At 34.1% G+C, this 57,671-nt stretch carries 53 protein-coding genes, 1 tRNA gene, 2 other RNA genes and 3 pseudogenes; 25 read left to right on the forward strand and 34 right to left on the reverse strand.

The features are described 5' to 3' along the window. Window positions 1–368: 368 nt before the first annotated feature. The 3 genes from ACICPZ_RS01770 to ACICPZ_RS01780 all read right to left on the reverse strand — a co-directional run bounded on the left by ACICPZ_RS01770 (window position 369) and on the right by ACICPZ_RS01780 (window position 3,885). A complete protein-coding gene (locus ACICPZ_RS01770) occupies window positions 369–524 on the reverse strand; it encodes a hypothetical protein (protein WP_153296799.1) in 156 nt (51 codons plus the stop codon). Between the two features lie 17 nt (window positions 525–541). Further along, a complete protein-coding gene (locus tag ACICPZ_RS01775) occupies window positions 542–2,449 on the reverse strand; it encodes a surface protein-related protein (protein WP_395462134.1) in 1,908 nt (635 codons plus the stop codon). Window positions 2,450–2,592: 143 nt separating this feature from the next. Beyond that, window positions 2,593–3,885 carry a collagenase gene (locus ACICPZ_RS01780; RefSeq protein WP_264374091.1) on the reverse strand — a complete coding sequence of 431 codons (1,293 nt, stop codon included), beginning with the start codon at window positions 3,883–3,885 and terminating at the stop codon, window positions 2,593–2,595. A gap of 250 nt (window positions 3,886–4,135) precedes the next feature. Here ACICPZ_RS01780 and ACICPZ_RS01785 point away from each other — a divergent pair. The 3 genes from ACICPZ_RS01785 to ACICPZ_RS01795 all read left to right on the forward strand — a co-directional run bounded on the left by ACICPZ_RS01785 (window position 4,136) and on the right by ACICPZ_RS01795 (window position 7,061). Then, a tRNA-Val gene (locus ACICPZ_RS01785) sits at window positions 4,136–4,208 on the forward strand. Window positions 4,209–4,219: 11 nt separating this feature from the next. Then, the gene (locus ACICPZ_RS01790; RefSeq protein ID WP_083250476.1) at window positions 4,220–5,131 is read left to right on the forward strand and encodes a cation diffusion facilitator family transporter; all 912 of its coding nucleotides are present in this window, start codon (window positions 4,220–4,222) and stop codon (window positions 5,129–5,131) included. Between the two features lie 52 nt (window positions 5,132–5,183). Next, window positions 5,184–7,061 (forward strand): hypothetical protein, encoded by a 1,878-nt coding sequence (locus tag ACICPZ_RS01795; RefSeq protein ID WP_138264899.1) that lies wholly within the window; start codon window positions 5,184–5,186, stop codon window positions 7,059–7,061. On the opposite strand, the gene plsY is transcribed toward ACICPZ_RS01795, so the two are convergent. The 7 genes from plsY to ACICPZ_RS01830 all read right to left on the reverse strand — a co-directional run bounded on the left by plsY (window position 7,052) and on the right by ACICPZ_RS01830 (window position 14,750). Next, window positions 7,052–7,630 carry a glycerol-3-phosphate 1-O-acyltransferase PlsY gene (plsY, locus tag ACICPZ_RS01800; RefSeq protein WP_010963004.1) on the reverse strand — a complete coding sequence of 193 codons (579 nt, stop codon included), beginning with the start codon at window positions 7,628–7,630 and terminating at the stop codon, window positions 7,052–7,054. The genes ACICPZ_RS01795 and plsY overlap by 10 nt on opposite strands. A gap of 12 nt (window positions 7,631–7,642) precedes the next feature. Next, a complete protein-coding gene (locus ACICPZ_RS01805) occupies window positions 7,643–9,109 on the reverse strand; it encodes an alanine/glycine:cation symporter family protein (RefSeq protein WP_155969383.1) in 1,467 nt (488 codons plus the stop codon). 1 nt (window position 9,110) lies between these two features. Further along, window positions 9,111–10,454 carry an alanine/glycine:cation symporter family protein gene (locus ACICPZ_RS01810; RefSeq protein ID WP_038199325.1) on the reverse strand — a complete coding sequence of 448 codons (1,344 nt, stop codon included), beginning with the start codon at window positions 10,452–10,454 and terminating at the stop codon, window positions 9,111–9,113. A 22-nt stretch (window positions 10,455–10,476) separates the two neighbouring features. Next, on the reverse strand, window positions 10,477–11,247 hold the full coding sequence (locus ACICPZ_RS01815; protein ID WP_015589351.1) for a CDP-alcohol phosphatidyltransferase family protein: 771 nt from the start codon (window positions 11,245–11,247) through the stop codon (window positions 10,477–10,479). After that, window positions 11,244–11,936, reverse strand: a complete 693-nt coding sequence (locus ACICPZ_RS01820) for a phosphatidylserine decarboxylase (RefSeq protein WP_007548750.1) — start codon at window positions 11,934–11,936, stop codon at window positions 11,244–11,246. The genes ACICPZ_RS01815 and ACICPZ_RS01820 overlap by 4 nt, the downstream gene beginning before the upstream one ends. Window positions 11,937–12,123: 187 nt before the next feature. After that, window positions 12,124–13,191, reverse strand: coding sequence for a recombinase RecA (gene recA / locus ACICPZ_RS01825; protein ID WP_010963008.1), 1,068 nt, complete (start codon window positions 13,189–13,191; stop codon window positions 12,124–12,126). Window positions 13,192–13,917: 726 nt separating this feature from the next. Then, a protein-coding gene (locus ACICPZ_RS01830; protein ID WP_209472412.1) for an IS5-like element ISWpi1 family transposase occupies window positions 13,918–14,750 on the reverse strand; the annotation gives its coding sequence in 2 pieces (ribosomal slippage) (window positions 13,918–14,381 and window positions 14,381–14,750; 834 coding nt in all). A gap of 41 nt (window positions 14,751–14,791) precedes the next feature. Between ACICPZ_RS01830 and ACICPZ_RS01835 the strand changes: the two genes are divergently transcribed. Next, window positions 14,792–15,697, forward strand: coding sequence for a J domain-containing protein (locus ACICPZ_RS01835; RefSeq protein WP_264711446.1), 906 nt, complete (start codon window positions 14,792–14,794; stop codon window positions 15,695–15,697). Here ACICPZ_RS01835 and ACICPZ_RS01840 read toward each other — a convergent pair. After that, entirely contained in the window at window positions 15,665–16,954 is a 1,290-nt protein-coding gene (locus ACICPZ_RS01840) for a bifunctional folylpolyglutamate synthase/dihydrofolate synthase (RefSeq protein WP_022626401.1), read from the reverse strand. The genes ACICPZ_RS01835 and ACICPZ_RS01840 overlap by 33 nt on opposite strands. Next, complete coding sequence (locus ACICPZ_RS01845) at window positions 16,951–17,541, reverse strand: phospholipid-binding protein MlaC (protein ID WP_010963011.1); 591 nt, start codon at window positions 17,539–17,541, stop codon at window positions 16,951–16,953. Before ACICPZ_RS01845 ends, ACICPZ_RS01840 begins: the two co-directional genes overlap by 4 nt. 116 nt (window positions 17,542–17,657) lie before the next feature. Here ACICPZ_RS01845 and ssrS point away from each other — a divergent pair. From ssrS to ACICPZ_RS01860, 3 genes are all read left to right on the forward strand, one after another. Further along, a non-coding RNA gene (gene ssrS / locus ACICPZ_RS01850) (6S RNA) lies at window positions 17,658–17,818 on the forward strand. Window positions 17,819–17,837: 19 nt separating this feature from the next. Continuing rightward, entirely contained in the window at window positions 17,838–18,299 is a 462-nt protein-coding gene (locus ACICPZ_RS01855; protein WP_010963012.1) for a type II toxin-antitoxin system RatA family toxin, read from the forward strand. Window positions 18,300–18,353: 54 nt separating this feature from the next. Continuing rightward, on the forward strand, window positions 18,354–19,058 hold the full coding sequence (locus ACICPZ_RS01860) for a DsbA family protein (RefSeq protein WP_038199341.1): 705 nt from the start codon (window positions 18,354–18,356) through the stop codon (window positions 19,056–19,058). Between the two features lie 29 nt (window positions 19,059–19,087). On the opposite strand, the gene ACICPZ_RS01865 is transcribed toward ACICPZ_RS01860, so the two are convergent. Continuing rightward, on the reverse strand, window positions 19,088–19,366 hold the full coding sequence (locus ACICPZ_RS01865) for a DUF2671 domain-containing protein (RefSeq protein ID WP_006279425.1): 279 nt from the start codon (window positions 19,364–19,366) through the stop codon (window positions 19,088–19,090). A 250-nt stretch (window positions 19,367–19,616) separates the two neighbouring features. Here ACICPZ_RS01865 and ACICPZ_RS01870 point away from each other — a divergent pair, with 250 nt between their 5' ends. Next, on the forward strand, window positions 19,617–20,264 hold the full coding sequence (locus ACICPZ_RS01870) for an O-methyltransferase (RefSeq protein WP_010081993.1): 648 nt from the start codon (window positions 19,617–19,619) through the stop codon (window positions 20,262–20,264). Window position 20,265: 1 nt separating this feature from the next. On the opposite strand, the gene ACICPZ_RS01875 is transcribed toward ACICPZ_RS01870, so the two are convergent. After that, window positions 20,266–20,919 carry a glutathione S-transferase family protein gene (locus ACICPZ_RS01875; RefSeq protein WP_010081992.1) on the reverse strand — a complete coding sequence of 218 codons (654 nt, stop codon included), beginning with the start codon at window positions 20,917–20,919 and terminating at the stop codon, window positions 20,266–20,268. 107 nt (window positions 20,920–21,026) lie between these two features. Continuing rightward, window positions 21,027–21,143: pseudogene (locus tag ACICPZ_RS01880) on the reverse strand (WPE palindromic element domain-containing protein); the annotation flags it as partial. Window positions 21,144–21,379: 236 nt separating this feature from the next. On the opposite strand from ACICPZ_RS01880, the gene ffs reads away from it, so the two are divergent. From ffs to dnaN, 7 genes are all read left to right on the forward strand, one after another. Next, window positions 21,380–21,469, forward strand: an RNA gene (gene ffs, locus ACICPZ_RS01885) — signal recognition particle sRNA small type. Between the two features lie 21 nt (window positions 21,470–21,490). Further along, window positions 21,491–23,092 carry a DNA polymerase III subunit gamma/tau gene (gene dnaX, locus ACICPZ_RS01890; protein ID WP_010963016.1) on the forward strand — a complete coding sequence of 534 codons (1,602 nt, stop codon included), beginning with the start codon at window positions 21,491–21,493 and terminating at the stop codon, window positions 23,090–23,092. A gap of 3 nt (window positions 23,093–23,095) precedes the next feature. Further along, window positions 23,096–23,428: a YbaB/EbfC family nucleoid-associated protein gene (locus ACICPZ_RS01895; protein WP_010963017.1), complete on the forward strand. Its 333-nt coding sequence runs from the start codon at window positions 23,096–23,098 to the stop codon at window positions 23,426–23,428. A gap of 596 nt (window positions 23,429–24,024) precedes the next feature. Next, entirely contained in the window at window positions 24,025–24,738 is a 714-nt protein-coding gene (locus tag ACICPZ_RS01900) for a P44/Msp2 family outer membrane protein (protein ID WP_138264894.1), read from the forward strand. A 318-nt stretch (window positions 24,739–25,056) separates the two neighbouring features. Then, complete coding sequence (locus tag ACICPZ_RS01905; RefSeq protein WP_010963019.1) at window positions 25,057–25,950, forward strand: RNA polymerase factor sigma-32; 894 nt, start codon at window positions 25,057–25,059, stop codon at window positions 25,948–25,950. Continuing rightward, the gene (locus ACICPZ_RS01910; RefSeq protein ID WP_006279310.1) at window positions 25,943–26,440 is read left to right on the forward strand and encodes an invasion associated locus B family protein; all 498 of its coding nucleotides are present in this window, start codon (window positions 25,943–25,945) and stop codon (window positions 26,438–26,440) included. Before ACICPZ_RS01905 ends, ACICPZ_RS01910 begins: the two co-directional genes overlap by 8 nt. 123 nt (window positions 26,441–26,563) lie before the next feature. Beyond that, on the forward strand, window positions 26,564–27,721 hold the full coding sequence (gene dnaN / locus ACICPZ_RS01915) for a DNA polymerase III subunit beta (protein WP_038199350.1): 1,158 nt from the start codon (window positions 26,564–26,566) through the stop codon (window positions 27,719–27,721). Window positions 27,722–27,800: 79 nt separating this feature from the next. On the opposite strand, the gene truA is transcribed toward dnaN, so the two are convergent. The 5 genes and pseudogenes from truA to ACICPZ_RS01940 all read right to left on the reverse strand — a co-directional run bounded on the left by truA (window position 27,801) and on the right by ACICPZ_RS01940 (window position 31,648). Then, on the reverse strand, window positions 27,801–28,538 hold the full coding sequence (gene truA, locus ACICPZ_RS01920; RefSeq protein ID WP_010963021.1) for a tRNA pseudouridine(38-40) synthase TruA: 738 nt from the start codon (window positions 28,536–28,538) through the stop codon (window positions 27,801–27,803). 71 nt (window positions 28,539–28,609) lie between these two features. Beyond that, a pseudogene (locus ACICPZ_RS01925) lies at window positions 28,610–28,732 on the reverse strand (IS630 transposase-related protein); the annotation flags it as partial. 284 nt (window positions 28,733–29,016) lie between these two features. After that, complete coding sequence (locus tag ACICPZ_RS01930) at window positions 29,017–29,775, reverse strand: cytochrome c1 (protein ID WP_264374039.1); 759 nt, start codon at window positions 29,773–29,775, stop codon at window positions 29,017–29,019. 368 nt (window positions 29,776–30,143) lie between these two features. Then, window positions 30,144–31,373, reverse strand: a complete 1,230-nt coding sequence (locus ACICPZ_RS01935; RefSeq protein ID WP_006280242.1) for a cytochrome b — start codon at window positions 31,371–31,373, stop codon at window positions 30,144–30,146. Between the two features lie 104 nt (window positions 31,374–31,477). Continuing rightward, window positions 31,478–31,648 carry a J domain-containing protein gene (locus ACICPZ_RS01940; protein WP_010082675.1) on the reverse strand — a complete coding sequence of 57 codons (171 nt, stop codon included), beginning with the start codon at window positions 31,646–31,648 and terminating at the stop codon, window positions 31,478–31,480. Window positions 31,649–31,716: 68 nt separating this feature from the next. On the opposite strand from ACICPZ_RS01940, the gene ACICPZ_RS01945 reads away from it, so the two are divergent. Then, entirely contained in the window at window positions 31,717–33,246 is a 1,530-nt protein-coding gene (locus ACICPZ_RS01945) for an N-acetylmuramoyl-L-alanine amidase (protein WP_223823148.1), read from the forward strand. A 19-nt stretch (window positions 33,247–33,265) separates the two neighbouring features. Here the strand turns inward: ACICPZ_RS01945 and ACICPZ_RS01950 are convergent, their stop codons facing one another. After that, window positions 33,266–33,517 carry a J domain-containing protein gene (locus tag ACICPZ_RS01950; RefSeq protein ID WP_223823149.1) on the reverse strand — a complete coding sequence of 84 codons (252 nt, stop codon included), beginning with the start codon at window positions 33,515–33,517 and terminating at the stop codon, window positions 33,266–33,268. Between the two features lie 169 nt (window positions 33,518–33,686). On the opposite strand from ACICPZ_RS01950, the gene ACICPZ_RS01955 reads away from it, so the two are divergent. Together ACICPZ_RS01955 and hisS are read left to right on the forward strand one after the other, a co-directional pair. After that, on the forward strand, window positions 33,687–34,250 hold the full coding sequence (locus ACICPZ_RS01955) for a NifU family protein (RefSeq protein ID WP_022626407.1): 564 nt from the start codon (window positions 33,687–33,689) through the stop codon (window positions 34,248–34,250). Then, a complete protein-coding gene (hisS, locus tag ACICPZ_RS01960; protein ID WP_010963026.1) occupies window positions 34,247–35,473 on the forward strand; it encodes a histidine--tRNA ligase in 1,227 nt (408 codons plus the stop codon). Before ACICPZ_RS01955 ends, hisS begins: the two co-directional genes overlap by 4 nt. 20 nt (window positions 35,474–35,493) lie before the next feature. On the opposite strand, the gene surE is transcribed toward hisS, so the two are convergent. From surE to rseP, 8 genes are all read right to left on the reverse strand, one after another. Beyond that, the gene (gene surE / locus ACICPZ_RS01965; RefSeq protein WP_010081939.1) at window positions 35,494–36,246 is read right to left on the reverse strand and encodes a 5'/3'-nucleotidase SurE; all 753 of its coding nucleotides are present in this window, start codon (window positions 36,244–36,246) and stop codon (window positions 35,494–35,496) included. A gap of 1,197 nt (window positions 36,247–37,443) precedes the next feature. Next, window positions 37,444–38,787, reverse strand: coding sequence for a signal recognition particle protein (gene ffh, locus ACICPZ_RS01970; RefSeq protein WP_095742798.1), 1,344 nt, complete (start codon window positions 38,785–38,787; stop codon window positions 37,444–37,446). Continuing rightward, on the reverse strand, window positions 38,772–40,331 hold the full coding sequence (locus ACICPZ_RS01975; RefSeq protein WP_264373684.1) for a proton-conducting transporter membrane subunit: 1,560 nt from the start codon (window positions 40,329–40,331) through the stop codon (window positions 38,772–38,774). The genes ffh and ACICPZ_RS01975 overlap by 16 nt, the downstream gene beginning before the upstream one ends. Before the next feature lie 303 nt (window positions 40,332–40,634). Continuing rightward, a complete protein-coding gene (locus ACICPZ_RS01980) occupies window positions 40,635–43,517 on the reverse strand; it encodes an FAD-dependent oxidoreductase (protein WP_264374088.1) in 2,883 nt (960 codons plus the stop codon). A gap of 45 nt (window positions 43,518–43,562) precedes the next feature. Then, window positions 43,563–43,994: a 3-hydroxyacyl-ACP dehydratase FabZ gene (fabZ, locus tag ACICPZ_RS01985; RefSeq protein WP_010082082.1), complete on the reverse strand. Its 432-nt coding sequence runs from the start codon at window positions 43,992–43,994 to the stop codon at window positions 43,563–43,565. A 4-nt stretch (window positions 43,995–43,998) separates the two neighbouring features. Next, window positions 43,999–44,550, reverse strand: coding sequence for an OmpH family outer membrane protein (locus tag ACICPZ_RS01990; RefSeq protein WP_209472492.1), 552 nt, complete (start codon window positions 44,548–44,550; stop codon window positions 43,999–44,001). Continuing rightward, on the reverse strand, window positions 44,551–46,887 hold the full coding sequence (gene bamA / locus ACICPZ_RS01995; protein ID WP_138264850.1) for an outer membrane protein assembly factor BamA: 2,337 nt from the start codon (window positions 46,885–46,887) through the stop codon (window positions 44,551–44,553). Between the two features lie 8 nt (window positions 46,888–46,895). Further along, window positions 46,896–48,014, reverse strand: a complete 1,119-nt coding sequence (gene rseP / locus ACICPZ_RS02000; protein ID WP_010082085.1) for an RIP metalloprotease RseP — start codon at window positions 48,012–48,014, stop codon at window positions 46,896–46,898. Between the two features lie 99 nt (window positions 48,015–48,113). Here rseP and ACICPZ_RS02005 point away from each other — a divergent pair, with 99 nt between their 5' ends. After that, complete coding sequence (locus tag ACICPZ_RS02005) at window positions 48,114–48,392, forward strand: succinate dehydrogenase assembly factor 2 (protein ID WP_006279484.1); 279 nt, start codon at window positions 48,114–48,116, stop codon at window positions 48,390–48,392. On the opposite strand, the gene ACICPZ_RS02010 is transcribed toward ACICPZ_RS02005, so the two are convergent. The 3 genes from ACICPZ_RS02010 to ACICPZ_RS02020 form a co-directional block, all read right to left on the reverse strand. Next, on the reverse strand, window positions 48,367–48,693 hold the full coding sequence (locus ACICPZ_RS02010; protein WP_010082086.1) for a cell division protein ZapA: 327 nt from the start codon (window positions 48,691–48,693) through the stop codon (window positions 48,367–48,369). The two genes, ACICPZ_RS02005 and ACICPZ_RS02010, sit on opposite strands and share 26 nt — an antisense overlap. Window positions 48,694–48,765: 72 nt before the next feature. Then, the gene (locus ACICPZ_RS02015) at window positions 48,766–49,044 is read right to left on the reverse strand and encodes an HU family DNA-binding protein (protein ID WP_010963035.1); all 279 of its coding nucleotides are present in this window, start codon (window positions 49,042–49,044) and stop codon (window positions 48,766–48,768) included. 29 nt (window positions 49,045–49,073) lie between these two features. Next, window positions 49,074–50,726 carry a 30S ribosomal protein S1 gene (locus ACICPZ_RS02020; protein ID WP_012673366.1) on the reverse strand — a complete coding sequence of 551 codons (1,653 nt, stop codon included), beginning with the start codon at window positions 50,724–50,726 and terminating at the stop codon, window positions 49,074–49,076. A gap of 139 nt (window positions 50,727–50,865) precedes the next feature. On the opposite strand from ACICPZ_RS02020, the gene trmB reads away from it, so the two are divergent. Then, entirely contained in the window at window positions 50,866–51,531 is a 666-nt protein-coding gene (gene trmB / locus ACICPZ_RS02025; RefSeq protein ID WP_012673367.1) for a tRNA (guanosine(46)-N7)-methyltransferase TrmB, read from the forward strand. A gap of 476 nt (window positions 51,532–52,007) precedes the next feature. On the opposite strand, the gene ACICPZ_RS02030 is transcribed toward trmB, so the two are convergent. Beyond that, window positions 52,008–52,655: a heme exporter protein CcmB gene (locus ACICPZ_RS02030; protein WP_010963039.1), complete on the reverse strand. Its 648-nt coding sequence runs from the start codon at window positions 52,653–52,655 to the stop codon at window positions 52,008–52,010. 106 nt (window positions 52,656–52,761) lie between these two features. On the opposite strand from ACICPZ_RS02030, the gene ACICPZ_RS02035 reads away from it, so the two are divergent. Both ACICPZ_RS02035 and ACICPZ_RS02040 read left to right on the forward strand, forming a co-directional pair. Next, a complete protein-coding gene (locus ACICPZ_RS02035) occupies window positions 52,762–53,154 on the forward strand; it encodes a TraR/DksA family transcriptional regulator (RefSeq protein WP_010963040.1) in 393 nt (130 codons plus the stop codon). Window positions 53,155–53,450: 296 nt separating this feature from the next. Beyond that, window positions 53,451–54,586 (forward strand): annotated as a pseudogene (locus tag ACICPZ_RS02040) (transposase). A 9-nt stretch (window positions 54,587–54,595) separates the two neighbouring features. Here the strand turns inward: ACICPZ_RS02040 and ACICPZ_RS02045 are convergent. Then, window positions 54,596–54,805 (reverse strand): hypothetical protein, encoded by a 210-nt coding sequence (locus ACICPZ_RS02045; protein WP_010081834.1) that lies wholly within the window; start codon window positions 54,803–54,805, stop codon window positions 54,596–54,598. A gap of 131 nt (window positions 54,806–54,936) precedes the next feature. On the opposite strand from ACICPZ_RS02045, the gene der reads away from it, so the two are divergent. From der to ACICPZ_RS02060, 3 genes are read left to right on the forward strand one after another with little or no spacing between them, the layout of a single operon-like run. Further along, window positions 54,937–56,262: a ribosome biogenesis GTPase Der gene (der, locus tag ACICPZ_RS02050; protein ID WP_010963041.1), complete on the forward strand. Its 1,326-nt coding sequence runs from the start codon at window positions 54,937–54,939 to the stop codon at window positions 56,260–56,262. Next, window positions 56,259–56,780 (forward strand): disulfide bond formation protein B, encoded by a 522-nt coding sequence (locus ACICPZ_RS02055; protein WP_010963042.1) that lies wholly within the window; start codon window positions 56,259–56,261, stop codon window positions 56,778–56,780. The genes der and ACICPZ_RS02055 overlap by 4 nt, the downstream gene beginning before the upstream one ends. Continuing rightward, window positions 56,755–57,297, forward strand: coding sequence for a demethoxyubiquinone hydroxylase family protein (locus ACICPZ_RS02060; protein ID WP_006279362.1), 543 nt, complete (start codon window positions 56,755–56,757; stop codon window positions 57,295–57,297). The genes ACICPZ_RS02055 and ACICPZ_RS02060 overlap by 26 nt, the downstream gene beginning before the upstream one ends. Window positions 57,298–57,671 lie beyond the last annotated feature (374 nt).

Genomic DNA, 57,671 nt, shown 5'->3' on the forward strand with positions numbered 1-57,671 from the left:
TCCAGTCTGGAATCCAGCCTTTATTATGCAGCCACTTATTTAAAGTTAAGTTTTCTGGATCCCAGTGGGCTTTGTTGCATCGCTAGCTATGATGGATTAAAGATAAAAAAGGTGGAGAATATCAGTAGCTTATTATTCTGGTATTTATAACAAGAACGGTCAGTGAATACCTAAATTTGAGTAAAAGAAATTTCACTACCACTCACTAATCCGGCTAAAATTCAAGAATTTCAATGCTTTAGCTATTTTCAATAGAATTAAATTTATTAATATAAATAATAAATTACTATTCTTAAATTTGATCAGATTGATTGCAAAAAAACAAGATTTTCAATAGGTTGCTTATAATCCTAATTATAGTTAGCCTTTCATAAGTAGCGATGCAACAAAGCCATCCCAGTGTCTGGGCACTGGGATGACACCGAAGGGGCTACTCGGATGACAAACCCTGTCATTCCAGGGCGTGACGCTGGTTTCCATCCAAGACGGCAGTGCTTGACACTGGAATGACAAGAAGAGGGCACTGCCCTCCTTGTATGTATTAGATATAGGCCGAGTTGTGGTCGTGATAAATGTGATCGCTTGCGCAATCGAACATTTTCACAAAACCATTCTCTAGATAAAGATTATATTCGTGATGTTGATCTGATAATACAATATTATCTTGCTCCCCTGAATTGAAATGACTTGAATCTGACAGCAATTCGTAATTTGGATTATCTATTTTACTAATGCTGTTTATTACTTTGCCATTACCACTTGATATAGCTAAACTATAACTATCACCATCCTTCATTATCTTGATGGACACCTTATCTTCAGGTAACACTATAAGCTTCTTTGTGCCACTATCGTGGATTACGAATTTGCCTTTTTCAAAATAGTATTTGTCTTCCGGCAAAGCACCAACCTTATAATCTGATGTGTGCAGTTTGTTCCAAAAATCTAACACAGATTGCTTTTCTGCTCCTTCCGCTCTATCATACAAGGCTTTCACATCATTATAATTTATCGTTACATTTGCCTTATGCTTCCCTTCTGAGTCCTGCTCGTAGCTCTTTTCTATTTTGAGAATTGTGTCTTTTAATACTACCTGTTCTTGCTCTTTCTCCTCCACTGAAGCTGACCTTTTTGCCCTTGTTGGAATTTGTGGCTGATCAGACTGCATTTCACTATTGTCGTTTGATGCAGTTTTCTCTTCAGCAGCTTGTGCAACAACATTAGTAGTACTATGAACTTCTGTCTTAGTTTCACTTACTTGCCCTTTTGGACTTTCGGTTTGTTTCTCTTTTGTAAATATTCTCTGATAGTCCGTGTAGCCTCTATTAGTATCACCGATATCGCCACTGCCTTGATCAAAAGTTATTTTTTTACTTCCATTTCCCATATCTTCAATTTCAACTTGAGGAGAAACAGATGCTAGGAAATCGTTATAACTGTAGTTGTAGTCAGCAGAAAAGAATATTTTCCCTTTGAAATTGTGAAAGTTATTAGACAACATTCCAATTTCTTCATCACCATCAAACAATTTTACTTTAGTGAAATATGTTTGATCTTTTATTCTAACTATTTCACCGCTGGAGTTTCTTTGTATGTGATAATCATTTGGGTCGTACTTTATAGCAAAAAGTTTGCCAGAGCCATATTTCTCTAAGTTTATAAGGCCCACATTTACATGTTTATGGGAATAATCTCTCTTTTCATATTCATGTGCAAATATTGGATCTATGTATCTATATTCATCTGATATATTTGGCATACCTATTGGATGTTCATTTCCATCTTTCGTCACCGGAACAAGCTTATATGTTCCGTCTTTTTCCACTAATTTTAGATGAGTAATACTTTGTGGTAGTTGAAACCTTACATTTGCTCCATGGTCATGAATAAATAGATCACCTTTTTCGGTAATATAAAAGCCCATATTTTTGAATGTATGTAAATTTTCGCCTCCTTGTTTTACAACCGCTTCGTGTACATCGTCGTCTGTCCTATCTGTTCCCTTATTATCCAGTAGTTTTCCTTTTTCTACGATTACTCCATTTGCCTTTTGCTCATCAGAATATTGGGCATGCTCTGAATCCTGATGATTCAAAATTTTGGTACCTCTAAGGAGCAGAGAATCTAAATCTTTTTGGATGTGTCCAGTGCTAGGATGCAACAATTCATTTTCATGTAAATGCGCCTCATCAAAGTATTCATCACGTTCAACTGTTCTGCCATCTATTAGGGAAGCTTTATAATGACCGTTTTCTTTTGTAACTGCCATGTAAGCACCACCTTCGTATGAAACATTTAAGTTGTGTAATATATCCTCAAAAACGAAAGTTTCTTTAGTTTGGCCTTCAACTTGCTTAAAAAATCCTGATTCGCTCAATAATTCTCCAAGCTTTGTATTTCCGTCATATATAGACAGTGCACCCATATCTCCTTGACCATGAGCTTGCATAGAAAAAATCTTACCTTCTTGTAGATCAATATGAGTACCTCTGATTAAGTTTGGATCGATATTGACCAGCCCATCTAATATTTTTGCTGCTTGGGAATTATTTTCAATCTTATCAACAGCTTTGTTTTTTAGTTGATCAAACTTTAAAAATGCTGGTCTGTATTTTCCTCATTACGTAACTCTTCAATAGTAATCTCTCCTTTATGATATTTTTGATACATTTCACCACGTTCTTTATTCAAATTATCAAATTCATCTACCTGATTCTTAATTTCTGTATCATATTTTGATAATATCCTTAAAGCCTGATTTTTATACTCTTGACTGTTTCGATATTCATTACCTTGTTGGTCAGAGTAAGTTAGTTTATCCTGTCCATCGGAAGTTTTTACTACCTTGAGGAAATGATATTCCTTTGATATATCAAGTGTATCATTTGTTGCCCTATTTATAGCACGAGCAACATCATAAAATGCAACGTGTTCTACAGGAGAAAAACTTCCAACGTTTTCTCCATCCATTTTTTCTATATTTGCTTTATAGTAGGATACGTTTTTAATTTCTCCACCCACTATTTCTTGACCAATTGCTATGAAATCTCCTTTTGTAACTTGCAAAGCGTTGAGATGTTCCATTGCAGTTTCTGTATCATTCTCAGCAAGCCAACTTTTGAAGTCAGTATCGTGTCCTTTTATGTCTTTCAAGAAACTTTTTGACTCATCTGAGTTACCTTGACGTAAAGCATCTAGGTAGTCTCTTAATAAACTAGGATCTTTTTCCTGTAAGTACATTATCAACGCATGACCTGTTTTATAAACCAAGCTATTTGCTTCGCTGTCCTTTGAGTATTCTAAACTTAAAATTTTATCTAAATCCAAATTTGCAGCTTCAGTTTTGTCGATACTTGATCCTTGAGAATTGAATTTATGATCTGAATGATGCTCAAAGTAGTCTGCAATTCCTTCCATTAATACTGTAGGTAAAGATTTGCCTCCTGTAGCCAAGTAAGTTAAACCATGTGCAAATTCATGCTGAAGGTTATGAATGCCACCTTGCTGGTAGACGTACATTTCAGCAAAAACGTCAGCTTTCCCTTTGTAGTAACATTTACCACCTTCGTCTCCAAGGTAAGAACCGAAACGCTCGCTTCCGCCAAGGTGAGTGTAATCATCCTTGTCATCAAACATGTAAATTTTAAATGTTTGTTCTGAACTGCCGCGTTCTAACTCGAATGCGTTTTTAAAATTAGTAGCTGTTTCTCTTATCTCACTTTCAATGTTAGCAACTTTACTTGCTCTTAAATTGTGAGAATAAACCTCTACTTTAATATTTAAATCTTCAACTTCTATAACATGTGGCGAATTAAACCCTTTGCCGTTATTGTTGAAATATTCTGCTTTAGTTATATTTTTATTTACTTGTTGACTAATTGTCATAATTTTAACCTCTAATTTGCTGATCTTTCAATATCAAGCATAAAGTAATTTCCCTAAAAAAAACGTAAATCCCTGTATTAATATAATTTATATCTTAATAAATAAAGTATAGATAGTTAACTTAATATGTAAAATTTAGAATATGGCTGAAATTCTATACAGCTATATTCCGGAATCACATTGGACAAGGACAAAAGCAAAGTGGTTTATTGACTTTCATTCCACCAAAGCACTATACTAAAACCACGATGGGTAATTAGCTCAGTTGGTAGAGCACTTGCTTGACGTGCAAGCGGTCGCTGGTTCGAACCCAGTGTTACCCACGTTTTTGTTTATGAAAAGATTTTATATGACAGCAGTGCATAACGGTAAACACTCAGCAGCGCAGTCCAAGCGCTTAATCTATTCCATAATAATAGTTGCGATAACAATGTTTATGGAAATAGTAGGTGGAATAATTTCACATTCGCTTGCTCTATTATCAGATGCAGGGCATATGCTCACTGACCTCTTTGCCTTGGTTTTAAGCTGGTTAGCACATAGGTTTTCAGCTAAGAAATCCGATTTGCAGAGATCATACGGATATCATCGGTTGCAGATAATTGCAGCATTTGTTAATGGTTTAACTCTATTCCTCATTGCAGTAATCATTATAATTGAGTCAATAAAGAGGTTTATTTTTCCAGTCAATGTTGAGTGGAAAGTAATGTTAATAATTGCTACACTCGGTCTTGTCTCTAACATAATAGTCTTTTTTATATTACATAGTAAATGCGAGAGCAATATAAACATAAAAAGTGCTGTACTACACGTTATAGGAGATATTTTAGGTTCTGTAGCTGCTATACTTGCATCTATAATTATCATGCTTACTGGATGGCAAATAGTAGATCCAATCTTATCAGTATTTGTTAGTGTGATAATTCTAAATAGCGGCTATAAAATTCTCAAAAATTCTTGCCATATACTCCTTGAAGGTACGCCTGAGGGTATATCTGCTGAAGAGATAAAAAGTAAGATCACATCAGAATTACCTGAAGTGATAGATGTGCACCACATACATACATGGTCGCTGTCTGATAATTATTTTATAATTACCATGCATGCTAAAATAAAGCAAAATGTGCAGCACACCAATGTTTTATATGAAATAAAAAAAATATTGCTAGATAAGTTCGAGATAGCACACTCTACAGTCGAGATCGAATACGATGAGTGTGCGGATAATAAGATACTTAAACATTGACGTTTTAAATTATTATGCTATTACTAGAGTGTAATGATGTTGAAGGTAAGCTATGATAGGTATTTCTCAAATACAATTTCCTTCAAAGGATTCTAGTAAGCTAAAATTTGTTAGCTACTTTGGAGCTTTTGTCTCGTTAAGCATTATCACTAATCCTGTTAATGTTCTTTTTTCTCTTGGTACTATGTTCTTCAGGTCTGAAATTAAAACTCTTTATATCTACAAAGAAATAAAAACGGCAAAACAGCAAAAAATGAGCAAAAGGGAATATTGGGAAATATTTTTTAAAAACAATACAATCAAGGTAGCAGCCTTCCTCTTGTTTTCTGCTTTCATAACATATCTAACTTTCACTACCACTTTCTTGCTTATTTCGTTACTGGGAACTATACCACTTACAATGCTATTAATTTTATTGCAGAGTGAACTAAGGCCAAAAGATTTTAACCCATTTACGCTGCTTAAAGCTTCTATAAATTTCTTTTTGGAAGGTATAAAAGAGAATTTACGTGGTATGGTTAATAGTTTTGATGTTAAGCTTGAACATTTACTGCCCCATCAATTAAATGATGATATCATTAAAAATATTGATAAATTAAAAGGTAAGTATAGTGAACAAGTACCTGAAGACGTAATCAAAAATGATGAATATATTCAATTCATTGGATATATAAACAATTCATATGAGTTTAGTGATGAGGATAAAGGAAGAGTAATTGCATTTTTAGATGACTTTTGCAAAGATGATCAAAAGCATAGCTCCGGCTTTACAGGTGGGCAGGTTCTGCTTTTAGTTTTAAGGGCTTGCAATGATGGAGACGGAGAAGCCGTTAAGAGTAAAAAGGATGCATTGATTTCTAATTTAATTGATAGCCAAACTTTCTCTAGAAAAGAGCGAATTCCTAACACTTGCTTCACCGGTATTATCTATAGAATGTTAAGCACGCTAGAGGGTATTCATCCTGATCCAGAAATTAGATTTACTCCCCCAAGGGAAATGTTGCTCTCAGAAGCACAAAATAAAGCACGTGAGTTTATGTTAGACAGGTTAAAAAACAAGAAAAACAATAAAGAAATTCTTAAGGCTTGGTATGACGTTCAAAATGGTTATGAAGACGATGAAAGTCAAAAAATAGTTGATGATTTTATTTCAGAAGTAAGTATTCCTTTAATGAGAAAATTATTGAGTATTACTTCTCAATATAGTGAACAAATTGTGCTGACGTTAATGAAAAATATTAGCTCTATAAAGTTAAATAAATTACAATGTTGTGAGCTGGTTCAGCACATGAGAAATAAACTGCAGGAGCATGATTTAGATGACCAAGAAAGTTTACTCGAAAACATCGGAAAAAAAGTATTCTTAGAGCTATTAAATCGAGATCTACTCGAGACAGATTTTTCTCTCAAGGATTCATCTTTGGATGGAGCTAAGAGAATAGCTAATAAGATAATAGAAGAAGAAGTAGCAGAATTTAAATTAAAGGCTGAGAAGACTATTGAAGGTCAGATAATTAGCATGTTAGATGGGTTAAGAATGCTCCCAAGAGAAAAAAGATGTTATAGGGTATATGTAGAACTCAGTAAAAATAACGAAAATGATAAGGAAAAAATAAAGAAAATTTTGCAAGAAAGGTTAAAAGTAACAAAAGCAGCAATGGATGAAATGTTAAAAAAAGGAGCTTCACATAAGCTAGAGTTAGAAATTGAAAGTGTATATGAAGGAAATAAAGATCACGTTACTCAACTTTATGAAAAAATAAGAGAAACAAAAAAGGAATTCATTGAAGATGGTCTTTTAACACCTCAAGAAGTAGAGAATATAACAAAAGCAAAAATCATAGACTTAAACAAAGAGGACAAAATCATACCGTCAAGCAATTTGTCTCGTAGTTTAAGTGTCAATAATTTGGCAGTACATTATCTATAAAATTTATACTCTTTACCTTGCAGAAGATTCACAATATTTCTGTGGTGTTTTAGGAAGACCAGTGCTCCTATAATTAGTAATGTTAAGAACAAATTCCTCTGAAAAAAAAAGGACCATGCTACAGCCGTTGAAGTAGCACTGAGTGAAGCAAGGGAAGAGTATCTAAAGGCAAGAAAGACTATTATCCAAATTATTACGAATACTAAAGTAATATCGATGTTAAATGCTATCAGTATCCCTAGAGTGGTTGCAACGCCCTTTCCTCCACTGAATTTTAGCCAAATAGGAAACATGTGTCCTAAAACTGCTAAAATTGCAGATACATATATATAAAAATCGTTATTATCACAAAATTGTTGTGCTATATAAACGGCAATAAATCCCTTAAAGGAATCCAGAAATAATGCCAAAGCAGCAAGAAATTTATTTCCCGTCCTTGCAACGTTTGTAGCACCAATGTTTCCTGAACCTACTTCTCTTAAGTTTATCCCTTTTATTCTTGTAATGATTAAGCTAAACGGTATTGAACCGAGTATGTAGGACAGTATAAGGACTACATACTTTTCCATTATACCAAGAACCTAATTAATTTTATTATTCCTCAGCCTTTTTAGGTAGCACTGAACTTCATCGTTAATCTGATTACTAAACAGTATAAGCGCTGTCATGTTGATGAGAGCTAAACAAGAGAATAAAGTTCCACCGATATTGGCAATAGCCATTATATCTTTAGAAAGACCAGAGAAAAACGCCACAATTATTACCGCTATGCGGTATATCACTATACTTTTTGCACCGAATAAATATAGCCACCCCATTTCACAACAATATACAAACGAAATTACTGAAGAAAATGCAAACAAAGGAGCAGCTACTGTTAGAAGGATAGGAAACCATGGAGAAACTGTCTCAAATGCTTTGTGAGTAATTAATATTCCCTCACCAACACCTGTTTGGTATGCACCTGTTATTACTATTGTTATTCCTGTTAAACAGCAAATTAACATTGTGTCAAAGCATGGTTCTATCATAGCGACTAGTCCAGTTCTTACTGGTTCTTCATCTTTAGTTGTTGCATGAGTAATTGAAGCAGAACCAACACCTGCTTCGCTGGCAAAGATTGCCCTTTGAATTCCAGCAACAAATGCTCCTACCATCCCTCCGCCAACAGCATTGAAATCTATCATAGTGGAAAATAATATTTTCAACGTATAACCAAGGTTATGAATATTAAATGCAATAATAATAATACAACTAAAGATATATATAAGTGACATAATAGGCACTAGTGCAGAAGATACTCTAGCTATCCTTTTAATTCCGCCAATAATCACTAGAGCAAGCAGCGCAGAAATTATGGAAGAAAGAAACCAAGAGTGACCATCTACCCAACTTGAATAGCCAGATAATATTGAAACCATTTGGTTGGTTTGAAACGCTACACTTCCACCAAGACCTGATAATACAAAGAATACTGCATACATGGCAGCCAGCACAATACCAAGTTTTTTAAATCCAAATTCCTCCAGACCATTCCTTATATACTGAAAGGGACCACTAAACAATTGGTCCTGATCTTCTGTTCTATGTCTAAACGCCAACGTTACCTCAGCAAATTTTGCTGACATACCAAAAAAACCTGTAATCATCATCCAAGGCACCGCTCCTGGTCCACCCATTGAAACTGCAATTGCGACTCCAGCAACAGTTCCAAGGCCTACTGTGCTTGAAAGTGCAGTCATAAATGCCTGAAAATGCGTAATATGACCATCATGGTGATTCGTGTCATATTTTCCACATAAAATAGCAAACGCATGCTTAAACATTCTTATGTTGAGAAATCCAAAACGTAATGTTAGAAACACATAACCAAAAACTAGTAGAAGGATTATAAATGGCACGTAAAGGATCTTGAAAAACAGTACTTCATTCATGAAGTTATTTATTCCATTCAACACAGCGTCATAACTTTCGTAAAAACCTGAAGCAGCGTACACATCATTAAACAATAGGCAAAATAACACCATACAAAGCAATCTATAAATCATGTTAATACCCTTTAGAATTGTAATAAGAATCTATTGTATTCAAAACTTCCCTTCTTAGTAGATATATTGCAACAGCATTTGGAATCATAAGGCACATAAACAAACTGTCACCTAGATAAGATATAAATTCTATATTCTTTGACATACAGCTGATATACACTGAAACCACTATAAGAATTTGGAACGGTATCAGTATTTTTTTACTACCAAATAAATACAGCAAAGCAACTTCACAGTAGTAACAATAAGCTATTATTGTGGAAAATGCAAAGGAAAACATCATTAGCGGAAAAACTAACTTGCTGAACAAGGGCAAAGCTGTTGAAAATATCGAACTAATTAGTGTAATATCACCCACGTTATCAGTGCTATGCATACCAGTGATAATTATCACAATACCAGTCAAAAATGAGATTAATATTGTGTCTATAAGTGGTGCAATCATTGCAACGCACCCAACTTTAATTGGATCTTCTTCTTTTACAGCTGAATGTGCTATAGCTGCTGTTCCGGTACCTGCTTCGTTAGCAAACACTGATCTTCTCACTCCGGCTATTAATCCGCTCAATACTCCGCTTCCTATAGCTGATTTATTGAAGATATCTTGGAATATTATGGATAGAGCATTCAGCAAATTACTTCCGTTTACATAAATTAAATATATACACATACCCACATATAGCACTATCATAATTGGTGCTAAGCTCGTTGAAACGAAAGCAATGCGCTTTATTCCTCCCAATATTACAATAAAGACAAGCAGGGATATAATAATGGATGCGTTGTATTCTAGGAGGTTATTTGATAGTGCTGCTATTTGATTTGCTTGAAATGGTATACCGCCCAAAATCATTGCAATAAGTAGCATAATCGCATAAGTGAAGGCAAGAAATCTACCAGTTTTTGCAAATCCAATTTTTGCAAGCCCGTACTTCATGTAATAAAAAGCCCCGCCAGTTGTATTTTCAGAGCGATAAGTAAATGCAAGCACCACCTCGGCAAACTTTATCGACATACCAAGTATTCCGGTAATTACCATCCAAAAAACTGCACTTGGGCCCCCTATTGTGATAGCTATTGCAACTCCTGATATTGTTCCAAGACCAACTGTTCCTGAAATTACTGTTGCAAACGCTTGAATATGAGTGATTATGCCATTGTTGCTGTTATTACACTTTAGATTGAATAGCGTCTGTATTCCATATTTAAGTAACCTAAAGTTAATGAATTTGAACTGGGCAGTACAAAAGATTCCAGTTGCAATTACCCAAATAATTATAAATGGAATGTTGAATATCTTTATATACAGAAATGAATTTAATAGTTCACTTATCTTCAAAATCATGCAGTTTTCTATTTTTTGTTAGCTAACGAGTTTTATATGTAAAATATATGTAAAACCCGATGCTTATTGGAATAGTAAGTGTATACACTATACCTAAAATTGGTAGAGTCATCCAGGGCTTACTGATGAAAAATACAATAAGTACTCCAAAAAATGACACAAATATATAGGATAGGCTTTTGGGAATATAAATATATTTTGCAGAGAAAGTTGGAATGTGACTTATCGAAAAAAATGAAATGGCCAGAAAGTAACAAGCTACGTTTCTTGTGTTAAAAAATCGCTCTATGAGAAGTAAGTATTCACTCTCATGAGATTGAAAGGTAATAATTATTGGTAACAAAGAAAGTAAAGCACACACTGGAGCTGGAACACCAGAAAAGAAAAATTTTTCCCAGTATGGTTGTTCTGAGTGTAGCGAAACATTAAATCTTGCAAGTCTTATTGATATGCAGATTACGTATATCATTACTAAAATCCAACCTATGACTTTGATTTCGTTTAGCTTCCAAAAATACAAAAGAAATGCAGGCGCTGCACCAAAATTTAGAAAATCTGCAAAAGAATCAAGCTGGGCTCCAAAATCGCTAGTTGATTTTAGAATTCTAGCTATTCTGCCATCCATTCCATCTATTATTGCTGCAATGATGATAAAAATTACTGAGAATTCCCATTGTTCATTAAATGTAAATTTAAGTGAAGTGAGACCAGAACATAAACCCAATAAAGTTATAAAGTTTGGGAATAATTTAGTAATAGGTAAGAATCTACTGTTACTTCCATCGTTATTCATATAACGTCAAAAGTAAGCTTCTCTTGAACGTTTTCCTTATTTAAGTTTGCTATAATTGTTTCACCACCAATAACAGTTTGCCCTTCTGAAACTCTGACTTCTGTATCAGCAGGAACATAGATATTCACTCTACTGCCAAACCTTATAATTCCAAACCTTTCACCTGCTTTTACGTTCTGGGATATTCCTAAATTACAAACGATACGACGTGCAATTAATCCAGCTATTTGCTCCACAATAATTTCTTTCCCCTTTTCGTATTCAATTACAATAACCTGCTTTTCATTTTCATTACTAGACCTATTGCTCATTGCGGATACAAACTTGCCTTTTTTATAACTCATTTCCTTTATCGTACCAGATATTGGTATACGGTTCACATGGACGTTCAAAACACTTAAAAATATGCTAACAAGCGTAAACTTCTTCTCCTCTCCGTTTTCTGCTGATAAAGGATAATTAACTTCTTCAATTTTTGAAATCACACCATCAGCAGGACTTAATATAAGATTCTTATTGTTTGGCACAGCTCTTGCTGGATCACGAAAGAAATAAGTACACAATAATGTCGGAAACAAGCACGTAACGCCAAACCCCCAAGATATAGAGAATGCTATACACGTTACTATAAAGGAAACTACTATAAATGAATAACCTTCCCTGTTTATATTAGGTAAACCAAAACACATAATCTTATTAACAATAACCTATTGTTAACAATTTATCATTTATAATTTCTCATGAAAAGCTTTTTTTAACTGCTTCAGCAAAGTCTTTTTGATACAAGGTAACATTACAGATTGTTATATTAGCACATAGAATTACCGTCATACTGTAACAACCCGTCCAACACAAAATCTAATGCCTAAGTTTAGATCAGAAAACTGATTCTTCTAAAAGTTGCTCACTATCCTCGTCTATTATGATAGAATTATCATGATTTCTGAGTAAATCTCTGATTTTCGTTTCTATTTCATTTGCGACTTCTTTGTTTGTTTTTAGGTAAGTTTTTACATTCTCTCTTCCTTGCCCAAGACGTGTGTTGTTATATGAATAGTAAGCGCCTGCTTTTTCAAGCACACCAAGCTTTGCTCCCATATCTATTATTTCTCCGAGTTTTGATATACCTTCATTGTACATTATATCAAATTTCGCTTCTCTAAATGGAGGAGCAACTTTATTTTTTACAACTTTAACTCTTGTTTCATTACCTGTAATATTTTCTTTGTCTTTTATTACACCAACTTTTCTTATATCAAGCCTTACAGAAGTATAGAATTTTAATGCATTTCCACCCGTGGTAGTTTCAGGATTTCCATACACTACTCCTATTTTCATACGAATTTGATTAATAAATATCAATATACAGTTCGCTTTTGAAACGGCAGAGGTTAGTTTCCGTAGCCCATGACTTAGAAGCCTTGCTTGCAGCCCCATATGTTGATCACCCATATCACCTTCAATTTCAGCTCTTGGAGTTAATGCTGCGACAGAGTCAATAACTATCACATCAACCGCACCAGAACACACTAAATACTCAACAATATGCAACGCCTGCTCTCCAGTGTCTGGTTGTGAAATCACTAAATCATCAGTGCTTACCCCAAGTTTACGAGCATATAAGACATCCAATGCATGTTCTGCATCGATAAATGCGCATGATCCTCCTTTTTTTTGTGCTTCAGCAATCACGTGCAAGGCAAGAGTGGTTTTACCAGAACTCTCGGGGCCAAATATTTCAATTATACGCCCTTTTGGCAGACCTCCAACACCTAGAGCCGAATCAAGCGCAATTGATCCTGTGGATATTGTGTCTATTTTTTCTACAGGGTTTTGCTTCAACTTCATTATTGCACCTTTACCGAATGCTTTTTCAATCTGGCTTATTGCGTTATCTAGCGCTTTTTGTTTATCACTATTTCTTTCTTCTGGGTTACTTGCCATAGATCATTTATTAATTTATATAATTCTCTATGATAATCAAACGCGAATAACCTGCCAAGGTTTTTCTAGTATTTATGTATTATTTCAATGAAAAATATTAACGTTTTCATAAAGCAGATATTTGTTTGCCTTCGTTAGTAACACACTATACTTTAGTGTACGAACGTTGCAATTTGCAGCATAGCAGGTGGTGTCATCCAAGTAGCCAACACTGAAATGACTAAATTCGAAATGGCTACATGAATTTATTGTAAATTACTACCGTATAAGGTGCGATGCAACAAAGCCATTCCAGTGTCAGCTACTTGAATGACACCTCTTAGATGGGTCAGCTACTCAGATCTGCCATGAAAACTGCAACCCTAAATGTTGGAGCACTGTCGTACACTAAGCGCTGTAATGACAATTTTAGTCGCTTCATACACTTATCATGCTAGTCATAACAGAAATAATTTTTACCAAAGATATTTATGAAATAATTGACATAGTTTGGAAATATGTATATTATAGAACATTAATAGTTAGTTAATTTGTAGGTGTAATGTGGCTAGAAATGTTTTGAATGAAAATGAGTACCACGCTTTAAAGCAGTTGTTTTTAACATTTAATATTCAAAAGGAGGATGTGGTAAATTCTGACATTAAGAATATTAAGAAAAAGCTTAGTCAACAATACCGTAAATTATCGTTAAAATATCACTCAGAGGTTGTCCGGAAACTAGTAAATTCAAGCATATTCCCTCTTTAACATAACCCTACTCATAGCTAGGTATATGAAATTCTCAGTGGATGTTGTGAGTAAATCATACTCCTTCGATAGCCTTCTATTCCTATTAACCCAAGCAAAAGTCCTTTCTACAACCCATCTTCTTGGCTGTACTTTAAACCCTTGTTCTCTTGTTGGTAGTAGCTCAGGTGGCGTATCTTTGTGCACCCAAAATCTACATGGAGGCCTTTTAACAATTTCAATATCTATGTCATATTCTTCCTTTATGTGATTCTTTAAATTTCTTCCTTGGTATCCCATGTCAGCCCACATTTTTTTAACTTTAGTATATTTTGTTCTCATATTGTTTAATGCTATTTTAATACCATCTCTATCATTTTCGTTAGCAGCGCCTACGTAACAACCTAGTATAAAACCCTGAGTGTCTGTAATTATATGCCTTTTTCTACCCTTTACTTTTTTACTTCCATCATAGCCTTTGATCCCCCCTTTTCTGTAGTCTTTACAGATTGACTATCTACTATACAGGCACTCGGCTGCTCATTCCTTCCTATTTTTCTTCTACTATATTTTGTAATTTCATAATTCATTTTCTCAAAAATTCCCTGCTTCTTCCATTGCCTGAACTGCTCATACACAGTCTTCCATAGCGGAAAATCATTTGGTAAATACCGCCATTGACACCCTGTACGCAATACATAGAAAATTGCTTCTAATATTTCTTTTTTGCTATACTTTGGCGGCCTTCCTCCTTTCTTGTATGATACTCTGAAGTGTTTTTCTATTCTTGCCCATTCCCTTTCGCTTAGATCTGTTGGATACTTTTTTCTCATCTTTACCCCGTACTAAAATTTCAGATATTATAGCCTTTTACTTGTTTCCGGACAACCTCTCAGATAAAAACCCAAACAATAAAGAAGCGGAGGAGAAATTTAAGGTTATTGCATTAAATAAGCCATTTTTTGAAGAATTTATAATAGAGCCATTGGAGAAAGGTCTCAATAAAAGAAATAATTTAATAAAAGAATTACGCGGTAAGTTGTGGAGTCGCAGTTATGAAGAATTGCAAAAATACTTAGATGATAAGTGCAGAAATAAACTCTATAATAAGCAGCAGTCAATTAACAATAATGTAACTGCTTATGTAAAATATTCTTCTTATTCAAATCTCTTAGGAGTTCTTTTAGTATCCTTCACATCAATTGCATTTTTAATAATTAATGGTATTTCTTCTAATGTACCAATAGCAGTAGGTTTTCTTGCTCCCTTGTTAGCAGGATCTATTTTAAATCTAGCTGTTAAGAGCATTTATACTAGAAATGGGAAAGAGTTTAATCATCAGACTAATATTTTATTATTGTTTAACTTTGACCAAGAATGCGAAAATTTTTCAAAGAGTGATAGGACTAAATTAAAGTGGCTAAAAAATTCAGTTATTTTGAGCAACACAATCTGTACATCTTTAATGTTTTTCGGTATGGGATTAGATTTAGTTGCCAACGGCTTTGGTATAACTAACTCTATGATGTTATCCGGCTTATTACTTTCATTACCATTCACGCTTTTAATTGTTACTTCACCTATTTTAAATGCTGCAAGTAATTATATTCTCAAAAAGACAGCTATAAATTCAATTGAGGAGCAATTTAAAGGTGATGATCAGTTTATAGAAGTCGATAACGAAAAGCCAAGCAGTACTATGAGCAATCAAAGTTATTTCCCCATCGGTCAGTTAATATCATCAAAGTTAGCTATTCTCCATAGCGAAGTCTCTAGCTAGGAACAATGAGCCACAGATTAGTATGGTTTTGACGTTTTGGGTAGAGGCTTTTAATATGTGATTTGATATTGCATCGCCAATTGATTCACATTCAACTGCTTTTATTCCTATGTTATTGGCTTTTTCCCTAATCAAATTTGTATTTGTTGCTTTAGGTTCAGACTTAACACAAACCGCACATAGTAGCTTGATATATGGCTTTAAGTGCTCTAAGAACTCTTCCACATTTCTGTTACTAGTAACACCAAAAACCATATAAATACCTTCAGCAAAATTATCTTTTACCCACTGAGATAGTACTCTAGCACCATCATTATTGTGTGCACCATCTAAAAATAATTGCCAATCTTTCGGTAGTAGGAAAATTAAATTACCTTCTTTTATAGACTCTAGCCGTGCAGGCCAATAAGTGCACTGTAAACCTGAAGTGATATCCTCTTCTCCAATATCAAATTCATACTTTCCACTTAAAATACTACATGCTGCAATAGCATTGCCTGCATTAATCACCTGATGATCACCCTTTAAAGATGGCAAAGGAAATTCTATTGATTGAATAGCTGATTGAAAAACCATTTTGTTGTTCTTTTTTTTGCAATTCCATTCAAGACCTCCTCTATACAAGGGAGATTTCTTATTTATTGCGTGGTGTTCTAGCGTGTTCACTATAGATTTTTCTTGCGGTGCTATTACGCAAGGAACATTAGGTTTCATTATTCCAGCCTTTTCACCTGCTATAATTTCTACAGTAGGGCCAAGATATTCCGTATGATCAAGTGCAATGGAAGTAATTATTGTTAAAATCGGATTATCTATAACATTTGTTGCATCAAGCCTTCCACCCATACCCACTTCAACTAAAGTTATATCGGCTTTATGACGAGAAAAAGCTAAAAAAGCTGCAATAGTTGCAGCTTCAAACAGAGTGATAGGTTGTTCTGCAATTACTGCACGACATTCTTCTAATAAGCTATATAATTCATTATCGTCGATATAGCTGCCGGCTATCACTATCCTCTCATTAAAACTCACTAAATGTGGAGAAGTGTATGCGTGTACCTTATACCCTGCTGCTTGCATTATATATCTTATAAATGCTAGTGTTGAGCCTTTCCCATTAGTTCCAGCTATATGAATTACGGGAGGCACTTTTTTCTCGGGGTTATCTAGTTTGCTAAGAAAGCCTTTTATGCGATCAAGAGAAAAATCATTCGGCCTGCTACCAAGTGGCTTAGGCCAATGAGGCATATATATCATGGATTGTTATTGCATTTTAATTCAGCTATAACGCTTGCTATGCCATGCGTGTCGATTTTTTCACTAAATTGATAACGTTGATTAATAGCAATACTTATTCCACTCATTACAACATCACTTATCAAGAAAGAACTGTTATTTTTAGTAACTTTAAAATCAATATTTGTAAATTCTTCATCACCGTAAGAAAATCTTGTACCAATTAAGCAAGTTTCATCGTCAACTGCTTTTGTACTCATTATGATCATTTCACTATCATGCATGTATTTATATAAAATTTTAACGCACAAACGCGTAAGATACACTTCATACTCTCTTAAAAAATCTTCTTTTTCTTTTTGTTTAACTAAAGCCCAATGTTTTCCTATGACGAATTGCGATATTCCTTTGAGGTTAACATTGTTTTGAATGACCTCCTGAAGCTTTTTTTGCACACATTCCCGGTTTTTTTTATTCTCCTTTGTAGATATACCATCCACTTGTTGCTTCATAGTATGCACAAAAATTTTGTGATCTGTACAATTAGTGTAAGCACTTGAAGAAATTACAATAAAAACAATGATAGTTAAAACTTTAGTAATGTTCATAAGATATATTTATTAGCTATGATACTTAGAATGCAAAGTTTAATAAAGATTAAATAATAATCGCTAGCTTTAATATATCTATAGACACACCTTGTATAAATCATCTACAATTAATTAAGGGTCTGTTCTATGCGTTATGAGTTAAGTTAAATTTCCCGAGCGATAATTTCTAGTCAAGGGAATTGCCTCTGTTAATTTCGTTGAAATTGATACGCGATGCCCACCTTAACTTTAGTCTCAGGAATCTACTAAGGCTGACGGTAGATACGGATCCTATTTTGATTGGTTTAACATTTATGCTTCATCAATACAAAGAACAGGGTGTTTTCCTATGTTTGCCTAATGAAGTATTCCAAATTGTAATTGATGTTGAAAGGTATCCTGATTTTGTTCCTTGGTGCAAAGCCGTTTATATAAAAGAAAAAATTAACAACCAAATGGTTGTGGATCTCCTCGCAGCTTTTCATGGAATTAAAGGTAGATATACATCAGAAGTTACTTCTCTTTCTCCAAGTGGAACAAATGAAGGTTGGATAAAAGCTGTATCATCAAATGGAATATTTAAACATCTATACAATGAATGGCAATTCATTCCCATAGATGAAAATAAAACTATGGTAAAGTTTTATATAGAGTTTAAGTTTAAGTCCAACTCATTTTCCACTTTATTAAACTCAGTATATAAGTATACACAAAGTAAAATAATTGCTGCATTTAAAGATAGGGCTGAAAGCCTTGCTAAACAAAAGTTATCTTGACATTATTAATATAAATGTATAATTTTTTTTAGTAAGTTAAGTGTTTATATTGTAATGATTTTTAGACTATTGTTTTTATTAATTTTCATAAGTGTTAATTCTTATGCAGTTGTTAAGCAAGATTTATCCGATAACCAATACATTCAAAAAAAACCCAATGAAATAACATCAAATGAGCTATTATCGCCATTACCTAATGATAAATTATTAGGAGATCCAAAAGCACCAATTCTAATGATAGAATATGCTTCATTAACTTGTTATCACTGCTCTCTTTTTCATAGGAATGTTTTTCCTAAAATTAAAGAGAAATATATAGACACAGGTAAGATGTTATATATATTTCGTCATTTTCCTTTGGATTACAGAGGGCTAAAGGCTGCAATGCTAAGTCATTGCTACGAAAAACAAGAAGACTACTTTAATTTTAACAAAGCTGTTTTTAACTCAATAGATTCGTGGAATTACTACAATTTAAGTGATTTGACTTTACTACAAAGAATTGCTGCACTAAGCAACTTAAAGCAAGATGCATTTAACCAATGCATTAATGATAAGAAAATAATGGATAAAATCGTAAATGATAAATCACTGGCAATTAATAAACTTGGTATCACAGCCACTCCAATATTTTTCATCAAGCTTAACGATGATAAATCATATATAGAGCATAATAAAGTTAAACATGGAGGGTATAAAGAGCTGAAATATTTCACTAATGTGATAGATAAATTATATGGAAAAGCTATAGTGAAGTAATACCACTGTAGCTTACCATATAAAAGACTCTATGCTGAGTCATTGTTTTTCACTACTGTTTGTTGTTTTTTACGCTCAAACTCTCTTTTTTTACTGTGCCAAGTGTAGTAATACATAGCGATTTTATTCTCTATTAATACTATTGTCCCATCATAAAACTGAACCATATCCATAACTTTTCTCTGAGCTTCATCAAAACGTTCTTTATACTTTTCACGATAAGCTGGATTATGTAGTAACATAACCCCTTCATTCTTGTTAGATTTTTTGTTTAACGTTTCAACTTCACCAGCAATAGTATAAGACATATAACCCCCTCTAATTGATTATAAAAATTATATTTTAAAAAGAGAAATGCGCATAAACAATCCCTTTAATTCTAGCATAATAATCGACTGTTTATTATACTAGTTAACTATAGTACGATATATAATAATTTTTGTCACTTAAAATTTTATACTATGAAATAATAACTTAAAATAAATGTTTTTATTATTTTAAACTATATTATTATATTTATAAATTGTGTATGAATTAAGTCTCCCTAATTTATAATATATGCGTAATAATTTTAGTATAAAATTGTCATACATAAGAAATCTATTTGCAAAAGAATATAAAAAAATAGAAGAATATTGTATTCTTGAAAAAAAGCAACATATTCAAATTGGCCCTGAAGAAGGAAAGCTATTAAGTTTATTTATAAAAATCCAAAAAATCAAAAGTATTGTTGAGATTGGCACGTTATACGGTTACTCGTCGATTTGCATGGCAAAAGCTCTACTAAAAGACGGTCATATATATACAATAGAAAATAATCCTCAACACTCAAGAATAGCAAAAAAAAATTTTAGTGCTTTTAATCTAAGTGATAAAATTACTCTAATAGAAGGCGATGCACTGGAAAAAATTAATGAATTATCAGCAAAAGCACCATTTGACATGATATTTATTGATGCTGACAAAAGTAGTTATCCTAAGTATTTAGATTGGGCAGAGTCATACATTAAACAAGATGGGCTAATCGTTGCAGATAACACTCTACTGTTTAACACAGTATTTTTAGAATCGCCTCCAAAAGAAGTATCAGAAAAATCATGGCATGCCATGAGGGAGTTTAATAATAGATTATCAGATGAAAAAAAATATTTCTCTATATTGATTCCAACTGATGAAGGAATGACTGTAGCTTTAAAGCTAACATAAGTTAAAAATCAAGGTCAGCATAATGTTTAGGAGGGATTAAACCAGAAATCCTCTCTAATAATATCTCACGAAAACAAGGCTTTGATTTAACAATGGAGTACCATTCTTTTAAAATTTTACTTTTTTCCCATGGAAAACTACTTACATAATCCATTACGGAAATATGCGATGCTAAAGTAATATCAGCTAAAGTGAACTTATCAGTTGCAAGCCAAACGTTCTTGTTAATTAAGTGTTCGGTGTATTCCATATGGCAAGGCAGGTTATGCTGAGCTGCATGAAGAAATCTAGAGTCAGGGCTGCGGTTAGTAATTACTTTTTCATTCATAATATACTTAGTAACTTCATTGTAAAATTTGTTATCGAACCAATTGATTAGAGCGCGTATTTTAGACTTAATAATAGTGGATGAACCAAGTAATTTGACGTCGCTATTGTAAGTCTCTTCTATATATTCACAAATGGCATTACTATCCGCTATTACAAAGTTATTATCTATTAACACTGGTACTTGCCCGGTTGGATTGATCTCCATAAATTCATTCCGCTTTTCCCACGGATTTTCATACACTAGATCACAGCCTAATTTTTTTTCTTTTAGAAAAGCTCTAACTTTTCGTGAAAATGGACAAAGAGGAAAATGATATAAAATCATAATGTTCCTCTTTTGTTATACCAATATCCTTTTTTTGTTACTCTATGGCTTGACCTACAACTGTACGAACTTTCTTTGTAGTCCACAGAAGTTTGCGTAGCAGGTAGTGTCATGCAAGTAGCTGACACTGGAATCCAGTTCTTGTTATACAATTGCCTAGTGCGCTCATTTACAGTTAAGTTTTCTGGATCCAAGTAGTCAAGCACTGGGATGACATCCTTTTCGGTAAAAATTGCTCTTATATCACAACATTCATACAGCTGTATGCCTAGGCACTGGGATGACATAAATAAGCGCTGAAATGACATAAATAAACATTGGAGTGACAATCTTGTAGTGACTTGCATGACAACTAACTTTTTGTTTACTTCAAAATAGCACTGTAAAAAATTTAACATATCAAATTATAGAGCTAATATAGGATATACCTTGCTAAATAAAAAAAAAAGTATAATATTTTATAAGGTATGCAGGCAAAAACTCTGTAATTTGGTCAGATCAGAAATGAAGCAGCCATATCAGAACCTTTTTGGGTTGCATACCTATTTCATTATTTGTTTTATCCGAGGCTATGAATATAGCATTAAAACATCGTCCTAGTAGCTTCAAAGATCTAGTAGGTCAAGATATATTAGTGCGTGTATTAGAAAATGCTTTTATTTTAAACAAAATCCCACAATCTATACTGCTCTCTGGTAGTAGTGGAGTTGGTAAAACCACCACTGCAAGGATAATAGCTTTATGTTTGAATTGTTCCCTGGGGCCAATTTTTGAACCTTGCGGATCATGTGAAAATTGTCTAGCAATAAAAAATTCAAGCCATCCAGATGTAATTGAAATCGATGCAGCAAGTCACACTAGCATTGACGATATTAAAGTAATCCTGGGAGATATTTGCTATTCACCTATAAGCTCTAAATTCAAAGTCTACATTATAGATGAAGTACACATGCTATCTAGCAGTGCATTTAACGCATTACTTAAAACCCTAGAAGAGCCACCATCTAGTGTAAAGTTCATTTTAGCAACTACGGAAATAAAAAAGATACCAATAACTATTATTGCACGTTGTCAAAGATTTGATTTACACAACATTCCTGTAGCTAAAATAGTGGAACGTTTAAATGATGTTGCACAAAAAGAGAGTTATTCCATTGAAAAGGGAGCATTAGAATTAATTGCACGACACTCTGGAAATTCAATGCGTAACGCCTTGTTTTTGATGAATCAAGCAGTGCTATATAGCAAAGATGGTGCAATATCCACTAAAAATGTGACAGACATACTTGGCCTAGTGGATAAAGATATTATATTCGATCTATTAGGGGCAATATTAGAAGGTGATTTACAGAAAGCTCTATCAGTGTTTGACAAGGCGGTAAAAACAGCAAACCCACTTAGTATTTTTGAAGGTCTATTGCAAACAATTCAGTTAGTATGCCGTTTTTTGATTACAAAAGAGATTGATAATGCAGTTACAGAGCATGAAAAGAATAGGATAAAAGATTTAAGTATAAAGAGATCTTTAATATTTTTTTCGAGATTGTGGAAGATGTTGCTTAAAGGTATTCAAGATATAAAAACTTCAACATGCAACGATGTTGCTGCTGAAATGATGTTAATTAGCCTCTGTTATCTTTCTGATCTGCCTTCTCCGGAACAGGTGATCAAAAAAGTTCTTTCGCAGAATGTAGAGCAAGGAAATAGACAGGGCAGACCTGTTGCACCTTCCCCCTCTGTCATCCAAGTAGCTGACTACTCGGATCCAAAAAAATATGTGGAAAGTAAACAACAACCCCACTCTGTCATCCCAGTGCGTGACACTGGGATCCATGTGGAAAATAAACAACAAAATTACGATTTTGATAAGATTTTGCAACTATTAAGGCGAAGTAACCAAATTTATCTTTACAAACAACTGTGTAATAATCTACAATTAATAGATTGTAAACCTGGATATTTAAAATTAAAAGCTGTATCTAAGTTGGATAGTAATTTTTGCAATGATTTAAAAAATTACTTAAACCAGGTGACTCAGCAAGAGTGGGTTGTTGCAGTTGATACAGGTTATATAAACAGGGAAGTGAGTAATTTAAATTATGCACCTGCAGTTAAGGATATCCTTGACACGTTTAAAGGTGCAAAAGTAGTTAATATAGAAAATAAGGAGTAAGTTGTGGATTTTAGTCAAATAATGAAACAAGCGCAAGAGATGCAAAAAAAGCTTGCAGAAGCTCAAGAAAAATATGTTGGAAAAGAGTTTCAAGGTATTTCTGGTGGTGGCAAAGTTTCTGTATTAGTGGAAGTCATAAAAATAGGTAGCTATAAAGCTAAAAAGGTGAACATAGACTTAGAACTTATGAGAAATGAGGAAAAAGATATAGTAGAGGATTTAGTAACAGCAGCGTTTAATGATGCCGTTAAAAAAGCAGAAGAAGATATGGCGAATGCAACTTCTGATCTTGCAGGTATGATGGGTTTACCATCTGGGTTTAAACTTCCTTTTTGAATTTACTACTGAAGTTTCTTTTAGTGTAAGTATTTTTTTTCTAATATTCCCAACGCTAGTACTTCTTCATATAATGTACCTATACTAGCATAGCCCTACGTCATACCGTGATTCATTCCACAACTGTACAAACATTGCAATATGGCACATAGTAAACGATGTCATTCCAGTCTGGATCCAGCCTTGCCGTAATCTCATCAAGAACATTGTGTTTTAACATAAAACGGCTACTTTTATGCTTACCAACTTAATAAAATTCCTGGATCCCAGACTGGGATGACAAGAAGATGGTACTTGGATAAGAGGCATTGCCCTCCTGGTAGGCCCAAATTGCAATGTTCGTACAGTTGTGGATTTCTCATCCGCTAACAAGCAGCGGAATGACGAGGTCTTTCGATAGTAAATCTTACCTGTGTTAGCTATACCAAAAAATCAAGAGTAAAAAAGTCGTATTTATTCATTAATAAAATCTTTGTCTTCTCCTAAAAATTAGTTAAAATGTAGAATATTTTGTGTTATTAAGTTAGCACTTGACTTAACTTTAGTTGTTACTTAGACTGCTAAAGTGGAATTTTAATTTTTTTACGAGGACAATTATGCATTATAAAAAGTTTTTTTCAGCAGCCGCTTTAGCAACGTTGCTAAGTTTATCAAACTCTGCTTTTTCAGATCCTGTTGGTCCAATAAGTGATGAAGAAACTAGCTACTACGTTCGTTTGCAATACAACGGTGAATTTTTACCTCTTTTCACAAAAGTTGATGGTATTACCTATAAGAAAGACAAGAGTGATTACAGTCCATTAAAACCATCTTTTATAGCTGGTGGTGGTGCATTTGGTTACAAAATGGACGACATCAGGGTTGATGTTGAAGGAGTTTATTCATACCTAAACAAAAATGATGTTAAAGATGTAACATTTGACCCAGCAAATACTATTGCAGACAGTGTAACAGCAATTTCAGGATTAGTGAACGTGTATTACGATATAGCAATTGAAGATATGCCTATCACTCCATACATTGGTGTTGGTGTTGGTGCAGCGTATATTAGCACTCCTTTGGAACCCGCTGTGAATGATCAAAAAAGTAAATTTGGTTTTGCTGGTCAAGTAAAAGCTGGTGTTAGTTATGATGTAACTCCAGAAGTCAAACTTTATGCTGGAGCTCGTTATTTCGGTTCTTATGGTGCTAATTTTGATGGAAAAAAAACAGATCCTAAAGATTCAACCAGACAGGTTACTGATGCAGGCGCATACAAAGTTCTTTACAGCACTGTTGGTGCAGAAGCTGGAGTAGCGTTTAATTTCTAGTCTATCTCAGTCTTGTTATCCCAGTGAGTTTTTTCTTGCCATCTAAGTGGCATGACACTGGGATCTAGAAAAAAGAAATGTGGATTCCAGTGTCAAGGCACTGGAATAACACTATTTGCTATGTGTTTAAGCTATAACGTTTACCATTGTACTGGTAGAATATCATCTAAGGTTACATAATGTTATCCAATTAGCTAACACTGCGGCCTACTGTCTCCAAGAAATTAGATGGAAAATTTGTACTTTTTTCAAATCAAAGCTTGAATTTTTGCTGGAAAATCAATATATTATATGCATGAAGTTTTGATTTAAGTTGTTATGTTGACCTCAATGGCAAACTTATGTGTCGATAGCAGAACCAATCTCATGCAATATATTGCTAGGGTGCAAAAATTTCCTATGCTGTCTCAAGAGGAAGAGGTACGATTAGCAAAAAATTGGAACCAATATAAGGATGTTTCTTCTGCTCATAAATTGATTACCAGCCATTTGAATTTGGTAGTGAAAATTGCAATGAAATTCAAAAATTATGGGCTATTGTTGATGGACCTGGTTATGGAAGGAAATATGGGTTTAATGCACGCAGTGAAAAAGTTTAATCCTGATTTAGGGTTTCGTTTTTCAACTTATGCAGTGTGGTGGATTGAAGCTTCAATAAAAGACTTTATATTGAAATCTTGGTCGTTTGTGAAAATAGGCACAACGCAAGCACAAAGAAGATTGTTTTTTAGTTTACGTAAAATAAAAAAAAGAATTTTACAGTATACAAACAGGGAAACTTTAAATAATGAAGAAATAAAAGCAATATCTAATGAGCTTTCTGTATCCGAAGGAGACGTTCTGCAGATGAATTACCGTATGGCTTGTAAGGATCAGTCGCTAAACGATTGCATAAAAATAGGTGATGACTCTAAAAGGGAGTTGCAAGATATGATCCCATGTAACTTGGTCAGTCAAGAAGTAACCTATCAGAATCATGAAGAAAAAGAATTAAAAGAAACAATTTTAAACAATGCACTAGCGAGTCTCAACGAAAGGGCAAGAGACATTTTTATCAGTAGATATTTGTCTGAAAACATTCAAACTCTGGATGAACTTAGTAAAAAATATTGTGTTTCAAGAGAAAGAATAAGGCAGTTGGCTGAGCAGGCGATGGCTAAGGTAAAACAATATATACAATCTGAAAGTTTGAAATTTGGTTTGCATGCGTAGTTTTTTTATATTTCTAATATTTTTTTCGATAGGCGCTTTTGCATCGGTTAGTGATGTACAATTGAAGGAAAAATATAAAGATTGGCTCGTGTATACTGCATTGGAAGATGGAGAGAAAGTATGTTATATTGTATCCTATCCTAAAAAAAAAAGCGAATATTATACAACCAATCGCAAGCCGTATGTAATGGTTAGTTATGTTGATAAAAAAGCAGATGAGGTAAGCGTTACCTCTGGTTTTCAGTATGATAAGGAGCCTGTAGCTCTCAATATCGACAAAAAAATTAAATATACACTGCCCATAATACAGGGAAGTTTTGCGTGGGCAGAGCATACAAAAATAGATCAAGATCTCATTCTAAAAATGAAGCAGGGATTATCAATGGTAGTTAATGGAAAAACAAAAACAGTGACCATTGATGATACTTATTCCCTACTTGGTTTTCAAAAAGCGTATCAAAAAATGCATGATTTATGCCATACAAAGTAAATTATTGTAACAGAATACCCAGCTATAGTATAAACTAGACTACTCTTTCAATGGAAATATAAATAGCACTTTACTTTATATGGGATGTGGATATCATTTAAAATATATTTTTGAGAGTTAGCAATGTCAGAGGTTGCAGGTGTAGATACAGAAATCAAAAAGCAAAATTCTGTGTGCGAGCAGATGCGTTTTAGCGTGAGCCGCACAAGTCTTTTAAATACATTATCCAGAGTAAGTGGAGTGGTTGAAAGGCGTAATGCAATAGATGTTTTGGCGTGTATAAATATCAAAGCACAACACGGCAGCATAAAATTAATGGCAACTGATCTTGACATTTCAATGTTTGCCTCACTTGCTGCAACCGTATTAACAGAAGGAGAAGTAAAAATTTCAGCGCATACTTTACATGACATAGTGAAGAAGTTACCCGCTGATTTGGATGTCAATTTTGAAGTAAACAACCAAGGAAAATTATTGATGTCTTGCGGAAATGCAAACTTTTCTTTACCGAATGTAGTTTCAAGCAGCTTTCCTGCTCTTGAAGAAGACAATTATAAACATGATTTTACTCTACTAAATACAGACCTGATAGACTTATTAACTAAAACAAAATTTGCTGTATCACTAGATGATACAAGGTATAATTTAAATGGAATATATCTACATACAGATGAGCAATTTCTGTACTGCGTTGCAACTGATGGCCATCGTTTATCATGTATAAAGAGGCCAAAGCCTGGGAACATCAATGGCGAATTTGGTGTGATCATTCCACGTAAAACTGTTATGGAGCTGTTAAAAATATTGGACGATTGTAATGAAATTAAAGTAAAACTCTCAGACAGAAAAATCAAGTTTACATGCGGTGAATATATTCTAATATCAAAATTAATAGATGGAACTTTTCCAAATTATAAAGCAGTTATTCCAGCATCTCAAGATAAGCATATGATTATTGAAAGTAAAAAACTTTCAGACGTTATAGATCGAGTTTCCGTTGTTGTATCTGATAAAGTAAAATCTATTAAATTCTCACTACAAGAAAAGCTGCTAACTCTGCATTCAAACTCCCAAGAGTGCAGTGATGCAACTGAATCCATAGAAGTGGACTACAATGAAGCCCCTATAGAAATAGGGTTCAACTCGCGTTATTTACTTGATGTTCTATCCTGCATAAAAAATAAATGTAAGTTTAGCTTAGCCGATGGTAATAGTGCTACAATTATCACTGATGAAGACGATTCAAGTGCATTATATGTAGTAATGCCAATGAGAACTTAAACTCGTCATCTCGCTGCTTGTTAGCGGAATCTGGAGATACCGTGGCGGTATGGCACTTATTTCACTAGCTTTTATTAAATTAGTAATCTATCTTTACCAAATATAAGCCAAAAGGTGGTGCAGTAACTCCAGCGGCACTTCTTTTGCATTGGTTTAATATATTTAGCATTTCTTGCGGATTGGTTCTATTTTTTCCAAATTCAACTAAAGTACCCACAATAATCCTCACTTGGTTATGTAAAAAGGAAATAGCAGATATTTTGATGTGTATATGATTCCCATTTTGTATTATATCGATATCATCAATTGTTCTTATCGGATTTGCGGCTTGACAATCTTTTGAACGGAAACTTGAAAGGTCATGTTTTCCAAGTAGATGTTTAGCAGCTTCACGCATAATATTTACATCAAGTGGGCTAAACACTTGCCATACATAACCCGTCTCCAGAGCGGCAGGAGCATAGCGATTAACTATTCTATATTCGTAATATCTTTTTTTTGCTGAAAACCGTGCGTGAAACGCATCATCTACAACTTCTGCATTAAGCACGACTATAGGAATTGATTTTAAATGATAGTTTATTGCATTCCTTATTCTATAAAGCTCAAATTCCTTTTCCATATCAAAATGAGCAACTTGTCCTAAAGCATGAACTCCTGCATCAGTCCTGCCACCACAGTACAAAGTAACTTTCTCACCACTAAAATTAAATATAGCATTTTCTATCTTCTCCTGGATTGAGTTAGCAGAGTGTTGCTGTTTTTGCCAACCAGAGAAATTACTACCATTATATTCTACCGTTATTTTGTATCGCACTGCATTACATCAAGCTCTATCTAAAATAGTCATTTTCTATCTTAACATAATTTATGGTCAAGCCTACAGTGCTGCCACTCCCATAAAGTAGTTCGTCCAATCTTAAATCTTGCTGCCACTGCTTCTCTGCTTTCTCCTTCGTCTAGCGCCTCCATTGCTTTTTTTCTTAAATCATAACTATATGCTGCTGGCATTCAACCTCCTTATCATTATCTATCCTTATCACATCCGGACTTCTATGAAAAGAGCTATAAATCGTGAAAAAGAACTGCTCATTAAGTGCTGTTTGCTTAATAAATTTACTGACATTGGTATGGCTAAATTCGAAATGGCTACATGAATTTATCGTAAATTATTACCGTATAAGGTACGATGCGACAAAGCCATCCCAGTGTCAGCTACTCGGATGACACCGTCATAAAGGAACCAGTGTTAGCTACTTGGATGACAACCATTGTGCTTGAGGCAAAATTGACTATCACTTCTTTTTATAGAGCTTGCTCCAAACTTTGTTGTTAGTTAATACAAAAAACACTGTTAAAATTATAAAATACGCCACTACTTTTAATCCAAGTTTATGCCGGCGCTCTAATTCTGGCTCTGCTGCCCATTGTAAAAAATTTATCACATCATACGCCATATTTTCAACTGTGGCTTGCCTTGCACCATCATATTCCACCATTCCTTCAGAAAGTGGTGGCGCCATAGCTAATCTGCCTGTTGGAAAATACGAATTAAAATATAAATCATTTTCATCGTGTTCGCCGTTTTGATAGCCTGTTAACAATGAATAGACATAATTTGCACCATCATGCCTTGCTTTAATAATTAATGATAAGTCTGGTGGGACTGCACCATTGTTGCTTGCTGCAGCTGCTTCTTTTGTATCAAAAGGCGCAATAAAATAATCCGAAGGTACTCCAGGTCTGTCAAATATTTCACCCAAATCATTCGGACCATCTTTAACTTGATAAGAAGCTGCTATTTGTTTTACATCTTCTTCAGAAAAACCGACATCTTGCAAATTACGAAATGCTACCCTATTCATTGAATGACAAGCAGCACAGACTTCTTTATACACTTTATAGCCACGCTGAATTGACTCTCTATCGAAAGATCCGACAATTCCATCAAATTTCCAGTCTATTTTCTTATTTGGTGATGATTTAAATTCTTCTGCAGATATAAGACTAGATAGAAATAACATGCAGAAGATTGCAAATACATTAGATCCCATGCATAACCACTGTTTTAGTAAATTTCGAATTGATGTCATGCAAGTAGCTGACACTGGAATCCAGCTTATTTCATCACTGACATTATGGTTATCATGCACTCCTAGAATCTGTTGTCCATTGCATGATTTGTAAGTATTTTTATACCTGGATCCCAGTGTCAAGCACTGGGATGACAACGGAAGATAGTGGAATGACACTGTGTGTTGTATACAACGTTCATACAATTGTGTACATGATGCTGGAATCCATTTATTTTTTTTCTGGATCCCAGTGTCAAGCACTGGGATGACAAAAGAGGGCTCTGGGATGACAGAAGAGAGCTCTGGGATGACAGAGAATTTTGTAAGAGATCTGCTTTGAATTGACATCACCTCATCTCCGGCACAGAATCACTTAAGGTTTTTGGTGGTTCTTTTGGCTTTTCATACTTACTAAGCAGTGGTAAAACTATCACAAAGTATGCAAAGTAATAAAGAGTAGATAGCCTACTCATAGTGATGTAAGGCTCTTTTACCTCTTGTCCTCCAAGCCAGGCAAGAAGTACAAAATTTATTGCAAAAACCCAAAAAAATTTCTTAAACACCGGGCGATAAGCACCACTTTTAACTTTTGATTTATCAAGCCAAGGTAACAAAAACCACACTAAAATAGACGCAAACATGGTAAGCACACCAGTAAGTTTATCTGGAATTGAACGTAGCATTGCATAAAAAGGTAAAAAATACCACTCTGGCACTATATGTACCGGAGTGACCATAGAATCAGCTTCTATATAATTGTCTGGATGCCCAAGATAATTGGGAGCATAGAAAACAAATGCGAACAAAACTACAAAAAACAGACCAAAAGTTATGCAATCCTTGACTATATAATAAGGATAGAGAGGGATGGTATCCTTATCTGATTTTACCTCCACTCCACTTGGGTTACCAGAGCCAAACCTATGCAGAGCTATCACATGAAGCATAGCTAAAGCAATAATAACAAAAGGCAGAAGATAATGCAGAGCGAAAAAACGGTTAAGTGTTGGGTTATCCACTGAAAAACCACCCCATAACCATATAACTATTTTATTGCCAATTAAAGGTATAGCAGAAAATAAGTTGGTTATAACTGTTGCACCCCAGAAACTCATTTGTCCCCAAGGCAATACATATCCCATAAAGGCAGTTGCCATCATTGCAAAAAATATAAATATTCCAATAAACCACACCATCTCTCTCGGTCTTTTATAAGATCCGTAATATAATCCACGCATTATATGAACATAGACTACCATAAAGAAGAGCGATGCTCCAACAGCGTGAGTGTAGCGTATTAACCACCCGTAATTCACATCTCGCATTATGCGCTCTACACTATTAAACGCATAATCAACATGCGGAGTGTAGTGCATAGCAAGAAATATACCTGTTATTATTTGTAAAATCAGCGCTATACCAGCCAAAGAGCCAAAGTTCCAAGCATAATTTAAGTTTTTTGGCACTTGGTAAGAAGCAGTGTGTCTTAGAAAAGAAAATATAGGCAATCTATATTCTATCCATCCTAATATGCCTTTTTCTTCTTTTATTGTTTCTTTTTTGTTATCTTCCTGCATAACTTAAACCTTTCTGAACACATGTCCATTGCTACTTTTATCTTATTTTTTTATTGTAGCAACTTATCCTTTACGCACAAATAAAAACTTTAAAGCAATATTAATTACCTCTTCAGCAACCTGTCACGTGCTGCGTTTAATTTTTGTGCAAAATATTCCGAGCCTCCTTTATCTGGGTGAACTAATTTCATTAAATTTTGATATGCTTTATTGATTTCATTTTGGTTCGCTCCAGAATCTATTCCTAGCACTTTAAATGCTCCATCTCTGAACATGTTACTACTACCAGACTAGTATGATTTTGTCTTGTAAATTTATTCAACAACCCTATTCTAACTATATAATGAAAAATTATCTACAAAGTGTTTATGAAGATGGTATGAAAATCCAACTATCTAAAGTCAACAAATATTTATTAGTTTTACTGATTACTGTCTCAGCATTTCTCATATCTGGGCAAGTATCCAGTTCAAGCAATATCGAGAATGATTTTCAAGATTTACAAGAAAAATTACCATTATTGAAAGATCAGGATTTGTTATTTTTAGATCCAGCTTCAGCTTTAAATTATGGTGATAGGGCAGGTAAAAAAGTGTTAATGGTTATAGTTCACCATACTGAAACATCAACACTAAAAGGTACAAAAGATACGCTGAATGCTAGAGGATTGTCAGTTCATTTTATTGTCGATAGGGATGGCAGCATCACCTTAATGGTTCCATTAGAGAAAGAAGCATGGCATGCTGGTATTAGTTATGCAAGAGTTAAGGTAGATAGTAAGCTTGAAGAGTTACGGAAGCTTAACAACTATTCTGTAGGTATTGAAATTGTAAACACAGGACTTGAGCCTTTTCCGGAAGAGCAAATGAGATCTGTTAAAGAGCTGATTTTATACCTTATGGAGCGTTTTAAAATTAAAAGGGATATGATATTTAGTCATTCTGAAATAGGAACTATAGTGTATGATCCAGAGCTTGGCTATACAATGCGTAAACCAGATCCACACAAATTGTTTGATTGGGAGTTATTAGAGAAAAATGAAATTGGATTGCACATAAGTGACAGAATAAACCCTAAAGATGCTAAACACAAAATGGGCAAAACATTGTATAAAGCAGGTGATAGAAATGAAGGTATTTTGAAATTAAAACAAAGGCTGAACAGATTTTTCTATAAGATAGAACCTTGGAATGATAAGAAAGGTAATGTAATTTTTCCTGATAATAATGCTGATTACTCAGATGAGTTTGATGAGAATTTTGTATGGGTTATTTATCAGTTTTCAATACATAATTTACCAAGAGAAATTAGAAAAGATCTACCTCTTAAACTAGAACAAGCAGATATATTTCCTGAATTCTTTAGTGAATATAGTCATGGCATTTCTTCTAGTTATCTAACCTTTAGTGAAAAAATTAAATCGACTCTACAACCATGTTTAAGCAAAGTAGATTATGAGAATTTATTATCTTCTCTTGCACAATATGAGAATAACATTTCTCCTGATGCATCTACCACTTTAATGTACAAAATTAAGTTATACTATGATTCTTATTTAAGATATCGCATATGGTCTTCACTCTATAAACCATTTAAGCTTAATGTATTGGAAGAGTTAGAGATTTTAAAGAGTGGAGTGTTATCTTTAAAATCACTAGATAGCTCTAAAGCTGCAGAAGTTTCCAGTTTAATTGATAGCTTTAAAGTAGATATTTCTTTAGAATTTCAGGGTTTTGAAAAACAGTGGTTTCAGGAGTTTAAGAATGCTTGGAGACAAGAATTTATACCTTCCCTGGAAGAACAGATAACATGGACTGCACTACATGAAGCAATATTGGAGTATTTAGAAAAAGCAAAGGAAGAAATTCGTTAAACGAAAACTTTTTTTAAGATCACTTTTTTAACAATTTATCACGTGCCGCATTTAGCTTTTGCGCAAAATATTCCGAGCCTCCCTTATCTGGGTGAACTAATTTCATTAAATTTTGATATGCTTTATTGATTTCATTTTGACTTGCCTCAGGATTCAGCCCCAGTATCTTTAATGCTTCATCCTTGGACATGTTATCACCAGTGTAATTTTCAGTATAACTTCTACTGCTACTAAATTCGTTCAAAAACTTACTCAATATAGAGTTCATCATGAAACTCATATTATTTTTTTTTGTCAGGAAAAGAAAAAATATAACAACGCTAGGCAAGACAAATGTAATTACTATGAATACTAAAAAAAGAAAAAAGATGAATGACATGTATATTTTTTTATCATTTTATGATTAAATAGTAACAATTATAATTGTCATGGTAAATAACATGTTCATCCAGATTGAAGAAACACCAAACCCAAATACGCTAAAATTCCTTCCTGGATTTGAAATTTTAAACGAAGGAGAAACTGCTGATTTTTCAAATGCGAATGAGATAAAAAATTCTAAACTAGCAGCAAATCTTTTTCAAATAGAGCATGTGGTAAGAGTATTTTTCGGTCATGATTTTATTTCAGTAACAAAATTGGATGGAATTAATTGGGATATATTAAAAGTAGAAGTTTTAACTACAATCATGAATCACTTTACTTCTGGTGGAAAAGCACTAGATAAAGAAGAAGTGAATGATCCAGATGAAGAATTTTTTGATAAAAATGATATAGAAATTGTAAATAGAATAAAAGAATTGATGGAAAGTCATATCAAACCTGCAGTTGCTCAAGATGGTGGCGATATCAAATTTCGTGGCTATAAAGATGGAATAGTTTATGTTGAGTTGCAAGGAGCTTGCTCTGGATGCCCAAGTGCTGCAATTACTTTAAAGCAAGGAGTGCAAAATATGCTGAGCTACCACATACCAGAGATTGCAGGTATAGAGACCACACTATGACTAATCAAACGGTTAGAGGAACAAAAGATCTCCTGTTTGATGAATGGTACAAGTTTAAATACATAGAGCAAACAGCAAACAGAATCTCAAGTTTATACGGCTTTTTGCCCGCCCAAACTCCAATATTTGAGTGCACGGAGGTTTTTACAAAAACCTTAGGTGATAGCTCAGACATCATCACTAAAGAGATGTATAGCTTCAATGATAAAGGGGGAAAGAGCATAACTTTACGTCCTGAGTTCACTGCAGCGATTGTCAGGCTACTCATTGAAAAAAAACTGCAAACACCGATAAAATTATTCTCAACAGGACCTGCATTTCGCTATGAAAGACCGCAAAAGGGAAGACAAAGGCAATTTCATCAGATAAATTTTGAGGTTTTTGGCATAGAAGATCCAAAAGCTGATATTGAATTGATATCACTCGCTCAGCACTTACTAACTGAATTTGGCATCAATAAAAATGTAAAGCTGGAAATCAACTCTTTAGGTGATGGTGAAACAATAACTAAATATAGAGAAGCTTTGATCTTATACTTTACAAAGTATCAAAATGATCTATCAGAAGATAGCAAAAATAGGTTGATCAAAAATCCACTCAGAATACTGGATTCCAAGGATGAGAAAGATAAATCAATAATTTCTGATGCGCCTAAAATCAGCAATTATTATACGAAAGAGTCCTCAGATTTCTTTGAACAAATACTAAATGGATTAACAATTCTTGATATACCTTATACCGTAAACAATAAACTAGTTCGAGGTTTGGATTATTATTGCCACACAGTGTTTGAGTTTGTTACAGAGGATTTAGGTGCACAAGGGGCAGTTTTTGCCGGTGGAAGATACGATAATTTAGTATCTTCAGTAGGTGGAAAACACACTCCAGCAATAGGATTTGCAGGGGGTATTGAGCGCATAATGGAGTTAATCAATTATTCTCCGAAAGAAGAGCGACCTATTTACCTAATTCCAATCGGTAGAGAGGCTGAAAAACATGCTTTAACACTTGCAAATGAATTGCGCAGAAATGGTTTATATGTAATCTATGAATATAGCGGAACGCTCAGAACCCGAATGAAAAAAGCAAATCAAGCAAATGCTAAAGCTGCTTTAATCTTTGGCGATGAAGAATTGAGTAGTAAAACTTTAAAGATTAAAAACATGGATACAGGTGAAGAAAAAATAATTGCTCGCGATAACACAATAGAAAATATCTATTAGGAGCAATGCAAATGTTTTTCTCAGTCAGCTATAGAAGAAAATTCGTCTGCACAAGAATTTTTCATAGTATTCAAAGTATCATAATCTGTAAAATCTAATTTTACCGGTGTAATAGTAATAAATCCTTCTTTTATTTTATTTATACTACCACTGCCTGAGTGCTCTCGAGACCAATTTAAGCTAAAAGAGCCATTCGAATTTTCAGTAAAAGTTAAATCCCCATCAATGTTATATTCACCTTGTTCAGCAAATTCTACTCCTTTTACTTTTTCCGTAGCAGGAAAATTTACACTCATCACTATGTTTTTAGGCCAACCAACCTTAACTAGCTTGGCAATAACCTTTGGTGCAAAAACCTTTGTATTGTGCCAGTCTATTTTATCATGATAAACTTGGCTTAGCGCAATAGAAGGTATAGACCTTGCAGCACCTTCCATTACAGCACCAATTGTTCCTGAATAACAAATATCGTCCCCGACATTTGATCCAATATTTACTCCGGACAATATTAAGTCTGGTTTTTTATTCATAACTTTATTTAGCGCAATAATGACACAATCTGCAGGAGTACCAGACACACTAAATTCCCTTTCACTATGTTGTTTTATTCCAATAGATTGTTTCACTGGATAATCAAGAGATCTTGCAGCTCCGCTTCTATCAGTATCTGGTGCCACTATCCATATTTCTGACGCAAAATTCCGTGCAACCTCTTTGAGTAATTTTATTCCTTCACTTCCAAAGCCATCATCGTTTGTTATCAATATTATCATATACAATACTCAGCTATACAGCTCCAAATTATGTAAACCACTGGCTGTAAATAAACTCATGAGGCTTTAAGTTTCTTTGCATAACTGTGGACTGTAACAAAGAACCTGCTGTAAATCAATAGATTTCTTGCACAGGCCATAACTGTCATTACAATAGAAACGAAAAAACTTACTTGACAAACTCCGCCAGCGCCCTTATCATGATAGTGAAGCTATTGTATTTGCTTTCGCCAATCTGCAGATTAAAAGGTAAGGATTACTTAATGTATCGGCGTCTTATGTTCAATTTTTTGCAGTATATAGATACTGTATGTCTTTACAAAACTTCATCTACATCTAGATTTTTATCTAAATAAGCTGAACGCGCTTATAAAGCGTTACAAGACATCAAAAAATGCCAATACTCGACAGAGATAGTAAAAGACTAGCTAACTCGGGGGTTCTTTGTCTTTTTTTCTGCTTAGTAAATTTCTTAAACATTTGCAGCGTAGGTTAGTTGCAATTAAAAGCAGCTAAATCTTGCTTGTCAAGCGTTTAAAACATAAAAAACGCCAATATTTTAAAGCGGATAATAACCCCAGGGCTTCTTTTGCCTTTTTTTTCGTTTGGTAAATTTCTTAATATTTATAGCTAAACAACAACCGTCATCCCGCTACGTGTTAGCGGGATCTATGCTTTGAGATACCGCGAATGAATCGCGGTATGACGGTGTAGATGATGGTTAAGTAATTCGTCATCCCGCTACGTGTTAGCGGGATCTAGAGATACCGTGACGGTATGACGGTTCGCGCGGTGGCATGACCTCGTCATCCCGCTACGTGTTAGCGGGATCTATGCTTTGAGATACCGCGAATGAATCGCGGTATGACGGTTCGCGGCGGTATGACGGTTCGTGGCGGCGTGACGATAAGCTCGTCATCCCGCTGCTTGTTAGCGGCTGAGATACCGCGAATGAATCGCGGTATGACGTGTTGAAACAATCCGATAAGGTAAGCCTCGTCATCCCGCTACGTGTTAGCGGGATCTAGAGATACCGCGGCGGTATGACGTGTTGCTTGGGTCAGCTATAGTATTTCTTAAAATTAATAATAAATTTCTTGGCTAGCAAGAAGCTGTAAATTTTTTTGCGAGACCTAAGCCGCTTTTGATATAGCTAAAGGTTTACTGATGATTTGTCTCATTCCACTACCTGCTGACTTACTTTCTGCTTAGCATATCCATCAAATCAGATTCTTTGAGTTTACTATGGTCAACTTTACTGAACTTATTTACCATAGAGCTCATTTGATTATACTGCTTAATTAGAAGATTAATGTCAGTTACAGTTGTTCCGGACCCCTTAGAAATTCTAAGTCTTCTTTTGCCATTTAAAATATCTGGATTTTGCCTTTCTTTTTCAGTCATTGAGTTTATGATGGCTATATATTTTTTCACTTTATTGTCATCTGGCACACTGCTACTTAGCTTTTTTGTAAATGAACTAGGAATGAATTTCATTATGTTGCTAATGCCATCCATTTTACTCAGAGTTTTTAACATTCCCACTAGGTCGTTTAGGTCGAATTTACCTTTTTTTACTTTCTTTTGTAACTTATCAATTTCTTCCTGACCAACAATCTCAGCAGCTTTTTCAACCAATGAGACAACATCACCCATGCTAAGTATCCTTTTTGCAATTCTATCGGGATAAAAATCATCGAGGTCACTTAATTTTTCACCACAAGCAATAAATTTAATTGGACAATCGGCGATCATTTTCATAGAAAGAGCAGCACCACCACGTGCATCACCATCAACACGGGTGAGAATAATGCCGGTTACACCTATTACCTCATTGAATGATTTGGCAATGTTGACCGCATCCTGGCCTATCATTGCGTCGGCTACTAAAATAACTTCTGCAGGTGAAGCTATTTCCTTTACGGCTTTCAACTCATTCATCATATTATTGTCAATATGAAGCCTGCCTGCAGTGTCTAGTATTAATACATCATAATTATCGTTCTTTGCTATTGCTATTGCCCTTTTTGTAATTGTAATGGGCTTCTCATCTATTACTACAGGTAAAGTTTGCACATCTATTTGTTTACCTAGCACTTCAAGTTGTTTCTGGGCAGCAGGCCTATAAATGTCTAAAGAGGCAAGCATCACTTTTTTCTTTTGCTTTTTTAGTTTTAAAGCAAGCTTTCCTGAGGTAGTTGTTTTACCTGCACCTTGTAAGCCCACCATCATAATCACAGCAGGGGGTTTAACTGCTAGATTTAAGTCACTTTTCTCTGATCCGAGAACTGCAACTAAATTATCCTGTACAATTTTAATTATCATTTGTGCTGGAGAAACACTTTTTATGACTTTTTCCCCAATCACTTTATCTTTAATGTCGTTGATGAATTTTTTTGCAACTTCAAGTGAAACGTCAGCTTCAATTAAGGCTATGCGTATTTCACGCATGGCAAGATTAAAATCATCTTCAGAAATGATTGACTTTCCTCTCAGTTTACTAAATACAGAATTTAAACTTTCAGTTAACGATTTAAACATAATAGCATTAGTAGAATACTCATTAAAAAGAGAGAAGAAGCTGAAACAAAACTCACTGAGTTATAACTCAGCACTTCTTTAAGTTTAGTAATATTATTAAAGTATAAACCAACAAGTGGATTAGTCAAGTTTTGCACTACGCTGGCAAACATTTCTCTAGTTTTAGAGACTAACTGATTGAACAGCAAGATAATATAGGGTATGAAAGCTCTAAAAATCCAATCAACATCCATTTTAAAATTTACTCTCGGGTAAAATAACTTGCGTAAAGGAATAAACAATAAAGTGGTACATAGTAATAAATTAAATTGCGACCAAATATTTTTTGTGTTGTACACAAAATCGAAAATCGAAGGTTTATTGTAAATAGGTAAGTAAGGATTGCCAGCGATTACGCATATAAATGCTAAAATAATCATAGTCATTTTGCCTCCTCTCTCTGCTAAAGGTTTTGACTTACTTTTTGCAATAAATAAGTAATAAAGAAACTTTAGCCCCACGCTTAAATGAAGCAGCAAATTTAGAAGCTTATATAAATTTTTATACCCTTTTAAGGCAACAGTGTTCATTTCAATTTCAGCTGTGATATATGATTTACTGATAAATCCAACGGTTCCAGGAAATGCAGCCATTGTAAGTATTGCGATTATAGCACACATGCCTTCCACTGACATCAGTTTACCCACTCCATTAAAACTAATTGTTTTTGTTTGTGAAATAATCGAATTACTGACCACAAACAATAATGATTGATAAACAAGAGAGAAGATTATATGCAGTATCAAAATTGGTATTGCTTTTTCCGAAGGACTGAGCAAACTTCCTGCAATAATCAGCAAGCCCATTTGTCCTACAACGTTATAGCATAAAAATCTGCGAATATTTTGCTCAAGAGAAGCAAATATAATGCTGTAAATTGAAGTGATGGCGCCTACAAGCGCTAATATTTCAGTACAATCTTGCCATAGGTTATAAGTGTGTAAAAGCATCACTAAAAAAGAGACTTTAGTGGTAAATAAAGAGAGATATGTGGTGCCATGTAGCGATGCAGCAGGATATGCATCAACAACCCAAAATGAAAAAGGAAAACAAGCGCAGTTTATCAATAAACCCAAAATTATCAGGTTAGTGCTTTGAAGTGCCAATCCTGCTATTAATATAACTCCAACGAAAAAGTGTACACAAGCGTACCTTATTGCAGGTCCACTATCTCTACAGCTAGCTGCGATAATAAAAAATGCACTGATGGTCATTAATTCACAGAATATTATAACCAATATCATATGTTCAGATAAAACTGCATAAAGTGAACTAATAGTGTAAGCAGCAAAAGATAGCATCTCTGAAAAAGTCAAATTTTGTGCTGGTAGAACAGCTAAAAATGCAACTGATAAAAAAGATATTAGTATGGTACGAAAAGATAAATCAAAATCTAGAATTGGGAGAGACCAATTTACTGCAATGCTCAAATTTTCAGGTAATTTTAGGACTATAACTATTAATACAGTCAGTAGAAGTAACAGTGACGATTTATAAAGTTGCACAATAATTAAAACCAATATGGTTTATGCTATCTCAATATATGAATAAAATCAATTTGCATATTAACCACTAATTAAACTAATTATCATATAATTATATCAGAGTTTAGAGGGTTATAGAGAAACCGGTCAGATTAGGTTTTTAATCTAATCTGACCGATAGCTTTAATAGTGAGGTAAGCTTTAATATAGCACTCCTAATTCATAACGCTACACTCGTGCATAATTTATTTTTAATTTGTGCACGAGCGTTAGTAAATTATTTACTTTTTGAAATAAAATTTGGCATCACTTTAATATTGAGACTTAGTAAACCTCAGTAGGTCTGCCAGTTGGGCCCATAAGAATTATTTGCTCGCCTTCTCTTAAGTGTCTGCATAAATTAGTGGAGCCGCCGATTTCCAGCACAATAGTGGAAATAATTCCTTTTTTTTTGTCTACTTCAGTGCCGGTTACGGCTATACCTTCCATAGCAAGGTTTGTATTATTGGCTTTTCTGCCATTGGTTTCAAAATTTTGCAATCTAAAGAATTGCCCAGGCTTAAAATTCTTTGCCGCAAGTGGTGCTTTGATCACTATTTCCACAACTTTGTCTGTTAAATATTGAACTTTTATAACCTTTGCAGTGAATTGCTCTTTGATTCTATTAAATAATTCTTTATTAGCCAGGTCTTCAACACTTGACCACGCATTTTTTTTCTGGCCCACAACATCACACACTGGAATGACAGAAACGAAGCTATTAACTCCACTCAAAAGCTGAGAAATAATAGGGTAGCCGTTCTTAGCACTTGCCATAGCTTTCACGACGCTGCCACTATACGAAGGGTGAAGATCACCAAAAAAGCTGATTGTTTTATTGCCTTGCTTATACACTAATATTCTATCTTTATTTTGCATTTTAGGAGAAAATATTGGGTCTATTTCTTTTCCTGATGAATTCAAATGAGTAAAATACCCATTACTTAATTTAAAATGCTTTTTATCTTCTGTTGCAATAACTGTATTTGGCTCAGTACCTGCTGCTATAAAAATAGAACGTGCTTTTATACGTTTGATTTCGCCGGATTTTGTGTCTATCAGTTTTATTAATTCAGCATGGTTATATTTATCCGTCACAACTTCAACTGGCTCTAAGTTTTCAATAAAGTAAATTCCTTCTGACAGTGCATTTTGCACCTCTTCGCTATTTAATCGATAACTTGGTGAATCTTTTAGCTCTTTTCTATATATAACTTTCACTCCCCCGAGGCTCTGCATTAACTCTAATGTTTTTATTTCTCTATTCTCTTTTTTTGCTAACTTTTGCTTTTCTCGGATCAATTGTGCGTGCGATATAAACTCATTCGCAATTTCGCGCTCTTCTTCTGTCCAATCTTTTTCAACACAGTCCTTTCCATACTTATCAACTAATATCTCATAACGAAGAAGAAATTTTTCTACTTGAATTGGATAATACGCTAAAGCTTCAGTGGCAGTGTCAATCGCAGTAAGCCCCGCACCTATGACAACTATCGGCATACGAACTTGCAGATTTGCTATAGAATCAAATTTAAGAGCGCCAGTCAGTTGTAACGACATCAGAAAATCAGATGCCATGCGTACTCCACGAGCTAGTATGTTTTTTATTTTGATCATTCGTGGCTTACCAGAGCCAAGTGCTAGGGCGATGTGATCAAAACCCGAGTTGAACGCGTCATCAACATTAATCGTGCCACCAAAACGAATGCCTCCATAAAGTGCGAAATGCTCACGTCTTTCCAGCAGTAATCTAATAATCTTTAAGTAATTCTTATCCCACCGAGAAGTAATGCCATATTCTGCCACCCCACCAAACCCTCCTGCCGTGCGTTCACTCAATTTTTCGTGTTTGAAATCTTTAATTAGCTGGAAATTATCGATCAAAGGTTCAATCTTTAGTCCATCAATGGTGATAACGTTATGCCCATCATTCAACAAATGATGAGCTAAATTAAAACCAGCAGGACCAAGGCCTACAACTAGAACGTTTTTTCCGGTGTTTTCTCTTGGCAATGAACGCTGAAAATTTAAAGGATTCCAACGGCTGAGCAGAGAATATATTTCAAATCCGTACGGTAAACTGAGCACATCATCCAGAATCCTTGTTTCAATTGCTGGCACATTTACGGGTTCTTGTTTTTGATATATGCACGAATTCATGCAGTCATTGCATATTCTGTGTCCAGTAGCCGCACATAATGGGTTATCTATCATCACAATTGCAAGACTTGCAATGCTGTATCCTTCGCTTTTCACCAGATTCATTTCTGATATTTTCTGCTCTAGTGGGCAGCCGTGCAGTTCAACTTTTAGTGGAGATTGTTTAAAAGTATTGTCGTTATTAATTAGCCCCTTTGAGCAGCTGTCCTTATTTTGCTTATGACAAAATATGCAGTAGTGAGCATTATCTAGTGCTTTATTCAAACTCACCTTTTTGCTTGTTAGATCAAAACCGTATCGTCTTTTTACTTCATTTGAATACAGCACTTCAACTTTGTCCACTTCTTTTTTAGAAAATGGTATGAGGTTTTCGTGGTCGATTTTTTTATGAATACTGAATAATATACTCTGTTTATTTTTTACTCTCCACACTGCATATTGTGCTGCAAGTTCTATTTCTTCTTTGTGATTTTCTTTATCTTCAAACCAATGCATCACCTGCTCAGCAAAATTTTTTTCTGTTGTTGGCAAAGTGAGAAAATGACTTAGTTTGTTAGTAATATCTATATTCGCCACATTAGTGTATTTCTTCAATGCATAGCGTTGGACAAATAATCTTTTGCACTTATATATTACAGCAAAGTCGTTGTGCTTTTTCTTTAGCTCCTCTATTTCTTTTTCAACATTGAAAAGTTTTGCAATAAATTCATCAAGTAAATATGAGAGGTCTACTATTAACTGACTATCTGTCATCCAAGTAGCTGACCGTCCTTCTTGTTTTCTAGATCCCAGTGTCAAGCACTGGGATGACGGGGGGTGACACTGGGATGATGGGAGGTGACACTGGGATGACATCGAAGAAGAAGCTGCTTTTTCTCTTGCTTCAATTAATGAACAAAACAAGCTCTCATCACATGATTTAATATAATTCAAAAATGTCTCATCTAATTTTGTTAATCCATTGCGAGTATATAGATTCGAAAATGAGATTTTGAAATTCAGCTTCATTGCTATACTATAAAGTGTACATGCTGTTTCTTACAGATGAAGATTTTATTTATTTTGCAATACTGCTGAGATTGTTGCTTCTGCAACTTTTTCTTCGCTAACAGATGCAATACACCTAAATTTGTATACACCTAAACACACACTTTGAATGTTAGCTTGAAGAATCAATGTGTCCCCTGGAGTAACTAGCTTTCTGAATTTTGCATTTTCAATGGATCTCAAGTAAACAACTTTATTTTCTATTGTTTCTTTACCTAGAACACATATAGCAGATGCCTGAGCTAGAGATTCAATTATCAAGACTCCTGGCATTATCGGATGACCAGGGAAGTGGCCAATAAAAAATGGCTCATTGAAAGTCACATTTTTGATTGCTTTTATACTTTTACCAGGATCACACTCTATAACTCTATCTACTAAGAGAAACGGATAAGAATGTGGTAGTGTTTTTATAATATCACTGATATTAAATTGCATAAGTCTATTCAATGCCTTTTAAAGCAAATTCAGGTATTTCCTTGTTTATATTGTTTAATACCACATCTGATAAATCAACTTCATCCATGGAGTATAAAACTTGGTTCTTTTTTGAAATAAATAGTACCAAATCTATGTTGTTTTTTTCTGCCGTTTTTTTAGCGACTTCTTTTATCTTGTTAAAAACACTCTCTACTGCTTCTCTATAGCTTTCTTCTAAATGTAACATTTTTTTAGCATAATTATCTCTAACATTTACAGTGTGCTTATTAAATTGTCCTGTCTTTTCCTTTTTTGCTTCTTCTGACAAAAGGTCAAATTCTTCTTTTGATGGCTTAAGTTTTTCTAACTCATTTTCAAATTCTTGTTGTAATCTAGAATTCTGCTCCTTTATTTGTTGTTGTATATTTTGCAGAGCAAGAGATTCATTGATGACTTTGTCACTATCGATAATTGCAGCCTTTGTGTTCTGAGGTTGATATCCTACAAACTTATACCCCACAAATAAGGAAATAATTAAGGCAATAACTGATATAAATAACTGTATATATTTCATTCAAATCCCCGCTTCAATAGAAAATTTAACATTTGGTGATGGTATTATATCATAAGATTCCTTTACTAAAGGAAACCCGAAATCCAATCTAAGTCTACCAAAAGGAGAAAGCATTGAAAAGCCAAAACCTGGTGACACTCTCACAAGCTTGCTATCATAGTATTTCCCTTCATACTTCTTATTTTTATCATCTAAGCCAAAAAGTGTTGCATAGTCAACAAATAGTGAGCCTTTGATACCAGCATAGTCATATAGTTTTGGTAGAGGAAAATCCACTTGCTGTGTTAGATTAAAATAAGTTTTGCCTCCTAATGAGCTTTTATTTTTGTCTTCTGCTCTTGGTCCAATACCGGAAAGGTCAAACCCTCTAATCTCATTACCCCCTTTAAAAAAGTGCTGGCCAATGTTTAGATTTTCATCAGTATAAGAAAAAATATGACCTGCCGCCATCTTAAAGCGTAGCGTTATATCATCGTCAATTTTGCTTAATATAGGGTGCGTATAAAAAGATAAGAATTCAGATTTCAGGAAATTCACGTTTCCTCCCAATCCTGAAATATCCTGACTTAAACGCAGTAAATACCCTTCTTTTGGAGTATAGAGGTTATCCAGTTTATTATATGCCAACGTGTATCCCACTGATGAAATCTGATGTTTACCTTTTCGGTCCAGTATTATTTCAGAGATATCGGTGTCTTGTCCACCCTTATTATCCATGTGTATATGATTATACTTATAAGAATAGCGAAGGGAATTAGTTAAGTTCTCTGTGACTTTATATGATAACTTTGTAAAAAATCCCATATCGCAACTATCAAAAGTAGTGTTTGGTTTATCTTGTTTTTCATAAAATACACCCATGCCTAGTGACGTATCAGAATCGTTAAAATTATTTTCAACAAACTCTAAATCAGTAGAAAATACGTATTGACTTTTTTCAAGAGCAAAAGAGAGCTCTTTTCCAGTACCAAATAAATTACGGTCTTTGAGGTCAATTTTAATCAATGCTCCACCAGGAAGAGACACACCTCCTCCCAAATACAACGAAGTAGTGTTTTTTTCTTTAACACTTAAGTCAAGATTTACTGCATTATCATTAACTGCATAACTATTTACTTTCACTGTTTCAAAAAAATCACTACTCATTAGTTTTTTACGTGACTTTTGAATCTCAGATATATTGTACGCATCACCTTCTGCTACACTTAGCTTACTTCTGATCACTTTATCTAAAGTGCGATCGTTACCATCAATTGTAATTTGATTTATATAAATCTTTTTACCCGGCAGCACTCTGTAGGTTACATCTACAACATTGTCACGTTGTGCATACTCTGGATTAACTTTTGCAAATATATATCCTTTCTCATTTAAATATTTGTTTATTTTTTCTACTGTATTATTAATTTTAACTCTATTAAATATCTTATCGTTTTCCTCTGTTATAAAATCCAATATTTCTTCTTTTAGGCTCAAATCCTGAATTTCAGTTTCAATATTAACCTCATTATTTCCAAATAAATACTGCTGTCCTTCGTCAATCAAAAAAGTTAACTCTGTTTGATTGTTATTATCAACCTCAACAATTGGTTGAATATTATTTTGAATATATCCTTTAGATGAATAAAAATGATCGAGCAATTCTGTGTTAATCAATAGATATTGCGGTGAATAATGATTTCCGCCTTTAAAAATAGCTCTAAATAACTTACTAAATATGTCATTACTATGTCTTTTGATAACTTGCTCTAGCTCATTTTCAGAAAAGTTTTTGTTGCCTATAAATCTTATATCCTTAATTTTAGAGGTTTTGCCTTCTTTTATTTTAAAAATTAGATTGACTCTATTGCCATCAAGCTTATTCAGGTCATATTCAATTTTAACACCAATCTTACCGTTATTTCTATAAGTAGTGACTAAATTCACTAAATCGTTTTGCAATTTTGTTTCAGTTAAAATAGTTAGCGACTTTGATTGAATCACATTACTTAGCAGCTCTTTGCTGTTAAATAACTTATTGCCTTTTAACACTACCTTGTTAATCAGTGGATTTTCTTGAATTTTTATTACTAAATTTTTTTTATCATCTATGTAAGCATTAACACTAGCAAATAACTTTGTTTTATATAGATCTTTTATAATTGAGTCTATATCATCGTCGTTTATATAATCACCAGATTTTAGTTTTATATAGAACCCTATTGTCTGGTTGCTTACCCTCTCATTACCAATACATTTGACATCTTTCACCTGCACTTTTTCCGCAGTTCCTAAAGCAACAAGCAGGGCAGGAAAAGAAATAAAAACCACTACCAGTATATAAAATAGCTTTTTCATATTTTATTTCAAAAAAGATCCCTAATATCATTTGACATTCCAGTTGCCATAAGCAAAAACAACACTAAAGCACCAAAAATAGCTGCATATTTTTGACATTTCAAGCTTAAATCCCTACGTATAACCGCTTCTATGATATAATGAAATAAATGCCCACCATCTAGCAGTGGTATTGGCAGCAAGTTAATTGCAGCTAAATTAGCTGAAATGATTGCCATAAAATATAGAACCATAATAAATCCCTTTTTAGCTGATTGTCCTGAATATTTTGCGATTTTTATTGGTCCACCTATTTCACTTGCACTCCTCTTACCAACAATAATTTGAAAGATAGCTTTAATCGTTAAGCACATAGTGTGGTAAGTTTCACTTACTGATAAGCTCACAGCCCCAAGAAAAGACGACTGCTTTAATGTATTGACTGAAATAATCCCTATAGTTTCTCTTTCTATTGTGTTGCCAAAAACGTCTTTGTCCTTGATTATTAATGGAGTTAAACTGGTCCTGTGCTTCTCATTATTTCTGCTATACTCAATCTCCATTCTTGTTTTAGGATTCGACATTATCACACGTGAAATATCTTCAAAGTATTTTATTTTATGCTCATTGATTTGTGTAATAGTGTCACCTGGCAACAAACCAGCTTGCTTAGCTGCACTACCTTCGATTACATTTTCAATCACCGGTGGAGTGCGATAATAACCTGCTATGCTAAAAAATATTGTAAAAGCTATAACAGCAAATACCATGTTTGCAAAAGGCCCTGCAAAAACTACTGCTGCTTTTTTATGACGCGGTTTTGTATGAAATGAATACAATTTTTCTTCTTCCGTTAATTCTTGTTGATCAGCTGGGACACTCGCTGCATTAGTATCTCCTAGCATTTTAACATAACCACCCAATGGAACAACGCTTAATTTCCATCTAGTTCCAGACTTATCGTTAAAACCAAAAATTTCAGGACCAAAACCTATGGAAAAAGATTCAACTTTAACTTTGCATGCTTTGGCAACAACATAATGCCCATATTCATGCACGAATACTATGACAGAAATTATTAAAGAAAATGATAAAAAATAATATATTCCATCGCTAAATTGATGGATAAGATTAGAAATTAATTCCACCTGTATATTTAGATCTTAACAAAATGTTAAGTATATTAAAATGCGCCTCGCTTGACAAGTATTTAGTTTAACTTTTAAATTAAAAAAAGTTTAATTGTAATGACAGATACCTCACTACTCAGAAGAAAATTAATATATAGAAGCTGGCATAGGGGTTGCAAAGAAACCGATATACTTTTAGGGCATTTCGCATTGAAATATCTTGATAAATTTTCCTTAAGCGAACTAATCGAATACGAAAAAATAGTTGATCTTGATGATTACGAATTATATTGTTACATAACTCGTAAGACAAACCTCCCTCCTGGCTTGAATAGTCAGATAGTCAATTTAATTGCTTGCTTTATTGAAGCTAATCCTTTATGCACTCAAGATTAGTGATAATCTTATTTACCTTATCTAGTACCTCAGTATATTCTATTCTTTTCTCGTTTCTATACTTTTCGCGCTCTTGATTTACTTCATCTAATCGCTTTGTTAATTCTAAAATTTTATCCTCAAGAATTAGTGCTGCAAGTAAGAAATTTAATGCATCCGAACCCTTACCTCCAGTTTTTTGAGATACAGAACTAACTAACTTGTCAAAACTATTAGCAAGGCGTAATAAATGATTCCCCTTCCCACTTTCGCAAGATATTTTATATGTGTTATTACGTATAACTATTTCTACTACTTGCATATGGTGCTAAAAATTTCTATCGTACAGTATAAACTCAAACCCCTACTTTCATCTTATTTATGGTATAAATTTTTATTCATTTATCAAATCAGATAATTTTTTACTGCTACGAAAATATGTTTTAAAGTATTGATTCTTTGTAAACTTCTGTAACATTAAATGGCTTGTTTCTTTCAAGTTATAACTTCTAACTGAAAAAGAACCAAACCCCCTAATTTCAACTCTATTATGATGTTTCAATGTGCTTGAAAGTATCCCAAAAAATCTATCAACTATAGCTGCTATAACAATCTTATCTAAAAAAGGATGTCTTTTTGCTACCCTCGCTATTATATCAGACTTTGTTGCCATTTATATGAAGCCAAAATAAGTAAACCTTATCACTTAGCAGATAATGCTATGTTATATTCTTCAACACCCAATACTTCAACTTCTATTTTTTCTGATATAGAGAATTTTTTATTCTCTGGTAAATGCTCTTGATCTATTAGAAGGGTTACATCGTTCTCAACTTCAACGACTAGTCCATTATCTTCTCTCTTACCTACAATAACCTGTATTTTATCACCTACCTTAACTTTCTTTATCAGTTCTTCAAGAGGATCATACTCTATTTGTTTTATTCCAAGATAAATTCTTGCCCGATTCACGTTAGCCCTTATTACTTTTGCTTCTATTTTATCACCTACATTATACTTCTTTATCTCATCTGAACCATTTTTAGACCAACTAAAATCTTTCACATATATTGTCCCTTCTACGTTCTCATCTATTTCAGAATCACCGAAAGCAACAGATACATATGAGCCGGTATTATTCTTCACTTCACCAGAAACAATAGAACCAGGAGGATATTTATTGATAAATACTTGCCAAGGGTTGTCTACACACCTTTTCATGCTTAAACTCATCCTACTCTTAGCAATGTCAATACTGAGAATTTTTACATATACTTCTTGTCCCCTTGTTACGAGACTACTAACTGGTAAATTACTCTTAACCCAAGTTATTTCTGACGAGTGCACTAAACCTTCAATTCCAGGTCTAAGCTCAACAAATAATCCATAATCTTCTATGCTTGTTACATAACCCTTATGCACACTATCAACTGGATATTTTGACTCTGCATCTTGCCAAGGGCTATCTTCTAGCTGCTTCACACCCAAGGAAATTTTAGCATTTTCCTTATCTATTTTTATAATTTTAACTTTTATAGTCTGACCACAAGTAAAAACTGCAGACGGATGACTTACCCTACTCCAAGAGATATCTGTAATATGTAACAATCCATCTATAACTCCCACTACATCTGATTCATGAATACCGACAAATACACCGTAATGAGTGATACTTTTTATTTTCCCTTCTATTATATCGCCTTCATTTAAAGATTCTAAAAATTTAATTTTTTCACCAGCGTGCAATTTTTCTAACACCAGCTTTCTTGATACTACAATATTGCCCTGCTTCTTATCCATTTTAAGCACGATGAACTTTTGTTCAGTTTCAATAAGGTGCTTCGCATCTTTTACTTGCTTCAAATCCACATGACTCAGCGGTAAAAAAGCGCTTATTCCGTCACCAAGATCAACAATAAAGCCACATTTAATTGAGCGTTTAATAACTCCGCTTACTTCAGCCCTTGTAACTGTATCTTCTTCCAACTTATTCCATTTTTCGTCTCTAATTGCTTTTTCACGACTAAGAACAACATTACCATGATAATCTTCAATTCTTTCCACATAAACTCTGATTTTCGAGCCAATAATGACCTCATCATTACAACCGAGTTCCTTGATCAGAATTCTCCCGTCAGATTTTAAACCAATATCAACCACAACGTCGTTAGGGTTTATTCTTGTAATTACACCTTCTACCACATCTCCTTCTTTAATTTTGTTAACAAAAGAATCTTCAAACAAGGTATTATCTTGATCCTCAAATTGGCCTTGACATATCTCTTCTATAAATTTGTTTGATGATAGCTTTCTGATAGTAACCGGTAGATTTACGACTGGATTATTATTATTCATACCTTTAACTTAAACTTTATTAGAACTCATATATTATATAATATTAACAATTATTGACAAGTAATTTTTCATTAACTCATTTCGAGAATTGTTTAAGCTATATAAAATATAGTGAGAAAATTATATATGTATCAAGAATATGCTATTTAAGAATAGCAAGTGGATTAGATCGTTCTCCAGAAGGTCCAGGCTAAAACCTGATGTTGATGAAATATTGGAAAAATATTCTATTCAAAACAGCAAGGAATCTATAGAGAAAATTGTAAATTCACAAAAAAGAATATGGGTAGAAATAGGCTTTGGCAACGGTGAAAATATGCTTTACCAGGTGCTCAATGAACCTGATCTATTATTTATAGGATGTGAGCCCTACTTAAAGGGGGTTTCTCGCTTGCTAACAAACATAGAAATACAGAACATAAAAAATATTTTAATGTGGACAGAAGATGCAAGAGAATTGATTGCAAATTTTCCTGATAACAGTGTTGAAAGATTCTTTATTCTCTTTCCAGATCCATGGCCAAAAAGAAGTCACAATAAAAGACGATTAATTAATACGGAATTTTTAAATTTATTAGCAAAAAAAATACTTATAACAGGGGAAATATTCATTGCAACCGATCATCAGGACTATGCAGAGTGGATAGCATCACATATAAAGCAGTGTAACTCTTTAATCTATAGGGAAGACGATTTCACAAGTTATACTCTTACAAAATACCACAGAAGAGCGCTCAAAGATCAGCGTAAAGTGAGGTTCTTTAAAGTAAGTGTTATTAATAATTTGCAGACTATGGATCAATAGAGTTTTTGCATATCTCTTTTACGTTAACTATAGATTAAAAATAATAAAAAAAGAGGGAGAAATAGAGTAAATTCCTTTAACTACTTCTCCTTATGAAGGAATAGACTTCTTGCATAACCCAAACTAAGTAGAAAAAAGGTATCATCCAAGTAGCCCCTTTCTCGTCATGCCGCTGCGAATCGTCATACCGCCGCGGCGCTAACACGTAGCGGGATGATGAGGCTTATCGTCATGCCACCGCGAACCGTCATACCGTCACGGTATCTCTTAGCCGCTAACAAGTAGCGGGATGACGGTTGTCAGGTTAGCTGTTATCCCAGTTTTTGACACTGGGATGACAACGAAGGGCTACTTGGATGACAGGGAAGGATGCTGGAATGAAGGTTTTTCAAATTGTCGATAAACCTAAATCTATAATAACTATTTGCCTTTTTTCTAGGTTATGCAAGAAGTCTACTGAATAACAGTAAGATTTTTCAATCCTGTTCCACAGCAAATTTTAGTGCCATGTGAGTAGTTATGGTGCTGTTAACAATCAAAATAACAAAAACTAAGATGGTGATTAGTAGTGTATAAATATTCAAGGATAAATTTTCAAATTGAGTTAGCATTTTAAAATACACAAAGGTTGGCATTATCATTGGCAAAACAAGAATTTGCGATACTCCTGATGCTAAGTTGTTTTGACCAATCATCAATGCATTTCCAGTAGCTGAAATATTAGTGATTATCAGCGTATTAAATAATAAAGACACTCCAACTGCTATTGAGTGTTCAATACTATTGCCTAGAATTGCAAAGCTGAATATGGAAGAAATTACTGAAATCGGTAACCCAAATAATAACCAGTGAGCGAAAATTTTATAAGCAACTATAAGCCTAGAAGAGAGTGGCTGTACAAAGATTTGCTCTAATATTCCATCATGATAATCAGATGTAAACAAATTATTTGTAGAAATCTGCAAAACAAATGTAGCACATATCCATGTTAATGTTAACATAACTTCTTGTTTATTGTTGTTTTTAAGTGTAAATGAAGATAAACTTAACATTATGATAAAAATACATACTATATAGGTAAAGTTCTTATCATCTATTACTAATTTTTTTACTGAGTCGATCATACTAGGCTTTTAAATGTTTATTATAAATTATAGTGTTTACTTTGAGGTAGTATAATTTTTTGTTCATAAATTATATAGGTTTTATTATTTTTTTGATAATGCAATTATGGAAAAGTTACCAAAAATAAAGTCACCAGAAGATTACACTCCTTCAGAAGATGAAGAATATATGAGCGTAAAACAACTGGAATACTTCAGCTTAAAGTTACAATCAATACTCGCTGAGTTAGAGAAACAAGAACTAGAAGATAATAGTATTGATACATACTATTCTGATGAAGATAGTGGAAACGAGGAATTAATCAAGCGTCGAAAAGATAGAAAAGAAAAAATTAAGGAGGCGTTAGAAAAAATAAAATTAGGCACTTATGGTTACTGCGATGGAACAGGAGAAGAAATAGGAGTCGAAAGACTTAAAGCTAATCCGCTTGCTATATATTGTATTGAAGAGCAAGAGAGAGTAGAAAAAGAAAAGAACGTGTACAACATTAACGATTAATTTACACATAAGTGGTGAGCCCATTGGACTTCAAGAGGAGCAAGAGGCGCTGAAGTATGTTATGCTATAAAGAAAGTGGAAAATTGGACATTCTCAACTTGACTCCTGCAGATTAAAAATTAAGTTGTATCCGTTCAGGCAATGGCGTCAACTTAAGGAAAAATATCAGCGATAGTGTATAAAATTTCTCTCCAAATTTTTTATCATTAAATTATCCAAAGAGTGCAAGGGACAGCACTTTTGTTTCTGTTTTATTTCAACAAAGAAGTCTAAAATGTGTCCTTTTTAGGTGAAATATGCAAAAAGGAAAAAACCTTATTCTACAAATTAAAAATATAATATACTCGAAAACTTTTCAGAAAATCCATTGTGTTGAGTTTTACACGAACAAGCTTTTTCGACAGTATTTTCTATGATTTTAAAGTTAGTTAAAAAAAGTTTGGGAATAGAATGTGAACTTATGGAGCCATTGACATGTACCCTCAAAGCAAGCTTTTTCTAAAGCAAGATATAAGATTTGCCATACAGGCTTTCAAGAATTTAAGCATCCAAACAGCCTATCAGGATGAACCTGAGTTGGAGAGGCTATAGACTTATTGCAGCAGATGGTTCTGGTATGAGATTACCCAGCTCTGGGGAAATTGTATCCGAGTTTGAACCAAATGGAACAACAGGCACCATTGGCAATTTGTTTGTTGATTTGTGTACTTCATTGATTTGCAGTGCTCGTCTTGCAGCTTGGAATATAGGTGAACAAACGTTGGCGGCAGAGCAATTACCCGAAGTTATCACTCAAATGCGTTTATTAAATCAAGAGAAATTATTATTTATCTATGATCGTCTTCAGTAAAATTCATTCAGCAGCATTATAATTTGGAAGTAGATTTTATTTTTCGCTTGCAAAAAAGAAATTATAGTAAGCTATGGGAACGCTGGCGAATTAGATTTTGATTTTATATTAGAAAATGAAAAGCTAAAAAATAAAATGAAAGGACAGAAAGTAAGAGTTATAGTGCTGACATTAGCCAACTGAGAAACAGAGTTTTTGACCGAGACTTTGGAGCAAAGCTTATGTGTTAAGGTGGCACATAGAGGAGTGCTATAAACGACTCAAAGTAGGAGCAGAGTTAGAGAATTTTTCTGGAGAGGCTGTGTTACAAGAATTTTGGGCAAACTTGGTCATGTGCAATATATTATCGCTTCATATATGTGATGCACAAGGGCCTTGGAACCCAGATCAAATTACTGAGTATCGTTTAAATTTTTCAGTTTTATTTAGTGTAATGAGACAGAAACTCTATCAGGTACTTATTGCGCCAAAAAACTTTCAAGCCCTTTTTAAGTATACGCGCTAAAGTTAAAATCCGACCGGGACAGCCGCAATAAAGTAGATAAGCCTAAACGCCATCATGTCTTTAGGAGAGTTTGCTAATGAAAGTTCTTAAGTTGACGCCATTGGCTGTTCCGATTCGTTATATGACATAAGAGCATCATATATTTCATGCAATGTATTTGAGATGTTTTTTTCCATATGTTGATTAATATGCCCATATATTGTCGTCTCTTCCGAATACTCTGTATCTTTATGTATATGATTTTGTTGCTTTAATTCTTCTCTATCTACACTCTCTATTTGCTCTGACACTAGCATAACTACCCCATATTTTACATAACGAAATAAAAAAATTCTAACTGTAGTATGCTTATATAATCTACGAAGTCAATAGTTAAATTGAAAAGTTTCGGTTATAATTTACTTCATATAGAACATGCCCTTGAATTATGCTAAAAATCGCCATAGTAGGCCTACCAAATGCTGGAAAATCGACCCTATTCAACAGATTAGTAGGAAGAAAAGCAGCAGTAGTGAGTAACATTCCAGGAGTGACAAGGGATAGGCGAGAGGGAATGGGGAGAATTAGCGATTTGGAGTTTAAAGTTATAGATACAGGAGGATGGAACGACCAAACTAATTTTTCACTACAAGTTATTGAACAAATCGAATTTTCTTTATCCAATTCAAACATAATTTTCTTTCTTGTTGATGCAAAAGTGCAAAATGAGCGAAATGAAGAGTTTGCAAAGTGGCTGAAGAGAAAAATAAATAAACCTGTAATACTAGTAGCAAATAAATGCGAGAGTCATAAATCCGAAAATGTTGATTATTTGCAGTTTTTTGATTTTCTTGGCCCGGTGTATATCTCTGCCGAGCATAATCTTGGCATGGTTGATCTTTATGATGCATTAGCTGGTGTTATTGAAAATTTTAACGAGAACACTGAGTTACCTAACAATGAACTGAGTAGGCTGAGGATCGCGATCATCGGCCGTCCGAATGTTGGAAAATCAACTTTTTTAAATGGTTTACTTGCAGAAAACAGACTAATAACAAGTTCAGAGCCAGGTACCACACGTGATTCTGTGGATATTACATATGATCATGATGGAGAGTTAATTACTCTAATTGACACTGCCGGAATCCGCAGAAAGGCGAATGTTGTAGATGGCTTAGAATCAAGATTTGTTGAGAAAAGCATGGAATCAATCAAGCGCTCTCATGTGGTAGTTTTAATGCTAGACTCCCTAGTTGGTATTGAGCAGCAGGATTTATCAATTGGTGAAGCTGCAATTAAGGGAGGGAAAGGGATTATTGTTGTTTTAAATAAGTGGGATTTAATAGGTAAGGATGACAGAAGCAGGTTAATAAAATTTGTCAAACAACAGGAAGTAACCAGGTTATTCTTGGAAGTGCCAACTATAACAATTTCTGCGTTAAAAGGCATGCGCTGCGGTGATGTGATAGATAAGTGTCTTGAAGTGAGTGAATCCTTGAACAAGAAGATCAGCACTGCAAAACTGAATAAGTGGCTCATAGATGCTGTAGGAAAACATTCTCACCCTCTTGTAAAAGGCAAAGCAGTTAAAATGAAGTATATCGCTCAAATTGGTACTAAACCTCCAGCTTTTTCTTTGATATGTAACATACCTGAAAGTGTTGATGAAAGTTACAAACGCTATTTAATTAACGATCTCAGAAAAAATTTCTTTGCAGACGGTGTGCCAGTTAGATTGCTTTTGAAAAAAAATAAAAATCCCTATGTAAAATGAATACTCTGCTTTATACTTTCAGGGATAATTTACTTAAAGTTATGTGTAATAATTCCAGAATTCCTGCAATCTTTCTGCTGTCGAGTGCCGCTGCTCTAATTTTTGCATATGTGCTAGAATATTTTTTCAACATGCTGCCATGCAAGTTATGTACATACGAGCGAATAGTTTACTATATCGCTGGATTACTTGCAGTAGCGTGCATGCTTAAAGACAACAAAATTCTAATCTATGCAATGTTTTGCAGCTACCTCATAGGTGCAGTAATATCTTTTTATCATATAGGTCTTGAACTCCACTTATTTCATGATGTTTTAGGTTGTACAGAGCAAGCAAGTAGTAACGTTAGTATAGAAGAGCTCAGAAATAATCTACTAAATCCTAATTACTCTCCATCTTGTGACAGACCTCATTACGTTCTAGGTGTTTCCTTAGCAACATGGAATCTAATTTATCTCATAGTAGCTCTGTTCGTATCAGGTAAGGTGTATTGTGGAGAAAGAAAGAAATCTAAATAATTTAAGGTACAGCAACAATCAGTTCTTGCAACAGGCAATTAGAGTAGATCACGCTGGAGAATATGGAGCTATTTGCATTTATTCTGGTCAAAAATTTATTCTTAAGAAATCTTCTATAATCAATGAAATAATTGAAATGGAAGAGCAGGAAAAAAAGCATTTTCACTATTTTAATGAGAAAATCAAAGAGCAAAAAGTTCGTCCTACTGTTTTGTTGCCTGTTTGGCGTGTTTTAGGAGTGTCGCTTGGCGTTGCAACTGCCATTATGGGCAAAAAAGCTGCTATGGCTTGCACTGCTGCAGTTGAAGAAGTTATCGGGGAGCACTACAAAGAGCAAGTTTCACATTTAGAAGATGGGGAATTAAGAGAAACTATAAGTAAATTTCGCGACGAGGAGTTAGAGCACAAAGATATTGCAATTCAGCACAATGCTGAAAGCGCATTTGGCTACAACATTTTATCATCATTCATAAAAACAGGCTGCAAAACTGCTATTTACTTGTCTAAGTTAATTTAACTAAGCAGCTTTCTTAAAGTGTTTTAAATGTTCTGATAACAACAGAAACCAGGAAGGAATTCAAGTGTAACAATTATTTTATAACTATATTTACATATCACCATTATTAATAAATAATTAGTATTTGTAAATTAAATACATCTAAAGTATAGACTGCAAAGGAGGCAAAAGTGCGTTTTAATTTAGAAGAGGGAAATGCTCTTATGTAATACCTGCCACAGGTTCACAACTGTACGAACATTCATTTTTGAAGGTAAATTGCACAGCAAATGGTGTCATTCCAGTCTGGAATCCAGAAATTTTGCTTATAACTGAGCTGATAAGCTAAAGGTAATTGTCTTACACTAAAACAAACGTTTTTAATTAAGTTGCAT

The organism is Wolbachia endosymbiont (group A) of Melitta haemorrhoidalis, assembly GCF_964273365.1.
Taxonomy (GTDB): Bacteria; Pseudomonadota; Alphaproteobacteria; order Rickettsiales; family Anaplasmataceae; genus Wolbachia; species Wolbachia pipientis.

Bases quoted from the DNA above. Each gene is read 5' to 3' on its own strand.
- ACICPZ_RS01775 (WP_395462134.1), bottom strand. From the start codon at position 2,449: ATGCAAGCTCATGGTCAAGGAGATATGGGTGCACTGTCTATATATGAC.
- ACICPZ_RS01780 (WP_264374091.1), bottom strand. From the start codon at position 3,885: ATGACAATTAGTCAACAAGTAAATAAAAATATAACTAAAGCAGAATAT.
- ACICPZ_RS01790 (WP_083250476.1), top strand. From the start codon at position 4,220: ATGAAAAGATTTTATATGACAGCAGTGCATAACGGTAAACACTCAGCA.
- ACICPZ_RS01795 (WP_138264899.1), top strand. From the start codon at position 5,184: ATGATAGGTATTTCTCAAATACAATTTCCTTCAAAGGATTCTAGTAAG.
- plsY (WP_010963004.1), bottom strand. From the start codon at position 7,630: ATGGAAAAGTATGTAGTCCTTATACTGTCCTACATACTCGGTTCAATA.
- ACICPZ_RS01805 (WP_155969383.1), bottom strand. From the start codon at position 9,109: ATGATTTATAGATTGCTTTGTATGGTGTTATTTTGCCTATTGTTTAAT.
- ACICPZ_RS01810 (WP_038199325.1), bottom strand. From the start codon at position 10,454: ATGATTTTGAAGATAAGTGAACTATTAAATTCATTTCTGTATATAAAG.
- ACICPZ_RS01815 (WP_015589351.1), bottom strand. From the start codon at position 11,247: ATGAATAACGATGGAAGTAACAGTAGATTCTTACCTATTACTAAATTA.
- ACICPZ_RS01820 (WP_007548750.1), bottom strand. From the start codon at position 11,936: ATGTGTTTTGGTTTACCTAATATAAACAGGGAAGGTTATTCATTTATA.
- recA (WP_010963008.1), bottom strand. From the start codon at position 13,191: ATGGCAAGTAACCCAGAAGAAAGAAATAGTGATAAACAAAAAGCGCTA.
- ACICPZ_RS01840 (WP_022626401.1), bottom strand. From the start codon at position 16,954: ATGATATATATGCCTCATTGGCCTAAGCCACTTGGTAGCAGGCCGAAT.
- ACICPZ_RS01845 (WP_010963011.1), bottom strand. From the start codon at position 17,541: ATGAACATTACTAAAGTTTTAACTATCATTGTTTTTATTGTAATTTCT.
- ACICPZ_RS01855 (WP_010963012.1), top strand. From the start codon at position 17,838: ATGCTTCATCAATACAAAGAACAGGGTGTTTTCCTATGTTTGCCTAAT.
- ACICPZ_RS01860 (WP_038199341.1), top strand. From the start codon at position 18,354: ATGATTTTTAGACTATTGTTTTTATTAATTTTCATAAGTGTTAATTCT.
- ACICPZ_RS01865 (WP_006279425.1), bottom strand. From the start codon at position 19,366: ATGTCTTATACTATTGCTGGTGAAGTTGAAACGTTAAACAAAAAATCT.
- ACICPZ_RS01870 (WP_010081993.1), top strand. From the start codon at position 19,617: ATGCGTAATAATTTTAGTATAAAATTGTCATACATAAGAAATCTATTT.
- ACICPZ_RS01875 (WP_010081992.1), bottom strand. From the start codon at position 20,919: ATGATTTTATATCATTTTCCTCTTTGTCCATTTTCACGAAAAGTTAGA.
- dnaX (WP_010963016.1), top strand. From the start codon at position 21,491: ATGAATATAGCATTAAAACATCGTCCTAGTAGCTTCAAAGATCTAGTA.
- ACICPZ_RS01900 (WP_138264894.1), top strand. From the start codon at position 24,025: ATGCATTATAAAAAGTTTTTTTCAGCAGCCGCTTTAGCAACGTTGCTA.
- ACICPZ_RS01905 (WP_010963019.1), top strand. From the start codon at position 25,057: ATGTTGACCTCAATGGCAAACTTATGTGTCGATAGCAGAACCAATCTC.
- ACICPZ_RS01910 (WP_006279310.1), top strand. From the start codon at position 25,943: ATGCGTAGTTTTTTTATATTTCTAATATTTTTTTCGATAGGCGCTTTT.
- dnaN (WP_038199350.1), top strand. From the start codon at position 26,564: ATGTCAGAGGTTGCAGGTGTAGATACAGAAATCAAAAAGCAAAATTCT.
- ACICPZ_RS01930 (WP_264374039.1), bottom strand. From the start codon at position 29,775: ATGGGATCTAATGTATTTGCAATCTTCTGCATGTTATTTCTATCTAGT.
- ACICPZ_RS01935 (WP_006280242.1), bottom strand. From the start codon at position 31,373: ATGCAGGAAGATAACAAAAAAGAAACAATAAAAGAAGAAAAAGGCATA.
- ACICPZ_RS01940 (WP_010082675.1), bottom strand. From the start codon at position 31,648: ATGTTCAGAGATGGAGCATTTAAAGTGCTAGGAATAGATTCTGGAGCG.
- ACICPZ_RS01945 (WP_223823148.1), top strand. From the start codon at position 31,717: ATGAAAAATTATCTACAAAGTGTTTATGAAGATGGTATGAAAATCCAA.
- ACICPZ_RS01950 (WP_223823149.1), bottom strand. From the start codon at position 33,517: ATGATGAACTCTATATTGAGTAAGTTTTTGAACGAATTTAGTAGCAGT.
- ACICPZ_RS01955 (WP_022626407.1), top strand. From the start codon at position 33,687: ATGTTCATCCAGATTGAAGAAACACCAAACCCAAATACGCTAAAATTC.
- hisS (WP_010963026.1), top strand. From the start codon at position 34,247: ATGACTAATCAAACGGTTAGAGGAACAAAAGATCTCCTGTTTGATGAA.
- surE (WP_010081939.1), bottom strand. From the start codon at position 36,246: ATGATAATATTGATAACAAACGATGATGGCTTTGGAAGTGAAGGAATA.
- ffh (WP_095742798.1), bottom strand. From the start codon at position 38,787: ATGTTTAAATCGTTAACTGAAAGTTTAAATTCTGTATTTAGTAAACTG.
- ACICPZ_RS01980 (WP_264374088.1), bottom strand. From the start codon at position 43,517: ATGAAGCTGAATTTCAAAATCTCATTTTCGAATCTATATACTCGCAAT.
- fabZ (WP_010082082.1), bottom strand. From the start codon at position 43,994: ATGCAATTTAATATCAGTGATATTATAAAAACACTACCACATTCTTAT.
- ACICPZ_RS01990 (WP_209472492.1), bottom strand. From the start codon at position 44,550: ATGAAATATATACAGTTATTTATATCAGTTATTGCCTTAATTATTTCC.
- bamA (WP_138264850.1), bottom strand. From the start codon at position 46,887: ATGAAAAAGCTATTTTATATACTGGTAGTGGTTTTTATTTCTTTTCCT.
- ACICPZ_RS02005 (WP_006279484.1), top strand. From the start codon at position 48,114: ATGACAGATACCTCACTACTCAGAAGAAAATTAATATATAGAAGCTGG.
- ACICPZ_RS02010 (WP_010082086.1), bottom strand. From the start codon at position 48,693: ATGCAAGTAGTAGAAATAGTTATACGTAATAACACATATAAAATATCT.
- ACICPZ_RS02015 (WP_010963035.1), bottom strand. From the start codon at position 49,044: ATGGCAACAAAGTCTGATATAATAGCGAGGGTAGCAAAAAGACATCCT.
- ACICPZ_RS02020 (WP_012673366.1), bottom strand. From the start codon at position 50,726: ATGAATAATAATAATCCAGTCGTAAATCTACCGGTTACTATCAGAAAG.
- trmB (WP_012673367.1), top strand. From the start codon at position 50,866: ATGCTATTTAAGAATAGCAAGTGGATTAGATCGTTCTCCAGAAGGTCC.
- ACICPZ_RS02030 (WP_010963039.1), bottom strand. From the start codon at position 52,655: ATGATCGACTCAGTAAAAAAATTAGTAATAGATGATAAGAACTTTACC.
- ACICPZ_RS02035 (WP_010963040.1), top strand. From the start codon at position 52,762: ATGGAAAAGTTACCAAAAATAAAGTCACCAGAAGATTACACTCCTTCA.
- ACICPZ_RS02045 (WP_010081834.1), bottom strand. From the start codon at position 54,805: ATGCTAGTGTCAGAGCAAATAGAGAGTGTAGATAGAGAAGAATTAAAG.
- der (WP_010963041.1), top strand. From the start codon at position 54,937: ATGCTAAAAATCGCCATAGTAGGCCTACCAAATGCTGGAAAATCGACC.
- ACICPZ_RS02055 (WP_010963042.1), top strand. From the start codon at position 56,259: ATGAATACTCTGCTTTATACTTTCAGGGATAATTTACTTAAAGTTATG.